Genomic DNA, 57671 nt, shown 5'->3' on the forward strand with positions numbered 1-57671 from the left:
CACCGACCAGATCATCCCCGCGGTCTACCTGAAGCGGGTGAGCCGCACCGGGTTCGAGGACGGTCTCTTCGCGGCCTGGCGGGCCAAGGACCCCGAGTTCGTGCTCAACCGGGCGGAGTTCGCGCAGGGAACCATCCTCGTGGCGGGCCCGGACTTCGGGACCGGCTCCTCGCGGGAGCACGCGGTGTGGGCGCTGCAGGACTACGGCTTCAAGGCCGTGATCGCTTCCCGCTTCGGTGACATCTTCCGCGGCAACGCCCTCAAGGGGGGTCTCCTCGCCGTGCAGTTGGACCAGACCGTGGTGGAGCGGCTGTGGGAGCTGGTGGAGACTGATCCCACAGCCGAGGTCACCGTGGACCTGGTGGAGCGCGAGGTTCGGGCACCCGGCGTACGGGAGTCGTTCGAACTGGACGACTACACGCGCTGGCGGCTGCTGGAGGGACTGGACGACATCGCCCTCACGCTGCGTCACGCCGACCGGGTTTCTGACTACGAAGCGCAGCGTCCAGGTTGGCTCCCGGTCACGCAGTGACACGCCGGGCGCGCTCTGAACCTCCTGCGGATCCGGAGTTTTACGAAGATTTGGCAGAACGGCTCCGGGTCGCGCATCGATTGGCGGAGTCACTGCCAGAGCGAGTCCGGATTGTTGTCATTCGTAGGCTTTTGGTGGTGGGTGAATCCATCAAAAGAGACCCATGGCGGGCTTCGGAACGCTTGGAGCTCCTCTTGGCTGAGCTCCGTTCGCAGGCAGAAGACCCGCCGACACACTGAATTTTCTCGGCCTGGTTGTTGTGCAACACCCCTGGTTTCCCCTAATTTCGAGCGAGCAAGGGGGAACCGGAGGAACCAATGAACAAGCGTGAGCTGATTGACGCAATCTCCGACCGGCTCGGAGACAAGAAATCCGCCACCGAGGCGGTCAACGCCGTGCTGGACACGATCCAGAAGACGGTTGCGTCCGGAGACAAGGTAGCCATCACCGGCTTCGGCGTCTTCGAGAAGTCCGAGCGGGCTGCCCGTACGGCGCGCAACCCTGCCACCGGGGCACCGATCAACGTCCCGCGGAGCTTCGTCCCGAAGTTCCGTGCGGGTGCTGACTTCAAGTCCCTGGTGAACGGCGGGAAGTAGGCCACCGGTCCGACCTCGGGTCGGAACAGGCCGGACTGCCCGGGCACGTGGTGCCCGGGCAGTCGCATGTCCGGGGTGAAGTTGGGGGAATCGGCCTCACGGGCCGCCCCGCGCCCTGGCGCACCCGTCGTCTCCGGGCAGGACGGGGACCCCACCGCCAGCACCAGTACGTGCCGTGGCGGGGCAGAGGTCGCGCGGGGCGTTCACGGTCTCCTGAGGCCCGACCGCACCGTCGGCGCGGGGCCAGGTCGCCGACACTTTGGAACTCCGCGATCTGGGGGCGTGTGAGCGTATGAATCGCCGGGTCGTGCGAACGGCGTCTCGCTGTCCCTGACCGGTGGCGGTCCGCCCCACGGGGAGCGCGCCGGCTCCTTCTGGCCGCGGAGCCCCACGGCCGTGCACGACCCACCGCAGGCGGCATGGCCCTGGGGGTCGCAGAAGGCCTCCACGGATGAGTCGATCCACGACCCGTTGGGCCGGTCTCAGACCCCCGCGGACACCCCGGCACGCGCCGCGGCCTCGGCGGTCGCGGTCCCCACGCCCAGGACGAGAGCGGCGCGGAGGTCGTCCACGGTGTCGACGTCACGGCGCAGGCTGTCGATTCCGTCCAGGGTGATCTCCACGACGCCGTGATCCCGGTGCCGCCGCCGCGAGTCGGAGCCGAAGGCCGGGGCGAACTCCTCGCCGCTGCGGGCCGCGTACAGCGTGGTCCCGGTGCCGGCGAGGTCGGCGACGAAGGACTGGGCCGCCTCGTCGGCGGCGTCGAGGGCCCGGGACAGGTCGGCGGCGCGTAGCGCGGGGAGATCCGCGGACAGGGCCGCCCTCCCGGCAGCGGGGAGCAGGCGCGACGCTTCCGCCGCGCCGTGGGCCAGCGCGGGGTTGAGGCCGGCGTTGGGGTCGTCTGCCACGATGTGCGCGCCCAGGTCACGCAGGCGCGGTGCCGCGTCGCCGTCGTCCGTCACCACCACGACGCGCGCCACGCGGTCGCACCGTACGGTGGCCGACACGGTGTCGCAGGCCACGGCCAGGGCCAGTGCGCGGCGGTGGTGGCCGAGAGGGGACAGGCGTGACTTCGCCGCAGTCAGCAGCTTCACGGGGACCACGATCGACCACACAGCTTTTCCACCTCGGAGTCTGACGGGTTCAGTGCCCGTCGACGGGTAATAGGCTCTGAAATGTCGGGGCGATGGCGGCACCAACACCGGAGCCGGACTCGCTCTCGACACACGGTAAGCACTTCAGGGACCGTGCGCGTCGCCCGCCACGGTTCCTCGGGACGTGATCCACCGGTCCACGGATCGGTGGACGTCAGACGTCGCGCCCCGGTGAACGCGGCGCGCCACCGGGTCGGGGGCTGTGCCGGGAGTTCGACAGCGCGGGCGCGGAGGAGTGGAGCCAGTTCTCATGGGGAAACGACGCGAGTCCGGTTGGATGCGGGCGATCACCGTGGGTGTCGTACGCCCCACCATGACGGCGCTGACGCGGCGGACCTGGGGCGGGCAGGGGGAGATCCCCAAGCGCGGGGGTGTGATCATCGCCGCCAACCACCTGTCCATGTCGGACCCGCTCACCATCTCGCACTTCCTCTACATGGCCGGCCGGTGGCCGACCTTCATGGCCAAGGAGGGCGTGTTCCGTATCCCGGTGGTGGGGACGGTCGCGCGGCTCCTGGGCCAGATCCCCGTCCACCGCGGCGGGGCAGAGGCCGGGGACGCGCTGAAGGCGGCCGAGGTGGCGCTCACGAGGGACGAGGCGGCCGTCATCGTCTACCCCGAGGGCACCTGTACCCGGGACCCGGACCTGTGGCCCATGGTGGCGAAGACCGGTGTCGCGCGGCTCGCGCTCTCCACCGGCGCTCCGGTGGTGCCGGTGGCGCACTGGGGAGAGCAGCACATCCTCCCCTACGGCTCCAAGCGCTTCCGGCCGCTGCCGCGCAAGAGCGTGCACATGGTGGCGGGCCCGCCCGTGGACCTCTCCGAGTTCGCCGACCAGCCGCTCACCTCGGCGAACCTGCGTGCCGCGACCGCCCGGGTGATGCGCGCGATCACCGATCTTCAGGCCGAGATCCGAGGTGAGACGCCCCCGGCGGAGCCGTACGACCCGCGCCGTCGTCGGGAGCGCGACAACGGAGAGCAGCGTGGCGACTCGGCCTCCGACGCCACCTCCGACTGAGACTGACGGAGAGGGCGCCGTGGAATCGAAGGTAGCGGTACTGGGACTGGGCTCCTGGGGAACCGCGTTCGCCAACGTCGTCGCCGACGCCGGAGTGAGTGAGGTCGTGGCGTGGGGGCGACGCGCGGAGGTCGTCGACGCCCTCAACACCCGCCACGAGAACCCGGACTACTTCCCCGGAGTGGCACTCAACCCCACGTTGCGCGCGACCACCGACGCCGCCGAGGCGCTGGCAGGGGCCGGGGTCGTCGTCCTCGCGGTTCCCTCGCAGTCCCTGCGCGGCAACCTCCGGGCGTGGCGGCCGCTCTTCGGCGCCGAGACCGTCTTCGTGAGCCTCATGAAGGGCATCGAGCGGGGATCCCGGCAGCGGATGAGCCAGGTCGTCCGTGAGGAACTGAACCTGCCCTCATCTCGGGTGGCCGTGGTCTCGGGACCGAACCTGGCCGCCGAGATTGTGGATCGCCAACCCGCGACCACCCTCGTGGCCTGCGCGGACGAGGACGTCGCGGTGCGGCTGCAGCACCTGTGCAAGGCGCCGTACTTCCGGCCCTACACCCACACCGACGTCGTCGGCGCGGAGCTCGGCGGCGCGGTGAAGAACGTCATCGCGTTGGCCGTGGGCGTCGCCGTCGGCATGGGGCTGGGGGACAACGCCAAGGCCGCACTCATCACCCGAGGTCTCGCCGAGACGGTGCGCCTCGCGGTGGCGATGGGCGCCGACGAGCACACGCTCTCCGGGCTCGCGGGGTTGGGCGACCTGGTGGCCACCTGTAACTCGCCCCTGTCCCGCAACCGGACATTCGGTGAGTTGCTCGGCGGCGGACTCACCCTTTCCGAGGCCACAGCCGAGACCCGACAGACCGTGGAGGGCGTGAAGTCCGCGGAGTCGATCCTGGCGATGGCGCGGGAGCACGACGTGGAGATGCCCATCACCGACACCATGGTCGCCATGATGGTGCACGGACTGCCACCCGCGCAGGCGCTGACCCAGTTCATGGCGCGCACCGCGAAGCCCGAACGCTACGGAGTGTGAGAATACCCGGGCGACGCGGGCAGACAGGACCTTTCAGGCACCTGTGGGCGCACGGTAGTGTCGCTCCTGGCAGTGCCGACCAACATGGGTAGTCGCCGGGTAACACGGGGCGACGTGCGCGGACGACGGAGTGAGTGAGGGGCCCGTGAGCGAGCAGAGGAAGCCGCGCGTCGCGGTCGTGTTCGGTGGACGCAGTTCCGAACACGCCATCTCCTGCGTGACGGCGGGGAGCGTCCTCTCCGCGATCGACCAGGAGCGCTACGACGTGGTTCCCGTCGGGATCACCCGCTCCGGTAGCTGGGTCCTCGCCTCCGGCGACACCGAGAGCCTCGCGATCAAGGAGGGGCGGCTCCCCGAGGTCGACGACACCGGCAACGCGCTCGCCCTGCCCTTCGACGCGGAGTCCGCCGGGCTGGTGCAGCTCACCCCGGGACAGGTCCCCACTGAGGTCGGCGAGGTCGACGTCGTTCTTCCCCTGCTTCACGGCCCCTTTGGCGAGGACGGCACCATCCAGGGCCTCCTCGAACTCACCGGAACCCGCTACGCAGGGGCCGGTGTCTTCGCCAGCGCCGCCGGCATGGACAAGGTGTTCATGAAGGTGCTGCTGCAGGGGCAGGGCTTCGAGGTCGGCCCCTACGTGCAGGTCCCCGACCGTCGCTGGCGTCTGGAGCGCAAACGCGTCCTCGACGACATCGAGCAGTTGCGCGGCCCCGTCTTCGTCAAGCCCGCGCGCGCCGGCTCCAGTGTCGGCATCAGCCGGGTCGACGACAGCGGCGACGTCGAGGCCGTGACCGCCGCGATCGAGGCCGCCCGCGAACACGACCCGAAGGTGCTGGTCGAGGAAGGTATCTCCGGCCGGGAGATCGAGTGCGGCGTCCTGGAGTCCCTCGACGGTGGATTCCCCGACGCCTCGGTCCCCGCCGAGATCCACATGGACACCAACCACGCGTTCTACGACTTCGAGGCCAAGTACCTCGCGGCCAGCGAACTCGGGATCCCCGCCGACCTGCCCACCGACGTCACCCAGGAGATCCGCAGACTCGCCGCGGAGGCCTTCGACGCCCTCGGCTGCGAGGGGCTCGCCCGCGTGGACTTCTTCTACGCCGACGACGGCCGGATCCTGGTCAACGAGCTCAACACGATGCCCGGATTCACGCCCTCCTCGGCCTTCCCCCGGATGTGGGCGGCCACCGGTGTGGACTACCCGGCGCTCGTCGACCGGATCCTGCGCACGGCCCTCAACCGCAAAGTCGGACTGCGCTAGCGGCCTCAGGCGCGGGGCGGGATCCAGCTCCGGCCCCGGCTCCGGCCCCAACGGGCCCGCCGGTCAGCCGAGTAACGGCACTTGGGTGCCGTTACGGCGTCCCACCCGGTGCCGGAGTGGGGTCGGGCGTGATGGAGCGGGCGAGGATCGTGCCGCCCGCGCTCGCCGCCGGGAACACGGCGACGGCGACGAAGGGGATCGCCAGTAGCAGGAACGTCGGCACCGAGAAGCCCAACACCCGCGCCTTGTTCGCGCGCAGGATCCTGTTCCGGGCACGCAGCGGCAGCAGTCCCCGGCGTTCCATCGCCCCACCCGTCATCTCCAGGGCGAGGATCCAGCCGCCGAGCACGGCCGAGGCCACAGTCGCGACCACCTGACCGACCAGTGGCACGAAACCGACCGCGAAGACGCAGATCGTCACCACCAAGCCCATGAGCACGATGGCGAGACTCTGACGGATCCCGCGCGCGATCGCGGTCGTGGTCGGTTCCTCCACCTCGGCCGGGGCGGTCCCCTCGTGCTCCTCAACCATCTCGCCGATCTTGTCGTAGATCGGCGAACCGAGGGCGAGGGTGATCGTGGTGAAGGCGACGACCATCAGGACGACGAGGCCGCCGAACAGAGCCACCCCCGCGGCGATGCGCACCGTGTTCTGCCAGCCCGCCGTCCATCCGTCGGCGAAGGGGGTGAGGGCCTCGACGAGGTTGGTGATGTTCATGGCCAGGGCTACCAGTGCGGCGATGTACAGCACCGTGGTGACCAGGGGAGGGATCAGCCCGAGCCCGAACAACCGGGGCCGGCTGAGAATCGTGGTGGCGCCGCGGAGGAGGGCACCGACGCCGGAGAAGAAGTCGCGCAGCATGGTGGAACACTAGGTCATGTTCCGAGGGACCACGCTCCTCGTTTCGTACCGCCTGGGTCGGGGGCGAGGCGTGGGGTCCGGCCTGTGGCGGTCGAATGGCACGCCGCGGAGTCCAATCATTACCAGTTAGTCAACTTCATTTCGTGCGCCGCGTCACATAGTGACCCTTGTGGGGCGTGTGAACAGGAGTCGAGTCAGGGCGTCGGAATGAATGGTTCGACATCAGCACAGGATTGACCGTCGAATGGCGTTCGGTGGGAAAGGCGCGGACGCGCACAAGTGTGTCGTCGGTGGCCGATCATGGCCGTTCGCGTGTCATGTGTGCCGGATATCTCCTCTTTCCGGTGACCGTTCCCAAAGGAGTCACAGCCGACTAAAGTCGGGAAAACTCGGGGATTGGGGGCAATGATGACCGGTGTGCTCGTCGAGTCCGTCACGGGCCCCGACGGCTCGTTCGACATCCGCCACTTCGCCCGCACCGCCGTGGGATGTCACCGGGACAGCCTCGCCCTCGACGCCTTCGCCGAGAAGCCCCTCAGTCCGCCCACGCTCCGGGCGCTGCGCTACGTACGGGACGTGGAGCGCTCGACGATGCGCTACCTGCGCCGGGTGCTGGTCACCCCGACGCACAAGGACGCACAGGTCACGGCGTTCCTGACCACGTGGGCGTTCGAGAAGTACTGGGTCGCCGACGCGCTGGACGCCCTCTTCGAGGCCCACACCAACCTTCCGCTGGAACCCGCGCGGACCCCCGTCCCGTGGTCGCGCCTGCGTGCGACGCAGGACCGATTCACCCCGATCTGGCGCTCCTTCACCGACAACACGCTCGGCGAGAGCGTGATCGCGGTGCACATGGCGGTCGGGGCGGCGGATGAGTGGATGACGCGTGCGGCCTACCGCGAGATCGCGCGTGTGGAGCGCCATCCGGAGCTGGACTCGATCCTCGAGGTCGTTCAGGACATCAAGACACGGCACCTGGCGTTCTTCGGCGGCCGGGCGCGCGACCTGCTGACCGGATCGCCGCTGGGGCGGCGCCTCACCCGCACCCGGATGCGGCACGGCCGCTGGCCGGTCTGCGCGCGAGAGGAGCCGGCGGCGGAGAGCGCGGCGTTCTTTCGGCGTGTATTCGCCCGCGACCCCGAGGTTGCGCGTACTGTCGACGCTCGTATCCGTTCCCTGCCCGGTCTCGAGGATCTCACCCTGATGCGGGCCACCGTCGCGCGATATGCGCCATGATAGAGACTTCGAGATCGCCGATGAGACGTCCAGCCGCGAGGTGAAGCGCATTGCGGATCACCACGGCGTATGTTACAAAAAGAACGAAGTTTCGTTTTTGAGCGTGTTGTTGGGAGAGTTGGGTGCAGCTCCGACGCACACCCCGATGACCCTGAGGTCGTCGGGGGTTTCACGTGAGCCGTCGGGACCGACGAATCTCCTGGCACACACTGTCCCCGCTCGTGTCCACACCCGTTCGGGCGCGACGGTGGCCGGCGATAGCCCCGCTGTCCCCCAGGAGTGCCACCAATGATCACACCGAGGACCCCTCTTTCGCACGGCCACGTTCTCCTGACCGGCGCCACCGGCCTGCTCGGCCAAGCGGTCCTGGAGCGGTTGCTGTCCGGGCACCCGGACTGTCGGGTCTCGCTGGTGATCCGGCCCCAGGGGGACCGGTCCGCCGAGGAACGCTTTCACACGCTGCTGGGCAACCCGGTGTTCGAGCGCTGGCGCGAGAAGATCGGCCCCGAGGAGGCTGATCGACTGGCGGCGAAGCAGGTCACGGTTCTCGCCGGGGATCTGGCGAACCCGCCGGAGCTGCCCTCCGACATCGACACCGTCATCCACTGCGCCTCCGCGGTGAAGTTCGACTCCCGGATCGACGAGGCCTTCGACACCAACGTCGGCGGAGCCGTAGGACTCTACGAGGCGCTGCACCGGGCGGGTGCGACCCCGCACGTCGTGCACGTGTCCACCGCCTACGTCGGCGGCCTGCGCAAGGGCATCACCCCCGAGCGCTCCCTGGTCCACGACGTGAACTGGCGCGAGGAGCGGGACGCGGCGCACGCCGCCCGCCGCAGCGCCGAACACGCGTCGCGCAGCGGCGGTGTCCTGCGCGGTTTGCTCGCACGCGCCCGCTCCGAACACGGCAAGGCCGGCCCGCTCGCCGTCACCCGCGCCACCGAGGACGCCCGCCAGGAGTGGGTGGACCGCCGCCTCGTCGAACAGGGCCGTCTCCGGGCCCAGAGCCTCGGGTGGACCGACGTCTACACATTCACCAAGGCCCTGGCCGAGCGTGCCGCCGAAGAACTCTGGCAGGGACGCGGCCAATCCCTGTCCGTCGTACGGCCCACGATCATCGAGAGCGCGCTGCGTCACCCCTATCCAGGGTGGATCGACGGGTTCAAGGTCGCCGACCCCCTCATCCTCGCCTACGGGCGCGGCTACCTCACCGACTTTCCCGCGGTCGCCGACAGCGTCCTGGACATCATCCCCGTCGACTTCGTCACCAACGCCATCCTCGCCGCCGCGCAGCAGCCCCCCACCACCGGAGAGGGCCGCTACTTCCACATCGGCTCCGGGGCGAGCCAGCCGTTGGCGTTCCACCAGATGTACCGCCACGTGTACGAGTTCTTCTCCCGGGAGCCGCTCCACCAGAACGGGGAGGCCATCCGCGTACCCAAGTGGCACCTGGACGGCGACGGCCGCGTGAACCGGTCCATGCGCAACCGCGACGCGCTCGTCGCGACCGCGGACTGGGCGCTCAGCCGCATCCCCCTCACCACCCGATCCCGGGGCTGGGCCGACCAGGTGCACAAGCTACAACGCGACCTCGGCCGCCTGCGCAAGCTGATCGACCTCTACCGGCCCTACGTCCAGTCGGAGATCGTCTTCGACGACACCAAGGCCCGGGAACTGCACTTCTCCATCCCAGAACGTGACCGCCTCGACCTCGGCTTCGACGTCACCGAGATCGACTGGCGCCACTACCTGCAGGAGATCCACATCCCGACCATCGTCGAGATGAACCGTCCGGCGATGGAGCGCGCGAGACCCGCCCGCAAGGCGCCGCGACCCCTGACCGGCCGGGACGACGCCCTCGCCGTCTTCGACCTCGAGGGAACCCTGCTGGACTGGAACCTGGTCGAGCAGTACCTGTGGCTCTCCCGCGCGTTGACCCCACCGGCCCGGTGGCCCCGCGAGATCGGCAGCCTCGCCTTCGCGCTCCCCTCCTACCTGCGCACCGAGCGGCGGGACCGTGGCGAGTTCATCCGGATGTTCACCCGCCGATACGAGGGCCTCACGGTCGACCAGATCCGCGCCCAGGTCCGCGGTGCCTTCGGCCGGGCCGTGCGTCGCCGCCTCCTCCCCGCCGCCGTCGAACAGGCCAAGGCTCACCGGGCGGCCGGGCACCGCGTCGTGCTGGTCACCGGATCCATCGACGTGCTCGTCGAGCCGCTCGCCCCGCTGTTCGACGAGGTCGTCGCCGGCCGCATGCACCAGGACGACGGCGTGCTCACCGGATACCTCGACGCGCCACCGCTCGTCGACGAGGCGCGGGGAGCGTGGCTCACCCAGTACGCGGACCGCCACGGCATGGACCTCACCCAGTCCTACGGCTACGGCGACAGTCACGCGGACGTCGGCTGGCTCCAACACGTCGGCCACCCCACCGTTGTCAATCCGGACAGCAAGCTGTACCGGCACGCGCGGCGGCAGAAGTGGGCCGTGGTCCACTGGGACCGGAACGGGGCGGGAGGGAAGGCCAGCTCGGGAGAGTCCTAGCCGTCGGGCCGCACGGGCGTCGGAGCCGCACGACAAGGAGTTACCCAATGGCCTTTGACATCAAGCGCTACACACGTACGTCCGCCAGCGTGCAGTGGCAGGACCTCGACTTCGACGACTTCATCGACAACCCCCTCCCCGAACACACCCTCCGCAGCCTCGCCTACATGTGCGACGTCGAGTACCACACCGTGTGCTACCTCCGCGACATGCTGGTGACGCCGTCGCACAAGGACGACGACGTCGGCGCGTTCATGACCATGTGGAACCGCGAGGAGTTCTGGCACGGAGAGGCCCTGGCCGCCGTCCTGGAACGTCACGGCATCTCGGTCGACTTCGACGTGGTCAAGGCCAAGCGGATCAAACTCGGCCTGAAGGACCGGCTCGATCCGGTGAAGCAGTCCCTCCTCGGCAACATCGTCGGCAAGGACTTCATCACCGTGCACATGGCCTGGGGGGCGGTGAACGAGTGGTCCGCCATCGCGGCCTACAACCGACTGGCCGCTCTGGAGGGTCACCCCGGCCTCGCCGAACTGCTCAGCCGCATCGCCCGCCAGGAAGCCAAGCACGTCGCCTTCTACGCCACCCAGGCCCGCAAACGCCTCCAGGACAACCCCAAGGCCCAGAAGCTGACGCGGTTCGCCCTGCGCAAGTTCTGGGGCCCCGTCGGCTCCGGCGTCCTGCCGGAGGAGGAGGTCCACCACGTCATGGACCACCTCTTCAGCGGTCCCGACGGTCGCGACGAAGTCCGTAGGATCGACGGCCACATCGCCCGCCTCCCCGGACTCGAAGGCCTCACCATCGTCGAGGACTCCCTCCGCCGCCGATCCATCCCCGCCTAACCCCGCCCACGCCCCCCATCAGGTCTTCTCCACCCTCATCAGGAATTCCGCACGTCCAGGGAGTGGGTGGGCTTCCCCCGTTATAGCGGGGGAAGCCCACCCACGCGATCGCTGGTCACCCGGTGATGATCTTGTCGGGGTTGAGGTTGCGGTTCGGGTCGGCGCTCTCGAAGAGGCCGCGCATCAGGCCGACTCCCTCCGGGGAGAGGTCCTGGGTGAGCCAGGGGGCGTGTTCCACACCGACGGCGTGGTGGTGGGACAGGGTGCCGTGATGGTCCACGAAGGACTGTTGGATCGCCGACTTGACGTGGTCGTACTGCTTCAGCGGTTCGTCGCCGTGGACGAAGGCGAACGTGAAATACAGGCAGGCGCCCGAGTGGTAGGAGTGGGAGAGGTGGCACATGATCCACCCGCTCACCCCCAGGTCGTCGTAGGCCTGCTCGGCGGATTTGATCGTCGCCTCGTAGAGCTCAGTCAGCTTCGACCAAGGGGCCGCCGTCTCGGAGACGTCCGCGGCGGTGCCTCGGTCGAGCAGGAAGTCGCGGATGTAGGGGGTGTCGAACTTCTTGCGGTCGTACAGGGCGCCCGGGCCCTTGCCGACGTTGATGCCGCCGTGCTTGCGCACGATCTGGCCGACCAGGCGCTTCTGGTACTTCACGTGGGACGGGCCGCCCTCGTAGCCGATGAAGGACATGCACAGTTCGTCCAGGTTCCATCCCCTGCCACGCAGGTAGCGCATCAACGCCTGAGAGGCCTTTGCCTCCACACCGCCGCTCTTGGTGCGGGTGGCCAGGGAGAACCCGGTCTCGCGAGCGTCGGAGACACGGGTCACCGACGGCGCGGCGTCGCTCTCGGAGATCTCCCGCATGGCGGCGAGGGCCGCGTCCCACGAGGGGAAGAAGTACCCGAGCAGCACGCGGGACTCGGGAACCCGGTGGACCTGCACGGTGGCTTCGGTGATCACTCCGAGGCGCCCCTCGCTGCCGAGGATCATCTCCCGGATGCTGGGACCGGTGGAGGCGCTGGGTAGCGGGCGCACCGTCGCGACGCCGCCGGGGCGCACCAGCCGCATGCCTCGGACGATGTCGGCGATGTCGCCGTACTTGTCGGACTGCATGCCGGAGGACCGGGTGGCGATCCAACCCCCGAGAGTGGAGTGGGTGAAACTGTCCGGGAAGTGGCCGAGGGTCCAGCCGCGCTCGCTCAGGGCGCGTTCCAGGTCCGGCCCCTGGGCGCCGGCCTGGATCCGGGCCAGCCCGGAGTCCTCGTCGATGGTGAGGACCTGGTTCAGTCGCCCGAGGTCCAGGGAGATGATCACCCGGTCCTCGTCGGGGGAGGGCTCCAAACTGCCGGAGATGTTGCTGCCGCCACCAAAGGGGATCAGAACTGCGTCCGCGGCGATCGCGGCGTCGAGGACCCCCTGCACCTCGTCCTCGTCGCCCGGGTAGACCACCACGTCCGGAGTGCGGGGAAGTACCCCGGCGCGGACCCGCAGCAGGTCACGGATGCTCTTGCCGTAGGTGTGCACGACCCGACTCATCGGTTCGTCGGTGAGGTGCTCCGTGCCGACGATGCCGGTGAGGGTGTCCCGGAGCGTGTCGTCGAGGCGCGAAGCCGGCACGTCGATCTCGTCGAAGTCGGGGGGAGCCGCCGCCGGGGTACTGAGGTCCAACCCGATCGCCTTCTGGACGAACGGCGCGAACTCCGGCTTGTTGTCGTGGCGGAACGACACGTCCTCCGTACCCCAGCCCCACCACTTCATGTGCTTGACGTCGGACATCTGCCCCTCCTGAGGGTCTGGGCCGGACCGGCCCGCTACGTGGGTGCTAGTGGCGTACAACCGTCGAACCTCGTCGGCCAGCCGTTCGGAGAACTCGCGTGCCGACTCCCCAGCGCGGGGGTGCATCGGGGCGCCAATCACCACGGTGACGGGGAGCTTGCCACGGACCGGCCAGTTCTTGCCGCGGGGCATGGCCTCGTGCGCGCCGACGATGGCGATGGGGAGACACGGGACGTCACACGCGATGGCCAACGACGCGGCCCCGGGTTTGAACGCGCCGATCCGGCCCGTGTGCGACCGGCCGCCCTCCGGGTAGAGCACCAGGGGAACGCCCATCCGTAGGAGCCGCTTGGACAGGCCCGAGTGTGTGCGTCCACCCAGACGGTCGACCGGGAAAGTGTGGAACACCAGCGCGGTGAGCCACTTCCGCCACCTGACCTCGAAAAAGTAGTCCGCAGCCGCCCCGACCGTCACATAGCGGGCAACCCCACGCGGGAGTGCGCCGAGGATCAGCGGCGTGTCCAGGTGGCTGGAGTGGTTCGAGACCGCGACGAACGGCGAGCCCTTGAGGGCCCGGACCGCCGGGTCCGTCTCCACTCGCACCGTGACCAGCGACCAGACGAGTCCCTTCAGCAGAACCCGCTGGATCACGAAACGCACCACCGCCAGCCACCGCGAGGTGAATCGCCAGGTGCTGTGCCGCACAGGCGTCGAGCTCCGCGTGACGTTCATCGGCGGCTCCCCGTCGAGGCCCCCAGTGACACGAATCGGTCATCGTGTCGCTCAGGGTGGCGTGAGCGGCCATAGGTGCTAGAAGATGTCACCACGATTTCTCCCGTGACACCGGAAACGGATGTCAAAACGAACTTTCGTTCTTTGAGAATGCCAGTCGGGTATTTCTCGTTCAAGCCCTGGCGACCTCCGGAGATCCCTGACACCGCCGATGCTCCGGCGGCCCGAGTCAAATAGTCGCACGCGTCCGAGCTCCGGGCGAGAAGCCGCCATCTACCGAGCGTCGTGCCTGGGAAAACAACCATTGAACGGGTGATGCGTCCGGAATATCCGATGGGGCCAACCGAGGACGAGGGCATGCGGCGAGCGGTTTCGGCTGCCCTGGCTCAGGGCGGGGGAGTGGCCAGGCGCAGGCCCGCCGCGTAGTCGGCGGAGTCGATGTGTCCGACCAGGAGCCGTTGCAGCAGATACCCGAGGAGCGTGCTCACCAACAGTCGAGCGGCTTCGCCTTCGTCGACGTCCCCGTGGGTGGCCCCGGCCCGCTTCTGTTCGGCGATCACCCCCGAGAAGAGGGCGTGGATCTCGCCGTACTTGCTCCGGGTCACGGCGGCGAGCTCGTCATCGCGCAGCGCCTCCGCCCAGACCGACGGGGCGAGCCGGGCGATCCCCTCACTCCCGAACGCGAACTCCTCCAGCGAGTTGATCATCTGAACGATCATCTGGTCGATGCCGGGGGACGGTACCTGCGCGGCGATGGGTTCGAGCCGATCCACCAACTGGCCGATCACGTCCTCCGCGACCGCCGCGATGATCTCGTTCTTGCTCGTGAAGTGCCCGTACAGCGCTCCAGCGGACACCTCCGCCTCGGTGAGGATGTCGGTCATCGAGGTCTTGTGGAACCCCTCACGGATGAAGCATCGACGTGCGGCGGACAGAATCTGCTGGCGACGCTGATCGCGATATTCCTGTGTGACCCGCGGCATGCTCGCACAATAAAACGAACATTCTTTCTTGACAAGGGTCTAATCCCCCTCTGACCGCGATGGACGAACACGGCCCACGGCTCGGTGACCTCGACGCTCGGTCGGCGTGTCGAGACGTCAGGCTGGGTGGTCGGACTCCTGGCGCATCGCCGGCGACCGACGGGAGGAGATCTTGGCCGAGATCGCCCGTACGGCCCGACGGGGAAGGTGACGAACACACCACATCAGGAACCGGAAACGCCACGAGGGGATGGACACGACGGCGCCCCGACGTACGTCCCGCAGCGCGGTGGCGACGACCAGATCCGCGTCGATCCACAGTTTGGCGGGGATGGACTCGGTGTTGATTCCGGCGCGCTCATGGAACTCCGTGCGAACCCACCCGGGACACAACGCGGTCACCCTTACACCGGACCCGCGCAGCTCCACGGAGAGACTCTCGCTGTAGGCGGTGACCCAGGCCTTGATCGCGGAGTACCCGCCCAACGCCATGAACCCGGCGGTACTCGACACGTTGATGATCATGCCGCCGCCGCGCGCCGCCATCGCTCGCCCCGCCGCGCCCCCGAGCAGCAGGACCGACCGTGCCATCACGTCCAGCGCCCGCGTGTGGGGCGTGAGGTCCTCACCGGTCAACGGAGCGTGGATCCCGAACCCCGCGTTGTTGACCAGCAACTCGATCGGGCTGTCGACGTCGGCGATCCGAGCGGCCACCCGCTCCACGTCACCGAGGTCAGACAGGTCCGCCGTCAACACCTCGACCGAACGCCCATGCGTCGACCCAAGATCCCGGGCGGTCTCCTCGAGCCGCTCCCGATCCCGCGCCACCAGAACGAGGTCGTACCCCTGCCGCGCGAGATGCCGCGCGAAGACCAGTCCGATCCCCGCCGTCCCGCCAGTAATAAGAGCCGTGGCCACCCCTGCACCTTACGACACGGCCCACGCCGCGACGGTCCGGGTCCCGGTCACACGTCGTCGTGAGATGGCAGGATGGGCCGAGTCAACTGAGTCGCGGCGCGACACCAGGGGTCCGTTTTGTCGGAATTTCGAGAAGTGAATGAATTCGCCACTTGCCAGTGGTAAATCCGCTGGTCGCCGAGTCCTCTCCCCGCGAGCGGGGATGTTCCGGCATTGCGGCCGGCGTCACCTACGTCGTCACGGTCCTCTCCCCGCGCGCCGGGATGTTCCCTTCGAGGATTCCAGCCAGTGGACTTCCGATTCGTCCTCTCCCCGCGCGCGGGGATGTTCCTGGCTCGACGAAGAAGTGCCCCTTGCCCGGGATGTCCTCGCCCCGCGCGCGGGGATGTTCCCCCTTCGACCGTCCTGGGATCACCGTTGCTGAGGTCCTCTCCCCGCACGCGGGGGTGTTCCGACGCAGGTATCTTCGCTTCGCTCCGATATGGGGTCCGCTCCCCGTGCAGGGAAGCGACGGCCGCCGCAACCACAAGCTGAACCGTGCGGCGGGGACCATCCTCGCGCGTGCGGGGATGTCCCCTGGGGACCGCGACGGGGATCGTGATCGCGACGTTCAACCACATCCCCGCCTTTGGGGATCGACGTGGTGGGCCCTGGGGACCTCGGTGCACTGGTGGTCACCCGTGCGTGTCGCCGTCGGCGCCCAGCACCGGCAGGACCTCCTCCGGCGGCCCCTGGTGGGTGACCTCTCCGTCCTCGAGGACGCATACACGGTCGAGTTGGCGGGCTTGGGGCATGTCGTGGGTGATGACCAGGACAGCGCAGGTGTCGGCGGCGGTGCGGATGTCGGCCATGAGGGCGTCGCGGGTGTCGGGGTCGACGTGGGCGGTGGGTTCGTCGAGGACCAGCAGGGCGGGTCGGGTGAGGAGGGCTCGGGCGACGGCGAGGCGTTGGCGCATGCCTCCGCTCAGGGTGTGGCCGAGTTCGCCCACGTGGGTATCGAGACCGTCGGGCATGTCCCGGACGTCCTGGGCGAGGCGGACGCGGTCCAGGACGTCCCACAGCGTGGCGTCGTCGGCATCGGGGGCGGCGAGGGACAGGTTCGCGCGCAGGGTGCTGGTGAAGACGTGCGGATCCTGGTCGACCCCGACGACGGCACGCCGCCACTCCTCCACGGTGCAGGCGTCGAGGGGAGTATCGCCGAGGAGGATCCGTCCGTGGTCGGGCTCCCGGAACCGCAGCAGCACGTTGGCGAGGGTGCTCTTGCCGGCGCCGCTCGGACCCACGAGGGCCACGTGTTCCCCGGGACCGACCCGGAGGTTCACCTGGCGAAGTGCCCATGGTGAGGTTGGGGTGTAGCGGACGGACAGGTCGCGGATGACGAGCGCGTGCGCACCGTCGGGAATCCGTCGGGCGTCCGCCGGCGCGGGCTCGGTAACGCTCGGTTCGACATCGAGGGTCTCGAACAGCCGGGCGGCGCTGGTGCGGATCCCGCTGAGCCGGGAGGCGACGGCCGGCAGGGGAGCGGCGATCTCGAACGCGGCCAGGGCGGTCAACACCAGCAGCGCGAGGGACACCCCAGTGAGGGACTGCCCGTCGACGCCGGCCACCCCGAGCATCAACACCGCCCACACCGTGAGCCCGGTCAGCAGGGTGAGCGCGCCCGAGGTCGCGCCGAGCACCCGCGCCTCACGGGCGGCGATCCGCGTGAGCTCCGCGTCGGCTTCCTCCACTCGCCGCAGCGCCCGGTCCATCGCGCCGTAGGCGACCAGGTCGGGAGCGCCGTGGACCGCGTCCACCAACGACGTGGTGAGGTCCGCTCGTGCCTTCGCCTCGCGTTGCCCCGCGCGGCGGCCCGCCGCGGCGGCCAGCGTGGGAACGGCCACGGCGGCGAGAACCAGCCCCACGGCGAGCGCGAGCCCGCCGGGCAGGAACACGGCCGTGCACACGGTGACGGTGAGAGCCCCAGCCACCACCGCGACCAGAGGCGGGGTGAGCCCCCGAACCAGGAGGTCCTGCGTGCTGTCCACGTCGTTGACGAGGCGGGACACCAGATCAGCGGACCGGAACCGGCGGACGGCCTCGGTGCGGGCCAGCCGTTCGTACACCCGCGACCGGACGTCGGCGAGCGCACGCAGGGCGGCGTCATGGCTGATCAGTCGTTCGAGGTAGCGGGCGACACCGCGCGTCACGCCGAACGCGCGGGTGGCCACCACGGCGACGCTCAACGCGGTCACCGGGGGGTGCTCGGCGGCGCGTGCCAACAGCCAGCCCGCCGTCCCCATCAGCGCGATGCTCGACCCGGCGGCCAGTGCCCCGAACAGCACCCCCGCCAGGAACCGGGTGGAGCGCGGGTGCACGAGCCGAACCATCCGCCGCAACGGTCCAGCGTTGGCTCCCGGGGTGTCCGGCCGCTCCCGCGGCGGCTCAGGGGTGAGTGTGCGGGCTCCCGCCGCCGCCGGGGCTGCGGCCGTCATGACGTCACCTCCGGTGCGAGCCGTGGGAGGGATGTGCGTGCGGCGCCCGAGGTGGGGAACCTGTGCCGGAAGCACGCCTCGAGGCCTCGTGCCTGTCTGGCGCCCTCCGGCAGGGGTTCCCAGCTCAGTGGAGCCAGGCACCCACGGGGCAAGGACGTGCCGGGCCGGTTCGGTGCGCTCGCGGAGGCCTGGGGTGAGCAGGCGTCCGTGCTTCCCGGGCGCGGCAGAGACGCCATCGCATGGGGGCGCGCGTGGCTCCGGTCCGACACGGTTGGCTCCGCGTACCCGTGAGCAGCCCGGACGGAGCGCCCCGGCCCCCCGGGACAGACAGTCGGCAGGAAACCCGTCATGACGTCACCCCCACGGTCAGGCGCCCCTGTTCCAGACGGACCACGTCGTTGGCCGCGCCGCTGGACAGCCACCCCTCGTCGTGGGCGACGATCACTCCGGTGCGGCCATTCAACAGGCGGGCGGTGGCGCGGCGGACGATGAGGGCGTTGGGCGGGTCGAGGTGCGCCGTGGGTTCGTCCAGAAGGACGACGGGCGCGTCGCGGAGGAAGGCGCGGGCCAGGGCGATGCGTTGGCGTTGGCCCGCGGAGAGGCGACTTCCACGTTCGCCGAGGCGGGTTTCGTACCCGTGCGGCAGTTCGTTGATGAAGGAGTCGGCCTCGGCGAGTTCGGCGGCGGCCCGGACTCGGTCCAGGTCGGCGTCGGGGTCACCCAAGCGGATGTTGTCCGCCACCGTGTCGTCGAAGAGGTAGGGATGTTGCGGCACCCAGGCGAGGTCGTGCCGCCATTCCTCCGGCGAGATGTCGTGCAACGACCGCGTACCCGTAGCGTTCCGCAGGGTGATGCCGCCCTCGGTGGGGGTGGCGAAGCGCATCAGCAGGGCGAAGAGGGAGCTCTTCCCGGAGCCGCTGGGGCCCGTCAGCAGGGTCCGGCTCAGTGGCGGGAGCTCCAACGACACCGACCGGAGCGCCGGAGTGGACCGGCCGGGATAGGTGAGCCCGACGTCGTCGAGGGAGATGACGGGGATCTCGCGCTCCACGGGGTCGGAGGAGCGGCGGCTCATCCGGCCCAGTGGGGGCACCGGGGTGGAGGCGTCCGCGTCTTCCTCCGCCCGCCGCTCACTGTCCTCAACGGTGTCGAACACCTGCTCGGCCGCTGCCACTCCCTCCATGCTCGCGTGGAACCGGGCACCGACCTCGCGCAGCGGCAGGTAGGCCTCCGGCGCGAGCAGCAACACCAGCAGAGCCGTCTGGTAGTCCAGCATGCCGTACATAAGCCGCAGCCCCACCTCGACCGCGACCAATGCCACCGCGAGCGTGGCCAGCAGCTCCAACGCGAACGCGGACAGGAACGCGACCCGCAGCGTGCGCATCGTCGCCGAGCGGTGCTGTTCGGAGACACGACGGATGGCGGCGGCCTGGGCCTGCGCACGCCGGAAGATCGCCAGTGTCGGCAGGCCCTGGACGACGTCCAGGAAGTGTCCACCCAGTCGGTTGAGCAGGTGCCACTGGCGTTTGGTCTGTGCCTGGGTGTGCCAGCCGATGAGGATCATGAAGACGGGGATCAGCGGCAGAGTCACCCCGATCACCACCGCGGAGATCCAGTCCGCCTGGGCCACCACGACCAGGACGGCGACCGGAACCAGTACCGCGAGCACCAACTGGGGCAGGTAGCGGGCGAAGTACTCGTCGAGTGCGTCCAGGCCTCGGGAAGCCAACGTGGCGAGCTCCCCGGCACCCCGACGCCCGTCGCCGACACGACCGTGCTCCTGGGCGGAGCGATGAACGTGCGTCAGGAGCCGCCGCCGCAGGGTGGACTTGGTGTGGGCTGCGGATCGCAGCGCCGCGGCCTCGGCGCCATAGGCCACGCCGGCCCGTGCGAGCATCACCACCAACAGCAGCCCGAGGATGGGGGCGAGGTCTGCCAGTCCCTCCCCGTCGGTGGCTCCGGTGATGCCACGCGCCAGCAACCACGCCTGTACCAGGATGAGCCCGGTGAGGCCCACCCCGCAGCCAACCGCCACCACGAGGTGGACCCGCACCGCCCGCGCGGCGCGAACCAGGCGAGGGTCGAGGGGTTTCACTGGCCGCTTGTCCCCTCACTCCCCGTTCCGCCCGAGGAGCCCCCGTAGCTCGGGACAGGAGAGACGTCGTGCGAGGTGACGCGCTTGCGGAACACCCAGTAGCTCCACCCCTGGTAGAGGATCACCAGCGGGAGGAAGAACACCGCCACCCAGCTCATGACCGTCAACGTGTACTCCGCGGAGGAGGCGTTGTAGACGTCGAGGCCGTAGGCGGGGTCAATCGTTGAGGGGAGCAGGTCCGGGAACAGCGCTCCGAAGATGGAGACGCCGGCGGCGCCGATGGCGGTCGCGGTGGCCGTGAAGGACCACCCTTCCCGGCCGCGGATCGCCAGCAGGACCGCGGCGCACAGGGCCAGAGCCGCCGCGACGACGGGGAACCAGGTCCACGTCTTCCCGTGCGCGACCTGAGTCCACAGCAGGAACACCGCCGCTGCCGGGACGGCGACCACCGCTGACCCCAGGGCGGCGCGCCGTGCCCGGGTACGGACCTCGCCGTCGGTCTTGAGGGTCAGGAACACCGCTCCATGCAGGATGAACAGCGACAGGGTGGTGATCCCACCCAGGAGCGCGTAGGGGTTCAACAGGTTGAGCAGCCCCGCCGTCATGATGTGGTCGGAGTCCAGCTCCACGCCACGCAGGAAGTTTCCGAAGGCCACACCCCACAGGAAGGCCGGAACGGCGCTGCCGAGGAAGATGGTGGCGTCCCATCCGGCCCGCCAGCGGTCGCTGTCGCGCTTTCCTCGATACTCGAAGGCCACGCCACGTCCGATCAGCGCCAGCAGGATCAGCAACAGCGGGATGTAGAAGCCGCTGAACACCGACGCGTACCAGGCCGGGAAGGCCGCGAACATGGCTCCACCAGCGGTGATGAGCCACACCTCGTTCCCGTCCCACACCGGCCCGATCGAGTTGATCATGACGCGGCGGCCCGTGTTGTCCTTGCCGACGAACGGCAGCAGGATCCCCACTCCGAAGTCGAAGCCCTCCAGGACGAGGTAGCCGATCCACAGCACCGCGATGGCTATGAACCAGATGACGACAAGATCCATGGCTCTCGCCCTTCTCAGTAAGTGAACGACGGGACGGAGGACTGGCTCTCTTCCTCGTCACCCTCGGTGTCGGGAACCAGGTAGGTCGGGCCCTTCTTGATGTAGCGCCACAGCAGGCCGACCTCGATGACGGCGAGGATCCCGTAGATCGCCGTGAACAGGCTCAGGGACATCGCCACGGTGCCCAGACTCACCCCTGGTGAGACGCTGTCCGCGGTGAGCAGGTAGCCGTGGACGGTCCAGGGTTGTCGGCCCATCTCGGTGAGGATCCAGCCGAGGATGGTGCCGGCCAGCGCCGCCGGGAGCGCGAGCATGCCCACCCAGTAGAAGAGACGCCACCGCGGTGTTCGGCGCCGCCGCGTCATGAACAGCCCGACCAGTGAGAACGCGGCGGCGAAGAGCCCGAAGCCCATCATCAGGCGGAAGGACCAGTAGGCGACGAAGACGTTGGGGACGTAGTCGCCGGGTCCGTAGACCTCCTCGTAGTGCTCCTGGAGGTCGTTGATGCCGTGGACCTCGCCCTCGAACCGCCCGGTCGCCAGGAAGCTGAGGACCTGCGGGATCCCCCAGTCGATGGTGTTCAGGCCCGCCTCGGTGTCGCCAACCGCGAAGGCGGAGAACGGGGCACCCTCCTCGGTGTCCCACAACGCCTCGGCCGCGGCCAGCTTCATGGGTTCGTAGGCGGCGGCGAGCTTCGCCTGGTGGTCCCCGCTGTACACCGTCATCACTCCGGCGATCAGCGTGACCACCATGCCCAGGCGCATCGACTTCCGGAAGAGTTCGAACTCGCTGCCCGCGGGGGCGACTCCCGGGGTGCCGGTGTCGCCGTGGAGCTTGGACCGCCACAGCTTGTACGCGCTGACGGCGATCACGAACGCCCCGGCGACCACGAAGGACGCGGCCACGGTGTGCAGGTAGGTGGACCAGGCCTGCGGGTTGGTCAGCACCGCGCCGATACTAGTGAGCTCGGCACGCCCGCTGTCGGGGTTGACCTCGAACCCGACCGGGTGCCGCATCCACGCGTTGGCGGCGAGAATGAAGTAGGCCGAGAGGTTCGTCCCGATGGCGACGGCCCAGATGCAGGCCAGGTGGGCGGCGCGGGGTAGTCGGTTCCAGCCGAAGATCCACAGACCGATGAAGGTGGACTCGAGGAAGAAGGCGAGCAGGGCCTCCATCGCCAGCGGGGCGCCGAAGACGTCTCCCACGAAGCGCGAGTACTCGCTCCAGTTCATCCCGAACTGGAACTCCTGCACGATCCCTGTGACCACTCCCATGGCGAAGTTGATCAGGAAGAGCTTCCCGAAGAACTGGGTGGCCTGGAGATACTCGTGCTTCCCGGTCCGGTGCCACGCCGTCTGCAGGATCGCGACGATCAACGAGAGTCCGATCGTCAGTGGAACGAAGAGGAAGTGATAGACGGTGGTGATCCCGAACTGCCACCGTGCCAGGTCCAATGCCTCCATGGTCTCCCGCCACATCATCGGAGCGCTTATACGACAAAGCGTAGTACTACGAGTCGTAGTTTCCAACGCGGGGGGTGACCTTGAGTATGCGACGAGCGATGTGGCGTCGACGGACTACACGCCGGAGGTACCGGGCGGAGGGGGCATCCGACGCGGGCTTCGGTGGTCAGCCATGCCGCTGGCTGAGACAACCCGGCTTCCGGGGGGCGAGGCGGGGCGACCACGGTCGGTGGGGGGAGGCGCGGTGGCGGGGAACCGCCCCCTGCGGTCCCTCCGTGGACGTCTCGCCCGCGGAGGGACCGCCTTCGGTGCGTGGGGCACCGGCATCGGTCCGAGTTCGGTCGGAGTGGTTGGGGGACGGGCCCGCGTCGTGAGGAAGGGACGCGCCGGGCCCCTGGGGACCAGCGTCCCCGGGCGAAGCGCTCAGCGGCGCTCGTCGAGCATGCTCTCCATCATGTCGATCTCGCTCTGCTGGGACACCACCATGCCCTCGGCGAGCTGAACGACGTAGGGCTCCGACGCCAACGCCACCGCCGCCTCGGCCATCTCCACACCACCCTCATGGTGCGGAATCATCAGCTCCAGGAACAGGATCTCCGCCTCGACCCCCGACGCGTCCGCCAGGTCGTCCAACTGTTCCTCGGTGGCGTAGCCGGGCATGGTCTCCGGCACACTGCCCTCCGGGCCCAGGCCGTGGTCATGTGCGGCCATCCACGTCATCTGCGGCTCGCCGCCACGCACCGGCAGATCCCACTGGGTCAGCCAGCCGCGCATCATGCCGATCTGCGCCTGCTGGGTCCGCGCCATGTCATACGCCACGGTGCGCAATCCCGGATCCTCGATCTTCGGCAGGACCTCCATCGCCATGTCCACCGCCTGGTCGTGGTGCACGCTCATGTCGCGCGCGAAACCGGCGTCGGCGGAGTTGTCGAGCGGGTTCTTCGGGCTCCCCACCAGGTAGCCGAGCAGGGCAGCGGCCACCACGAGGACCACGACAACGACGAGGGGCACGGTCCGCGGCTTGGAGCGCTCGGTCCGCTCGGATTTCTCCGGTTCCTCATCCTCGTGACTATCGTGTTCCTCTGAGGCATCAGCCGTGACGTCGGCTTCGCCTTCGTAACTATCCGGAGGCATGGTGTCCGATTCACTCGAGTTCGTGCGTAAGCTGCCTGTCGAGCTACGAGCATATGCACCGTCGGTTGGATTGGAGACGACGTGCCACAGAGCGCGGCCGAGCGCCGGCGCCAGAAGTCCCGCGAGTTGAAGGCGCAACGTATCAAGGCCGCCAAACGGCGGAAGGTCCTGAAGACGGGCGCTGTCGCGGCCCTGTGTGTAGCCCTGGTCGGTGCACTCGGCTTCGCCGGATACAAGGTGTGGGATCAGGAGTACCGGGCGATCCCCGGGCTGGACGAGTACCCGGACCAGTCCAACGACCACGTCGCGGAACCCCCGGTGTACGAACAATCCCCACCTGTGGGTGGGCCGCACTTCGAGTACTGGCAGAACTGCGGCGTCTACACCGAACCGGTGGCCGACTTCCTCGCCGTGCACTCCCTCGAACACGGAACGGTGTGGATCACCTACGATCCCGACCTGCCCGACGAGGACGTCGAGGCGTTGGAGAGTCTGCACACACCCGGTAGTTACGTACTGGTCAGCCCGTACCTCGGTGACATGCCCGGCCCGATCGTCGCCAGCGCCTGGGAGTACCAGCTCGTCGTCGACTCACCGGCCGACGAGGACCTGACCCGTTTCCTGCGCCGCTACGAGCAGTCCGACCACGTTCCCGAGCCGGGTGCCGCCTGCTCCGGCGCGGTGGGGGAGACCGCCGCGGAACTGGAGGCCCAGGGCTTCACGACCGGAACGCCCGGGATCGAACCAGCCGAGGACGCGGCTGAGGACGAGTCCACCGAGGAGGACGAGACCGACGAGGACGGCGACGACCCCGCCGACGAGGACGACGCGGACGCCGACGACGAGTCCTGAGTCATTCCGTGGCCGCGGCCCCGACCTGGTCGGAGCCGCGGCCTTCTCACAACTCTCCGTCCGGCAGTGCGGGGATCGTGCTCGCGATCAGGCTGCTGATCGGCAGTAGCGCGCCCGCGGGGGGACCGTAGGACGGCGGGACGGAGACCTCGACGTAGGCCGTGTGCCCAACCGCCGTGTACATGCTGGGGTGGTCGACCGGCTGCGGCAGCCACGCGACGTCGGTGATCGCGATGAGCTCGGAGTCGGCCCGAAGGGTTTCCGGCCTCGGCACGCCACACCGCACCGAGATGACCGGGTCGCCCCACGCCGCCGTGTAGTCCGACGTGGGCTCCGCCTCGACACGTGACTCGTCGAGCAGCACGTCGGGAAGGTCATCGACAAGCTCCGCGCAGACCTCAGCGGCCTCGCCCTCGGGGTCCGGCGGCGTCACGTCGGCCGTGCTCCCACCACAGCCCGCGACGCCCAGCGCCACCACGCCGACGGTCGCCGTCACCCAGCGCACAATCACACTCCAGGTCAGAGATTCACGATCGGACAGGTCAGCGTGCGAGCGATCCCGTCCAGCTTCTGGATCCGCGCGACCACCAACCGGCCCAGGTCATCGACATTGTCGGCGCTGGCCCGCGCGATCACATCGTAGGGGCCGGTCACGTCCTCCGCCTGGGTGACCCCGTCGATCGTGGAGATCGCGCGCGCTACCTCGCTCGCCATCCCCACCTCTGTCTGCACCAAAATGTACGCCTGCATCCTTGCCTCCCGCGTGCACCATCCGAGTAGGTCTAGACCTATGAGAGGTCACCGTATCCTGAGCGCCGTGGACACTACCATCGGAGACCTCGGTGAATTCGGCGCGATCGCGCGCGTGACTCCGGGGTTCCCGCAGACCGACGACGTAATCCTCGGCATCGGTGACGACGCGGCTGTGGTGCGCGCGCCGGACCGTCGGGTGGTGGCGACGACCGACCTGTTGGTCGAGGGACGGCACTTCCGGCGGGACTGGTCCAGCGCCCGCGACATTGGCCACAAGGCCGCGGCGCAGAACATCGCCGACGTGGTGGCCATGGGGGCGCGCCCCACCGCGCTCCTGATCGGGCTGGCCGCCCCGCCGGACCTTCCCGCTTCGTGGCTGGACGACTTCGCGTTGGGCGTCCGCGCCGAGTGCGCGCGGGTTGGCGGCACCGTCGTGGGCGGCGACACCACGCGCTCCGCCGACGGGGCGATCACCCTCTCGGTCACCGCGCTGGGTGACCTCGGTGGCCGCGACCCCATCGTCCGTTCCGGCGCGCGGGTGGGGGACCGGGTCGCAGTCGCCGGACGGTTGGGCTGGTCAGCCGCAGGGCTCGCCCTCCTCACACACGGCATCGACGAAGGCCCGTGCGTTGGCGCACACCGCCGACCCGAGCCTCTCTACGCGGCGGGCATGTCGGCTGGGGCGACCGGCGCCACCGCCATGGCGGACGTCAGCGACGGACTGGTCGCCGACCTCGGCCACATCGCCGCCGCGAGTGGGGTCGGGGTCGAGCTCGACGCGTCCCTACTGGGCGAGCCCGCTGAGCTGCGGGAAGCCCGCGAGTGGCTCGCGACACGCGATATCACCGGTGACCTGCGGGAATGGCAATTGGCAGGCGGGGAGGACCACTCCTTTGCCGCCACCTTCCCCCCGGATGGAGATCCGCCACCGCCTTGGCGCGTCATCGGCGTCGTGACCGAAGGGGAGGGCGTCCGTGTCGACGGGCGGAACGTGGCGCGCGGAGGGTGGGATCACTTCGGACCGGCCAGTGAGCGCAGTGATTGATCCCTGTTCGCCCGAGTTTGTCTCGTCTTTGGTGGACATGAGCAGGCCGCGACACGTTAGGCTTCCCCAGGGGAGAGCTTGGCACGCGACGCGCGGAGGATGGCTTGGGCCGGCACAGCTCGGGGGAGGGGAAGCGCGGTTCGACCAACCCGCGTCGTCCTCCTGGCTCCGCCAGCCACCGAGCGGGCCCGACCGGTACGGGTCCTGTCGCTTCGGTGACCCACATGCTGGGCAGCACGGTACCAAAGCGCGTCCGCCCACCACGGTTCCATCGCGCGCTCCTCGTCTCCGGCGTGATGGTGGGTTTGGTCCTGTTCGGCTACAGCAGCACCCAGGTCTACCTGCACTTCTCTGACCCCCAGGAAGACGCCGGCACCGACGGCGAATCCCTGGAGCAGATCCCCCCCGACGGCCCCGGCGGGTCCGCCGGCGGCAACAACACCCTCGACTCCCCGGAAACCGCCGCCTCCGAGGGCGGAGACACCCAGGCCGACGTCAGCTACGAGGCCACCCCCCGCGCGGACCAGGAGTTCAGCGGCGAGGTATCCATCCGCAACAACGGAGGAGCCCCCCTCGCCGACTGGGACCTGGAACTCACCTTCGACGCCGCCGAAGTCGTGGTCGTCTGGGGCGCGGAATGGGAACCCACCGGAACCGGAGCCCGAATCTCCCCCATGGGCGAGGAGTCGGCCCTCCCACCCGGGGAGTCCACCACCATCCACTTCGACGCCCTCGGCACCAACGAGACGCCGAGCTGCCACCTCAACGGAGAGACCTGCGGGATCTAGCGTCCGTGACGTTCCCCACGCGGCGCTACGCGCAGGTCCCCCTGATCCCTCGGACGCACGGCTCACGCGACCCGCCTCCCGTTGATCTTGTAGTTGTCGCCACCCCAGGTGGCTGATGTGGCGACAACTACAAGATCAACGCACGTCCACCCGAGCGTGCGGGGACTGGACCGAGCCCATCCGGGTTGGACTGGTGGAGTGCCGGGGCATCCCCGCGCGCGGAGCGTTTTGGCTTACAGGTTGGTGGTTCCGTTGTCTGTTCCCGGTGGGCGGGTATGGTCCCTCGGTCGGATCATCGATTCCCGCCGTGATTCCTGTAGGAAGATAGAAGCGGTGGTACCCGCCACGGATCGCCGCCAAATCGGGGAGCGAGCATTGGTGACCGTTTTGTCGGAATTTCGAGAAGTGAAGAAATTCGCCGCTTGCCAGTGGTAAGTCCGCTGGTCGCGGACTGTCTGTTCCCCGCGCGCGGGGATGGTCCCCCAGACCCAAACCCGTGACCAGATGCTGAGTCGTCTGTTCCCCGCGCGCGGGGATGGTCCCGCGATCCCGTCCTGCCCGGGAAGTTCGAGGTCGTCTGTCTGTTCCGCGCGCGGGGATGGTCCCATCAGTTCCCCCTCCGGGCTGTACACCAGTTCGTCTGTTCCCCGCGCGCGGGGATGGTCCCCCGGCCACGGCACCACCGTCACCGCAATGACCGTCTGTTCCCCGCGCGCGGGGATGGTCCACCGCGCAGGATCTGCACCAGGATCGGGGCGACGTCTGTTCCCCGCGCGGGAATGGGGCGGAGGGAAAGCGGACGAATGGCGGCCACATTGTTCGCGAGCGCTCGTGCTGGAGCGCGGAATCGCGGACAGAATGCGTCCGCGAATGTCCGGGGTCGTGGTTCGTGGACGGATGCGGGACCTGGCTGAGGGGAGTGGTCCTGACGCAAACGCCGAGGCCCGGTGTCGTCCCTTCTGGGACGACACCGGGCCTCGGACGGATGCTTTGTGCGGCGGAAGACCGCTGCGTCCTGCTAGCGTTCGACCTTGCCGGCCTTGATGCAGGAGGTGCAGGCCTTCACGCGCTTCGGGGTACCGTTCACCCGGGTGCGCACGGTCTGGACGTTCGGGTCCCAGCGGCGGCGGGTGCGGCGGTGCGAGTGGGAGATGTTGTTCCCGAACGACGGCCTCTTGCCGCAGACGTCGCATACGGAAGCCACGGTCACTCCATTCAGGGTCGAGGAGCACGTCCACGGGCGCTCGCCACCGGACGAATTGGATTTCTCTGCGTGCGGCCACGCTGAGCGCGACCGGCCGAGGGGCAAGCCTACCCGACGCAGGGCGGCGAACTCACAGTACGGCCCTGCCAGTATAGGACACCCACAGGCCAGCACGGTCGTCGAGCGATCGTCGCCGTTGGTCACTACGATATCGGCTGTGGGCAACCTGGATGATCCGCTGCGCGGTGTGCTCGGTGCGAAGACGGCCAAGGTGCTGTCCGACTCCCTCGACCTGCACACCGTGGCGGACATGCTCGGGCACTACCCGCGCCGCTACGCCCGGCGCGGGGAGCTCAGCGACCTCAGCACACTGGTCGAGGGTGAGCAGGTCACCATCGTGGCGCAGGTGGTCGAGGCCCGGAAACGCACCATGCGGCAGCGTCGCGGCTCGTTCCTCGAGGTGGCGGTGACGGATGGCACCGGGCTGATCACCCTCACGTTCTTCGGCCGCGTCGTCGACCACCACGCTCGGCAGCTCGTTCCCGGCAAGCGTGGGCTGTTCGCCGGCAAGGTGTCCAGTTACCGGGGCAAGCGTCAGCTCGCGCACCCCGACTACGAACTCGTCCCCGACATGGAGGACGCCTCCCCGGAGCAGGCCCGGGCCTTCGCCGAGGAACTCATCCCCGTGTATCCGGCCACGGCCAAGCTCCCGTCCTGGAAGGTCGCCCGCTGCGTGGGGATCGTGCTGGACCACGTGGGCGACGTTCCCGATCCGTTGCCGGAGGCCGTGCGCCGACGGCACGACCTGATTCCACTGGCGGCCGCGCTGGAGGGCATCCACCGCCCCCGGGAGGACCGTGACATCGCCCGCGGGCGGCACCGGCTGAAGTGGGACGAGGCGTTCCTGATGCAGGTCGCGCTCGCCCGTCGCCGCCAGGAGTCCCAGGCACTGCCGTCGCGGGCGTGGAAGGGGAGTCCCGGCCGGCTGCTCGACGCCTTCGACGCCCGCCTGCCGTTCGACCTGACCGACGGGCAGCGCGAGGTCGGCGAGTCGGTGGCGGAGGGCCTCGACTCCGCCCACCCCATGCACACACTGCTGCAGGGCGACGTCGGCTCCGGCAAGACCGTGGTCGCCCTGCGGGCCATGCTGCGCGTCGTGGACTCCGGAGGGCAAGCGGCCCTCCTCGCCCCCACCGAGGTCCTCGCACAACAGCACCATCGGTCGATCATCCAGTTGATGGGCCCCCTCGCCGCCGGGGGGCGCCTCGACCAGGCCGAACACGCGACCTCGGTGGCGTTGGTCACCGGATCCCAGTCCACCAAGGAACGACGCCGCGCCCTGTCCGACGCGGCCTCCGGGGCGGCGGGGATCGTGGTCGGAACGCACGCACTACTGCAGGAGAACGTGAGCTTCGCCGAACTGGGCCTCGTCGTGGTGGACGAGCAGCACCGCTTCGGCGTGGAGCAGCGCGACGCCCTGCGCGCCAAGGGGGCGGACGGGCGCCCGCACGTCCTGGTGATGACCGCCACCCCGATTCCCCGCACCGTGGCGATGACGGTGTACGGCGATCTCGACGTGCTGGCCCTTTCCCAACTCCCCGCCGGCCGGGCTGGGATCACCACCCACGTCGTGCCCGCCGCCGAGCGTCCCCACTACCTGCGCCGCGCTTGGGAACGCGTCCGTGAGGAGGTGGGACGAGGGCGCCAGGCCTTCATGGTCTGTCCCCGCATCGGCGACGAGGACCCGACGGACCAGGAACCCGCGCCACCAACACCGGAGGACGAGGAGAACCCGGCGGAGTCGGAGCGGCGGCCCCCGATCGGTGTGGTGGATCTCGCCGCCGAGCTCATGGCCGGCCCGCTGTCGGACCTGCGCGTCGCGATCCTGCACGGCCGCCTCTCCGCCGAGGAGAAGGAGTCGGTGATGCGGGACTTCACCGCCGGCGCCATCGACGTCCTCGTGGCCACCACCGTGATCGAGGTCGGCGTGGACGTCCCCCGCGCTTCCACCATGGTCATCATGGACGCGGACCGTTTCGGGGTCTCCCAGCTGCACCAGCTCCGTGGCCGCGTCGGTCGAGGCACGGAGCCGGGGTTGTGTCTGCTCGTCACCGAGTTCGCGGAGGGAACCCCCGCCCGCGAACGTCTGGCGGCCGTGGCCTCCACCACCGACGGCTTCGAACTCTCCCGGGTGGACCTCGAACAACGCCGAGAAGGCGACGTCCTCGGCGACGCCCAGTCCGGACGTCGATCCACGGTGCGTCTCCTCGCCCTCACCCGCGACGAGGAGCTGATCCGTCACGCCCGGGACGAAGCCACGGTTCTCGTGGCGGAGGACCCCACGCTCACCGGGTACCCCGACCTCAACGCCGCCTTGGACCGTCAGCTCGCCGACACCCAGGCGGACTTCCTCGAGAAGACTTGACCGTCCGTCTCCAGGTCAGCGCACTGCGTCCCATGCGGTGATCGTGGCGTCCGCCCAGTCCCGGACGCGCCGCTCATAGCCAGAAGCGGGAAAGGTGCCGTCGGCGGCGACATCGGCGAGGGTGACGCGGAACCCGTTGGGGGAGACGGTCGTGGGGGCGTACGCGGGCCGTGCGGCCCCACGGTTCCGATGGGAGTTCGCGCGCCGCCGACCCTCCGCGAACCGATGTGCCGCCGCCGCGCCCTCATCGACGAACACCCGCAGCAAGCCCAACAGCACGTCCGAGCCCTCGGGAAGTTGGCTGCCGTGCTGCAAGCGATAGCAGGCCACAGCCACGCCATGGAGCGGACCCCACGGTTCCGCCCGGGAGTGGTCGAGCGCGAGGAGCCGATTGAACAAGGTCGCACAGGGGACCTCGCTCGTGGTTCCGCATTCCGGGCAGGTGACCATGGGTGCAGTGTGCCGCACCCCGGAGACGACGGGCGATCGGATTTCGTGGGCGGGGGGGGGCGCGCCTTGGCGCGCGTTCTGCCGAGGGCGGTTTGGGGCGGGGCTGACGAAGCCGCCCCCAGCAAGGATCCCGGAGTTGGGTTCAGCCGGGAGGCGGTGCGGGAGTGGTCTCGGTGCCGGTCGGTCCCTCCGGGCCGGAGCCGACGTCTCCGACATCGTCGTGCCCCGCCAAGGAGACGTCTCCGTGGACGGTCCCGATCTGGACGACCGTTCCGTTGATGTCCTCGGAGTGGACGCCGTTCGCGGGCGTGTCGTTCTGGAGTTCTCGATAGACCCGGATGACATCGTCCGCTGTGCCGTGAATGCTCTGCGCGCGCCCGTCAGGGCCGAGCGACATCCCGCAGGAGCGGCACCACCCCATCCGCGTCCTGAACTGCGGTTCCTCTATTCCGTATATGCGTTGGCAGTCCGCACAGAGGTCACCAATCGGGGTTGACCCGACATAGCGGGGAGGCGGGCTGGGCTTCGAGACAGGAGGCGGATCTGGTGCCTTCATCGGATGCCCGCACCCGTTGCAGTAGTCGACTTCTTCGGCGAACAGCCGTCCCACGCCACCGAACCTGCCCTGGCACGCGCCACACAGGCCGCTGTACGCACCCTTCGCGTTCTCCTCCATGCCCCCATCATGGCGTTCGAGGTCGATCGTGCGGGTGCTGTGGCAGAGAACGGCCACCCACGTCGTTCCTGGCATGGGGTCCGAGCGGAGGCTCCTGGTGGTGTCGGCCCTTCCAGGACGTCGTGCGCCGGGGACCCGGCAGGAGAACGGTGGCGTCGTGGGGGTGTCCGGGGGAATCCCCGCCTCGGTCGCTGTTCTACGCTCGGGGTATGCCTCGGATCATCTCTGGCGTCGCCGGTGGGCGGCGGATCGACGCTCCTCCTGGAAACGGGACCCGCCCTACGGGGGATCGTGCCCGGGAGGCGATGTTCGCGTCGGTGCGCTCGGAGCTGGGGGACTTCTCCGGTCTGCGGGTGATCGACCTCTACGCGGGGTCGGGGGCCTTGGGGCTGGAGGCGTTGTCCCGTGGGGCGGCCGAAGTCGTGTTCGTGGAGGCCGACCGCCGGGCCGCCGCGACTGTGCGGCGCAACCTCGGTTCACTCGGGATTCCGGGAGGCGAGGTCGTGGCGGACAAGGTGGAACGCGTGCTCGCGAAACCGGCCTCCGCGCCGTTCGATCTCCTCCTCGCCGACCCGCCCTACGTGGTGACCGACCACGACGTAGTGACGATGCTGGAGCTGGCCCGCGACAACGGGTGGTGCGCGCCGGACGCGCTCGTGGTGCTCGAGAGGTCGAGCCGGGGGCCGGAGTTCCTCTGGCCGGAGGGGTTCGAGGCAAGGAGGGCGAAGCGCTATGGGGAGGCGACCCTTTGGTACGGTCGCGCCTCGGGCCGCGTTGACGGCGCGGAAGCGGAAAACGTGTAGCGGATCTGTCGACGCCGGCGCGGAGGCCGGAGGCTGAAAGGGGCGATGACGTGCGGCGCGTGGTTTGTCCGGGGTCCTTTGATCCCGTCACCAATGGGCACATCGACATCATCGGACGTGCCGCGCGGCAATACGACGAGGTCATTGCCGCTGTTCTGACGAACATCTCCAAACGCGGCCTGTTCAGCCCGGAGGACCGCGTGGCCATGCTGCGCGAGGCGACGGAGGACTACCCCAACGTCCGTGTGCAGCAGTTCGACGGGCTTCTCGTCGACTTCTGCCGCGAGAACGACATCCCCGGCATCATCCGCAGCCTGCGCTCGGTCAGCGACTTCGACTACGAGCTGCAGATCGCCCAGATGAACTACCAGCTCGCCGGGGTTGAGACCCTTTTCATGACGGCGAACCCCCAGTACTCGTTCCTGAGTTCCAGCCTCGTGAAAGAGGTCGCCTCCTACAACGGTGACGTGAGCACTCTGGTCGCGCCGCACGTCGAGCAGGCGTTGCGGGACAGGTTCGCGGGCGACTGAGCGCGGTTTCCCGTCTCCGCGCTCGGATAGACTTGGCCCTGGATATGTCACAGTCAACGAGTTCACCCTTCAAGATCGACACCCGCATGCTCGGGCGTCAGGCAGGCGCCATGCGCCGCGACACCCGTACGCTTCCGGCGTTGTCGGGTCTTGAGGTCGGACTAACCCACATTCCCGAGGACGCGGAGCTGTCCTTGGAGTACCGGCTGGAGTCGGTGCTGGACGGTGTCCTGGTCACGGGAACCGTCGAGGCGCCGATGGTCGGTGAGTGCGCCCGCTGCCTGGAACCGGTGTCGGAAACCATCACCGGGTCGTTCCAGGAACTCTTCCGCTACCCCGCCGACGAGTTCGGTGTGGGGGACGAGGCAGAGCACGACGTTGGCGCTGACGACGACAGCGATTACCATCTTGAGGGCGACTGGATCGACCTGGAGCCGGTGATCCGTGACGCGCTCGTGCCGGCCCTGCCGGACTCGCCGCTGTGCCGGGACGACTGCCCCGGCCTGTGCGTGGAGTGCGGAGTACGGCTGGCCGACGCCGGTCCCGACCACAGCCACGAAGAGGCTGTGGACCCCCGGTGGGCGGCGTTGAAGGGGCTGGACTCCTCCAAGAAGGAGTGAGACGGCCACCGTCCGGCCGCGTCTCCGTCTGATGGCGGGGCCGTGTCTTCGTACGTGAGCGAAGGCCGGAGAGCAAGCAGAAATCCCTTCCGCGGGATGCGCGGAGGGGCGTGTTGAGCCAGGAGGAAGAACGTGGCCGTCCCGAAGCGCAAGATGTCGCGGAGCAACACCCGCACCCGCCGGTCGCAGTGGAAGGCCTCGCGCCCGTCCCTGACGACGTGCCCGCGGTGCCGTGACACCAAGCTGCCCCACCAGGCGTGCCCCACGTGCGGCACCTACAACAACCGTCAGGTTGTCACCACGGCCTGAGGCATTCCCGAGCCTGGCTCCAAGGTCTGTCGCTCGTCCGTGTCCGGTTCACCGGGGACGGGCAAGCGACAGACCCTTGTTGGTTGGTCATGACGCAGAGCCGATGGGAACACCCGAGATCGAGGTGATCGCCGGCGCTTTGGCCGGCGATCACCTCGCACCCGAGCGTTCCTGGTCGGCCGCGCGGGAGACGCCGCGCCGCACCCACAGCGCCCCGCGCTGTAGAGAGGGACGTGAACACCGTTGAGCACCCAACTGTCCGCCGCTGAGGCCAGGGAGTTCCGTCGGACGATTGGCGTCGGGATCGACCCCCACGTGTTGGCCCGGGCGCTGACCCACCGTTCCTACGCCTACGAAAAGGGCGGTCTCCCCACCAACGAGCGGCTCGAGTTCCTGGGGGACGCCGTCCTGGGGCTCGTGATCACCGACACGCTGTTCCACGCCCATCCTGACCTTCCCGAGGGCCAGCTCGCCAAGCTCCGGGCGGCCGTGGTGAACATGCGTGCGCTCGCCGACGTCGCCCGTGGGTTGGACGTCGGGCGCTACATCCGGCTCGGCCGTGGTGAGGAGGGCACCGGGGGGCGCGACAAGTCGTCCATCCTCGCCGACACACTCGAAGCCATCATCGGAGCCGTCTATCTCGACAAAGGGCTGGACGAGGCGTCGGCCCTGGTACACCGGCTGTTCGACCCGCTCGTGGCCAAGGCCTCCGGCATGGGCGCGGGGCTGGACTGGAAGACATCGCTGCAGGAACTCACCGCCTCAGAGGGGCTCGGTGTGCCCGAGTACCACGTCACCGAGAGCGGCCCCGACCACCAGAAGAGCTTCCGCGCCGTAGTGCGGGTCGCGGGCGAGGCGCACGGCTCCGGGGAGGGCCGGAGCAAGAAAGAGGCGGAACAGCAGGCCGCCGAAGCCGCGTGGACCGCCATCCAGGGCGACGCGGCCGAGGCCGTGAACAACCAGTCCGCCAAGGAAACCGGCGCGGACGCCAAAGCCACGGGCAACGGCCAGTCCCGGCAGGACAACGCCGCGGCGACGGACGCCGGCTGACGATGCCGGAGCTGCCGGAAGTCGAGGTCGTCCGCCGGGGACTCGCCGACCACGTGGTGGGCCGCACTCTCAAGGGCGTCGAGGTTCTGCACCACCGCTCGGTACGCCGGCACGCCGCGGGTATGGCGGACTTCCGGGACCGCCTTGAGGGCGTACGTGTGCTGGACGCGTGCCGCCGTGGGAAGTACCTCTGGTTCCCGTTGGACAGCGGTGAAGCGCTGCTGGCGCACCTCGGTATGAGTGGGCAACTCCTGGTGTGTGCCCCGGAGATCGCGCCGCAGAAGCATCTTCGCGTCAGTGCGGGCCTGGTGCCCGAGGGCGCCACCGCTCCCGCCACGCAGTTGCGCTTCGTCGACCAGCGCACGTTCGGCCACATGTTGGTGGACGAGGTCGGTCCCGGCGTTGGTGGCCGGCCGGTACCGCTGGTCGCCAGCCACATCGCGGCGGACCCGTTGGAGCCGGCGTTCGACGACGCGGAGTTCGCGCGGGCGCTCACCAACCGGCGAAGCGGGGTGAAACGCGCGTTGCTCGACCAGTCGTTGGTCAGCGGGGTCGGCAACATTTACGCCGACGAGGCGCTGTGGCGCACGGGGCTCCACGGCGAACAGCCGGCCGGAACCCTGACCCGGGCGGACGTGAAACGCCTGTTGGTCGCGGTGCGCGACGTACTGGAGGCGGCCCTGGACGAGGGCGGCACCAGTTTCGACGGCCTGTACGTCAACGTCAACGGGGAGAGCGGGTACTTCTCGCGTGCCCTGCGGGTGTACGGCCGGGAGGGGCAGCGGTGCGGGCACTGTGGTACCCCGATCGTGCGTGAGGTGTTCATGAACCGGTCCTCGTTCCGATGCCCACGATGCCAGTCGATGCGTGGTGGAGAAGACTGATGGAGAACACCACCGACCGTGTTCGGCTCACCGCGTGGGTCGAGGGTCGTGTGCAGGGCGTCGGTTTTCGGTGGTGGGTGCGGTCTCGCGCCCTGGAACTCGGCCTCGTCGGTGCCGCGACGAATCGCCGTGACGGCCGGGTGGAGGTCGTCGCCGAGGGGCCCCGCGCCGACTGCGACGTGTTACTCGCGGCACTTCGTGGTGGACGAACCCCTGGTCACGTGGATCGCGTACAAGAGAATTGGGGCGACGTGACCGGCGCATTCACAGGATTTTCCGAAAGGTGAGTATCCTGGAAGTGCGACAGGTGTGACATCGTCTCGGTCGACAGGCGACTGAGGCGTCGCATTACTTCACGCAGTGTTACTGAGTAAATCCAGATAATCTTGACCAGTTCTCGGTGCGATGAGAGCATGGACGGCATACCACGCGCCCATGAGGTAGACGCCTTGCGGCATTTCTTGGTTCACGGCCCGGGCTTCCGTGGCGCTCTCGCATACATCTGACGAACCGGTCACTCATTGTGGAGGACCCACATCATGGCGAAGGCTCTGTTGGGCCACGTTGGCGGTCCGGACCCTCGTATGGTCCAGGAGATGCGTCGGCTGCAACAGCGGGTACGCGACCTTGAAGACGAGGTAGGTCGGCTCCAGGCGCACAACGACGCCCTGTCGGCCACCGTCGCCAACGTAGCCGTCAGCTCAACCGAGCGCGAACCGGCGCTGGCATAACTCGACAGTAGGTCGGGCCGCACGTTCCCACATCGAACACGTAGGGACTTTTGGTGTCCGCGCACGTGGGACATGGTGGGTGCTCGGCAACGAGCGACACGGCGGAACTGCCCGAGGGGTAGTCGACATCTATTTCCTACCGTATTAGTGGGAAATTCGTGTGCGACACGACATGATCTCCCCGTGACGAAACGGCGTCGCGGCCCGGTGCTCCGTGGCAGGCTGAGGAAGATCTTGTGGAGCACTGTGGAGCGTGACGGAGGCTGAGCAGCCGTGTACCTGAAGAACCTCACGCTGCGAGGCTTCAAGTCCTTCGCTTCGGCGACGGCGCTGCGGTTCGAACCCGGGATCACCTGCGTCGTGGGACCGAACGGGTCAGGGAAGTCCAACGTGGTGGACGCGCTCGCCTGGGTGATGGGCGAGCAGGGGGCGAAGACCCTCCGCGGTGGGAAGATGGAAGACGTCATCTTCGCCGGAACCTCCTCCCGCGCCGCACTCGGCCGCGCCGAGGTCAGTCTGACTATCGACAACGCCGACGGCGCTCTGCCCATCGACTACTCCGAGGTGACCGTCCGCCGTACGTTGTTCCGTAACGGCGGGTCGGAGTACGCCATCAACGGCGACACGTGTCGGTTGCTCGACGTCCAGGAACTGCTGAGCGACTCCGGCATCGGCCGCGAGATGCACGTCATCGTGGGCCAGGGCCAGCTCGACACCGTGCTGCACGCCGGCCCGGAGGAGCGCCGCGCGCTGATCGAGGAGGCCGCCGGGATCCTCAAACACCGCAAGCGCAAGGAGAAGGCGCTGCGCAAGCTCGACGCGATGCAGGGAAACCTGGACCGCGTCAGCGACCTCACCGCTGAGCTCCGGCGACAGCTCAAGCCGCTGGGTCGCCAGGCCGAGCTCGCCAGGAAGGCGGCGGTGATCCAGGCGGAGCTACGTGACGCCCGCCTCCGTCTTCTCGCCGACGACATCACCACGCTCGCCGAGACGCTGCGCAAGGAGGAGGCCGACGAGGCCACCGCTCGCCGCAAGCGCGAGGAACTCGAGGCCGCGCTGGAGGCGGCCCAGCAGCGTGAGACGGAACTCGAGGAGGAGGCCACCCGAGCGTCGCCCCTGCTGGAACGGGCTCGGGAGACCTCACAGAACCTACAGCGGCTCCGGGAACGGTTCGGTTCGCTGGCGGAACTGGCCACAGAGCGGCAACGCGGTCTCTCCTCCGACGAGGCCCACGACACGTCCCACCGCAACGATCCCGAGGAGCTGGACCGCGAGGCCGCGGAGGTACGCGCCGAGGAGGCCGAGCTCACCGAACACCTCAACGATGCCCAGGAGAACCTGGAGGCGGCGGTCGCCGAACGCAAGGCGACCGAGGAACAGCTCGCCCGCGAGGACAAGGCGGTCGCCGCCGCCGCCCGCGCGGCCGCCGACCGGCGGGAACAGATCGCCAAACTGCACGGCCAAGTGGAGTCCGTGCGGAGCCGGGTCGCCGCCAGCGCCGCAGAGGTCGCGCGACTCACCGACTCCGCCCAGGAGGCACGGGAGCGGGCCGAGGTCGCCGCCGAGGAACTGGAACGGGGCCGCGCCGAGACCGAGGACGCCGCGGATCCCGACCTGGCCGCCGAGCAGGAAGAGACCACCCAGCGGCTGCGCGCGACAGAGGCCCGTCTCAAGGAACTTCGCGAAGTGGAGCGCCGCACCGAGCGGGAACGCGCCGCCCTCGCCGCTCGTAAGGAAGCGCTCGAGCAGGGGATCGACCGCAAGGACGCCACGGCCGCGCTTCTCGCCGCCGAGCAGGAGCTACCCGGGCTCCTCGGCCCGCTGGCCAGCCAGATCCAGGTCGAGTCGGGTTCGGAGGCCGCGGTCGCCGCGGCCCTGGGCACGGCGGCGGAGGCGATCGCGGTCACGGCCGCCGACACCGCTGTGGCGGCGGTCGACCTGCTCAAGGAGCGGGACGCGGGCCGGGCCGGCATCGTTGTCGCCGACGAGGGCCTGTTGTCCGCCCCCGACCGTGACTCCTGGCCGGCCCCACCACCGGACTGCGTCTACCTCGTGGATCGGATCACCGCCCCGGACAAGCTTCGCCCGGCGATTCTCCAGCTTCTGGACCAGACGGTCCTCGTGCCGGACACCACGCGGGCGGCCGCCCTCCTACGGGAACGCCCCCAGGCCCGCGCCGTCACCGTGGCCGGCGACGTGTTCACCGCCACCTTCGCGCATGGAGGGTCGAAGTCGGTCCCCAGCGCGATCGAGGCCCAGGCCGCCGTCGACGAGGCGGCGATGCGCCTGGAGGAGGTGACGGCGGCCTGCGAACAGGCGGCCCTCGATCTCGCGGAGGCCGAATCGGCACGCCAGGAGGCCGCGGACGCTGTCTCCGCCGTGTCCGCACGGGTGCGAGCCGAGGAGAAGCGGCGCTCCGAGGCGGGGACCAGGATCGCGCAACTGGAGGCGCACGCCCGCGCCGCCGTCGGTGAGGCCGAACGCGGTACCCGAGCGATCGAGAAGGCCTCGGGATCGCAGGCCGAGGACGAGGAGCGACTCGCCGAGCTGGAGGAACGCCTGCGGCAGGTGGAGGCGGAACCGGTCGCCGACGCGGAACCGGACACAGCGCTGCGTGACGAGCTGGCCCACCAGGCGTCCGCCGCCCGCGCGGCGGAGACCGAGGGACGACTCGCGGTACGGACCGCCGAGGAACGGGTCCGTGCGCTCGCCGGCCGGGCCGAGGCCCTGGAGACCGCGGCGGTCGAGGCGCGGGAGGCGTTGCAGCGGGCCGCGGAACGGCGCGTCGACCGTCAACGCCGCGCCACCGTCGCCGCCGCGATCGCCGACGCGGCACGGCTGGCGGTCATCCGCGTGGAGGAGTCGCTCCAGGTGGCGGAAAACCGTCGCCGCCGTGAGGAGGAGGCCCGCTCGGCCCGCGAGCCGGAGCTGAAGATGGTCCGCCAGAAGGTGCGCGACCTGTCAGTCCAACGCGAGTCCCTGGTGAACACCGCGCACAGCACCGAGATGGCGCGCGCCGAACGCCGGATGCGACTGGAGCAGTTGCACACCAAGGCGGTCGAGGAGATGGGCATCGAGGTCGAGCCGCTACTGGCCGAGTACGGCCCCAGTGTGTCGGTCCCTCCGTCCGCGGACGCGGGAGACGGCGCCGACCCCCTGCCCTTCGAGCGCGCGGTGCAGGAGAAACGTGCCCGCACCAACGAACGGCAGCTCGCCCAGCTCGGCAAGGTGAACCCCTTGGCGTTGGAGGAGTTCGCGGCCATGGAGGAGCGGCACGCCTTCCTCTCCACCCAACTGGAGGACCTGAAGTCCACCCGGCGTGACCTGCTTGAGGTCGTCAAGCAGGTGGATGACCGGGTGCGTGAGGTGTTCGCCGGGGCCTACGCCGACGTCGAACGCGAGTTCTCCGCCATGTTCGGTCGCCTGTTCCCCGGCGGCGAGGGCCGACTGGTCCTGACCGACTCCGAGGACATGCTCACCAGCGGCATCGAGGTCGAGGCCCGACCTCCAGGAAAGAAGGTCAAACGCCTCTCCCTCCTTTCGGGAGGCGAACGCTCCCTCACCGCCATCGCCTTCCTCGCCGCCATCTTCAAGGCCCGCCCCTCGCCCTTCTACGTCCTCGACGAGGTCGAGGCGGCCCTCGACGACACCAACCTCCAACGCCTGCTGATCATCTTCGAGGAGCTCCGCGGCAGCTCCCAGTTGATCGTCATCACCCACCAGAAACGCACCATGGAAGCCGCCGACGCCCTCTACGGGGTAACGATGCGCGGCGACGGCATCTCCGAGGTCATCAGCCAGAAACTGGAACGCACCGCCAGTCAGGGTGTCGCGTAGCGGTCGGGAACGAGAGGTGTCCGTTATGTCGGAATTTCGAGAAGTGATGAAATCCGCCGCTTGCCAGTGGTAAGTCCCCTGGTCGCGGAGTGTCCGCTCCCCGCGCGCGGGGATGGTCCCACGTGGTCGCTGTCGCTCTCGAACCCGCACTCGTCCGCTCCCCGCGCGCGGGGATGGTCCTCACATGACGGTTCTTGGTTACCGTCACGATACGTCCGCTCCCCGCGCGCGGGGATGGTCCTCCCTGATCTGCACAGCGACGGGATACCTATTCGTCCGCTCCCCGCGCGCGGGGATGGTCCCTGGCCAGGACAGTTGTGACTAGGGAGGCCGAAGTCCGCTCCCCGCGCGCGGGGATGGTCCAGCCAGGGCGGCACCCTCAGGGGTTTGGGTGAAGTCCGCTCCCCGCGCCTGGGGATGGACCGACGTCCGTACTGGACGATGACATCCTGTGGGTCGTGAGCCCCTCGCACGTGGGGGTGGACCGGTGAGGCCGGTGATGTAGGTAGCCTCGTGGATCGTGAGCTCCGCGCACGCGGGGATGGGCTATGACGGTTTCCGTCACGATCGGATACCGCGTCGACCCGTGGGATGACGCGTCCGGGTGTGCGTCATCGTGGACGGGACGGTGGCACCTCCCGCATGGGGCGCGCGTTTTGACCGTGTGACTGATCCTCTTGGCCTCTGCCAGGAGCTTGGGAGAGTTAGCAGGTTATGGACCAAACGCTCGCCACTTTTGTTGCCCTCGGTGTGGCTCTGCTCGTCATCCTGGTGCTGGGCGGGGCGTTCCTGCTGCGATCGCGGAAGCCCAGTGCCCCACCACGGGAGACCGAGGGCGGGACGGCTGAGGCCACCGCCGCTCCGGAGGCGCCTGCCGCGGAGGAGGTGGAGGAGCCGTCGAAGGGCGCTCCCGCAGCACCCGTTGAGGCAGCGCCGGAGGCCCCCGCGCTCGAGACGCCGCCGCCGTCGGAGGGGCGGATGGTGCGGCTGCGGGCCCGGCTGGCGCGGTCGCAGTCGTTGCTGGGGCGGCAACTGTTGGAGTTGCTGTCGAGCGACAAGCTCGACGACGAGACCTGGGAGGAGATCGAGGACACCCTCGTCACCTCCGACGTCGGCGCGACCACCGCGGCCCAGATCGTGGAGGACCTGCGCACCAAGGCGAAGGTGTTGGGCGCGGCCAGCGGAGACCAGGTTCGCGACATGCTCCGCACCGAACTGCTCACCCAGCTCAACCCCGACCTTCCGCGCGAGGTCCGCACCGAGCCGCACGGCGGGGAACCCGCCGTGCTGATGGTGGTCGGAGTGAACGGAACCGGGAAGACCACCACCTGCGGAAAACTCGGCCGGGCCCTGGTGGGGGACGGGCGCACGGTCGTGTTGGGCGCAGCGGACACCTTCCGCGCCGCCGCCGCCGACCAGCTCGAAACCTGGGGGAGCCGCGTCGGCGCGGAGGTCATTCGCCGCGACGAAGGAGCGGACCCGGCGAGCGTCGCCTTCGACACGGTGGCGAAGGGAATCGAGACCCAGTCCGACACGGTGATCGTGGACACGGCGGGCCGGCTGCACACCAAGACCGGGCTCATGGACGAGCTGGGCAAGGTGAAGCGGGTCATCGAGAAGAAGGCCACCGTGGACGAGGTCCTGCTCGTGCTGGACGCGACCACCGGTCAGAACGGTCTGCGGCAGGCGCAGGTCTTCGCCGAGGTCGTGGACATCACCGGCATCGTGCTGACCAAGCTCGACGGAACCGCGAAGGGCGGCATCGTCATCCAGGTGCAGCGCGAGCTCGGCGTCCCGGTCAAGCTCGTCGGTCTGGGCGAGGGGCCTGACGACCTCGCGCCGTTCGACCCGGAGGTCTTCGTCGACGCGATCCTGGACACCCCCTCGAGCTGAGGTTCACCACCCGCACCCCGATTCACCTGCTGTTTACGTGACACTCGGGGTCTTTACGTCTCCGCAACACCGGTGCCGGAACCGGGTAACACGCCGACGGGATGCTGGCCGCAACGGCCATAGTCGAGCTCAACGGCGCGCCCGCGATGTGGCCAGTCGCGAGTCACTCCCCGCATTCCGGAGCTGGAGGCGTAGCACGACATGGACATCGATTCCGGCTACACCGCGTGGTTGCTGATCTGCGCCGCGCTGGTGATGCTCATGACCCCAGGCCTGGCGTTCTTCTACGGCGGGCTGTCCCGCGCGAAGAGCGTCATCAACATGATGCTGATGAGCTTCACCGCGATCGCGCTGGTGAGCCTCACGTGGATCCTCGTTGGGTGGTCCCTCACCTACACCGACGGCGGTGCCGCCAACCCGTTCGTCGGTGGGTTCAGTGAGGTGGGTCTCCGCGGCATCACCATGGCGATCGACGAGGAAGTCGGCATCCCCGTGATGGTGGACGTCGGCTTCCAGATGATGTTCGCCGTGATTACCGTGGCGCTCATCAGCGGCGCCATCGCCGACCGCGCCAAGATCGGCGCCTGGATGGTCTTCGTCCCGGTCTGGGCGATCCTCGTCTACTTCCCCGTCGCCCACTGGGTGTGGGGCGGCGGTTGGGTCGAGGACATCGAGATCGGCGGCGCCAACGTCATCGACTTCGCCGGTGGGACGGCGGTCCACATCAACGCCGGCGCGGCGGCCCTTGCCCTGGCGCTGGTGCTGGGCCGGCGCAAGGGATTCGGCCCCGGCCTCGGCCGGCCGCACAACCTGCCCTTCGTTCTCCTCGGCGCGGCGCTGCTGTGGTTCGGGTGGTTCGGTTTCAATGCCGGCTCCGCCTACGCCGCCGACGAGGTCGCCGGCCTGGCACTGGTCAACACCCAGGTCGCCGTGGCTGGTGCGGCGCTGGCGTGGCTGCTGGTCGAACGGCTGCGCTACGGGAAGGTGTCCGCGTTCGGCTTCGCCTCGGGCATCATCGCCGGACTCGTGGGCATCACGCCCGCGGCGAGCACCGTCACGCCGGTCGGCGCGGCGATCGTGGGCGTGCTCGCGGGCGGCGTGTGCGCCTACGCGATCAGCTGGAAGTACAAGCTGGGCTACGACGACGCACTGGATGTCGTCGGCCTGCACATGGTCGCCGGCATCGTCGGTTGCCTCGCCATCGGATTCATCTCCTCGGCAGCCGCCGGCGAGGGCGTCGACGGCCTGCTGTTCGGTGGGGGAGCCGGTCTTCTCGCCGCGCAGGCGGTCAGCGTGGTCGGGGTGCTCGCCTACTCCTTCGCTGTGACCTTCGTCATCGGGAAGACGATCGACGCCGTCATCGGCTTCCGTCTCCCCGAAGAGGTGGAGACCAACGGTGTGGACGTCGAGCTCCACGCCGAGAACGCCTACATCCTGGAGGATTCCCTGACCGACGAGCTCTCCTCGCCGACGCCTCCGGGCGAGGAGGTGCCCTCGCCGCCGCGGGGCTAGGTGATCTCAACGCCGCGATCACCAGATCCGCGTCCATCAGTGGCCAGGGCCATCCAGGGCCGGTGTCGATCTCGACGCCGGCCCGATGGCATGCCACGGAAACCCGCAGGTCAACGATGTGGCGACACGGAGAGTTGTCGTCCCTGTGCTGTCCTGGAACGAATCTGATGTTCGCTACCCTAGGTCGGGTATGCAGACATGCGAGGCCGATTCCGATATAACGGCGCAGACGAGACTCGGATCCGTGCCGACGTCTCTCGTCGCTGTCCCGGCCGCATAGGCGTTCAACCCGAAGTTCAGCTCGCGCGCTGTGGCGTACGGCCGGAACGTATGGCAGCGGCAGGAGGCGAAATGTCAGCAGTAGGATCCGGGCGGTTTCTGGTGGCCGCCGCAACCATTACTGGGTTTGCCCTGATCAGCTCGGGGTGTGCGATCGATCTCAGTCACCTGCGGCCAGGGGGTGACGACGCCCCGGAGGAAGAGGAGACCACCGACGCGGCTCCCATCGCGGAGGCGGCCATCGAGGACCTCGCGAGTTGGCCCGCCGCCGAGTTCGAGGGTCGGATGGCCGACTCCGACGGCGAGAACCCCTTCGACATCGCGATGAGCGTCACCGACACCGGGGCCACCCGGGGATCGGTCGACGTCGACGGAGTCTCCGCCACCGTGCTGGAGCTCAACGACGCGACGTTCGTCTCCGCGGACGACGACTACTGGCTCGGCCAGACGTCCTTCTTCAACGTCGACTCCGACACCTACGCCGACAACTGGGTACGTGTCCCGAGCGACCAGTTCGTGGTGGACTTCGCCGATGTCCTCACACCCGAGGACCTCGCCGCGTTCCTGACCGAACAGGCTCCCGCGCCCGGCGCGGAGGGCGCGGTGGAGGACGACGTCGACGGTGTCGCGGCACTGCGGATCCCACTCGCCGGCGGCGAGATGTGGGTGACGCAGGACGATCCGCACCAGGTCCTGCGCATCCAGATCGCGGAGCTGACCGGTGGTGCTGGCGGCGAGGACGAAGACGCCGAGGACGAGGAAGGCGCCGAGGACGAGGAAGGCGCCGAGGAGGAGGCCGCGGAGGACAACACTCCCGGGGCCCGGACCGACGTCTCCCTGCGGCCCCTGGAGACCGAGGAGATCGAGAGCCTCTACGACACCGCCCTGGAGGAGGCCGACGACCTCACCTCCGCGCGCGACGCCCGGATGGAGGTCGCTCTGGACGAGGAGCTCGGCTTCGAGTGCCAAACCGGCGGCGCGTGCACCGTCGACCAGACGGTCCAGGACACTTCCGGCAGGGAGTCCGACGGCGCGATCCGGGTGCGGATGGACGCGACGGTTACCAACGAGGACCTCGGTGAGGAGACCTGCAGCGCGACGGAGAGCCTCGACCCGGACGACTCGGTGGGGCTGTCGTGCGACGTGGACTTCGCCTTGGAGCCCAGCACCTCACCGGAGACCTACGAGGTGAGCGCCGAGGCCAAGATCTCCACCCGGTCCCTCAGCGGCGGCCAGGTCGAGGACCTGATCGAGAACCTGGAAGAGCAGCGCGACGCGACCCTGGAGCGCGCGGGCGGTGCCGAGGACGAGAACGCCGACCAGGACGCTGAGTCCGAGGACCCCGACGCCCAAGAGGAGACCGAGGGCGAGTAACCGCGTTCCCCCGGGCGGGGCGGAAGGGCCGACAGACACTGGTGTCGGCGCTCCGCCCCGCCCGGCGTTCGAGGGCGGAACCGCGGGGACGGGTACCCGACCCGCCGCGCCGGAGCCCGTGAACGCGTGTGCGGGGCCACCCATCGCGGAGCCGCGCACGGCGACCGACGCCGTGGGGCCGCGGCGCCCTCCCCGTACCGTGTCCGAAGGGAAGGCCGCACCCAAGGGGGTGCCGGGCGATTCGCGCCAGGCCTCACTCGGGGCCTCGACTCCGCCACTCCTCACCCCCGCGCCGTGACTCCACCCCGGTTCTGACTCGACTGGTCGACGGTGCACACGGGAGAATGTCCCCAGGAACAGGTATGCGGAGACAACGACAGGAATCAGGTGTCCCGGCCCGGATTCCGCTCCTTGCCGAAGGCTGGGGCAACCTCCGGGAGGAGCGGTAGCCTGGAACCCACTCCCGAGATGAAGGACTGGCCCCAGACGTGTTCGAGACGCTTTCTGACCGACTCGCATCGGTGTTCACCTCGCTGCGCGGCAAAGGTCGCCTGTCGGAGGAGGACATCAATTCCACCGCACGCGAGATCCGCCTCGCGCTGTTGGAAGCAGACGTCGCACTCCCGGTCGTGCGTGCCTTCATCGCGCGCGTCAAGGAACGGGCGCGTGGCGCCGAGGTTTCCAAGGCGCTGAACCCCGCGCAGCAGGTCATCAAGATCGTCAACGAGGAACTGGTGGAGATCCTCGGCGGCGAGACCCGGGAGATCCGCTACGCCAAGACTCCGCCCACGGTCATCATGCTGGCCGGCTTGCAGGGTGCGGGTAAGACCACCCTCGCCGGAAAGCTCGCCAAGTGGCTTTCGCAGCAGCGCAACACCCCGCTTCTGGTGGCGGCGGACCTGCAGCGCCCCAACGCCGTGACCCAGTTGCAGGTCGTCGGTGAGCGTGCTGGTGTCCCCGTCTACGCGCCGGAGCCGGGCAACGGTGTGGGGGACCCCGTCTCGGTGGCGCGGGATTCCATCGAGCAGGCCAAGAGGCAGAACCACAACGTCGTCATCATCGACACCGCCGGCCGGTTGGGTGTCGATGAGGAGATGATGCGCCAGGCGGCCGACATCCGCGACGCCGTCAGCCCTGACGAGATCCTGTTCGTGGTCGACGCCATGATCGGCCAGGACGCCGTCAACACCGCCGAGGCCTTCCTCGAGGGTGTGGGCTACGACGCGGTCGCCCTCACCAAGCTGGACGGCGACGCGCGTGGTGGTGCCGCGCTGTCGATCCGCCACGTCACCGGGCGTCCAATCATGTTCGCGGCCACGGGCGAGAAACTCGAGGACTTCGACCTCTTCCACCCGGACCGGATGGCGTCGCGCATCCTCGACATGGGTGACGTCCTCACCCTGATCGAACAGGCGCAGCGCACGTTCGACGAGGACGAGGCCGAGCGGATGGCCGGGAAGTTCACCTCGGGTGAGCAGCTCACCCTCGAGGACTTCCTGGAGCAGATGCAGATGGTGCGTCGGCTCGGTCCGATCGGCAACCTGCTCGGGATGATGCCCGGCATGGGGCAGATGCGGGATCAAGTCGCCAACATCGACGACAAGGATCTGGACCGGATCACCGCCATCATCCGTTCGATGACGCCGGACGAGCGCGCGGACCCGAAGATGCTGAACGGGTCCCGGCGCGCGCGTATCGCCAAGGGTTCCGGCACCGAGGTCAGCGATGTCAGCGGCCTGGTGACCCGGTTCTTCGAGGCACAGAAGGCGCTGAAGGCCATGCAGTCCGGCGGCGGCATCCCCGGTATGCCGGGCATGCCGGGGATCCCGGGTATGGGAGGTGGCCGGAAGAAGGCCGCCAAGGCGGAAAAGAAGAAGAAGGGCCGCCAGCGCAGCGGAAACCCCGCCAAGGCCAAGCAGGACGAGGCCGCGCGGGCAGCGGAACGCGAGCGTCGCAAGGAAGAGGGCGCCAAGCCCGACGCTCTTCCGCCGGGCCTCGGGGGCGGCGGCAACCCCAAACTCCCGCCGGGCCTCGGCGGCGGCGCGGGGATGCCCGACCTGTCCGGCCTGAAGTTCCCCAAGGACTGACAGGAGCTGACACGGAGCGTGGTTCTGGTGCGGCCCGCCGACATCGGAACCACGAACCCGTCGTCCGTGGTGGGGCGGGCGGTCACACCGTTCGTGACTCGCGTGGCCTGTGGCCCAGACCGCGCCGCCGACACGCCGCAACGTGCTCGGATCGTCGCGCGAATCTGGCACAATGAGAAGTCGACTAACGGTGCTACGGGTCGGCCCTCTACTTGCCTGTGCACCCACGTCGCTGCCCACGTCGATGTCACAACCCCACGTGTTCGTCGGCGGGGCGATCGTTTCGCACGAGGAGAAGACCACACCAGTGGCAGTCAAGATCAAACTCAAGCGTATGGGGAAGATCCGTACGCCGCAGTACCGCATCGTCGTGGCCAACTCGCGCACCAAGCGTGACGGCAAGGCCATCGAGGAGATCGGCAAGTACCACCCGCTCGAGGAGCCGAGCTTCATCGAGGTGAACTCCGAGCGGGCGCAGTACTGGCTCTCGGTCGGCGCCCAGCCCACCGCCCCGGTGAACCGTATTCTTCGGCTGACCGGTGACTGGCAGCAGTTCAAGGGCCTGCCCGCTCCGCCGCCGATGAAGACCGCTGCCCCGAAGCCGGACAAGGAAGCCGAGTTCCAGGCCGTGCTGAAGGAACTCGTGCTGCCCGGCTCCGACGACAAGGGCAAGGGCGGCAAGAAGTCCGAGAAGTCGGACAAGGCCGACAAGTCGGAGAAGTCCGAGGCGAGTAAGTCCGCGAAGGGCGACGAGTCCGAGAAGGCGGGCGAGGCCGCCGAGACCGCCACAGCGAAGGACGAGGGCTAACGTGCTCGAAGAAGCGCTTGAACATCTTGTCAAGGGCATCGTCGAGAGGCCGGACGATGTTCAGGTGCGGGCGCGGCGGCTGCGGAAGGGCAAGGTTCTGGAGGCGCGTGTCCACGCCGACGACCTCGGGAAGGTCATCGGGCGTAAGGGCCGCACCGCGGAATCCCTCCGTACCGTCATCGGCGCGCTCTCAGGTGGGCGCTATGTGCGCGTCGACCTGCTGGAGCTGAACGAAGTGCGCTGAGTGCTCCGGGGGGAGGCGTTCGCGTTCCCCCGGAGCCGCCAGCCACGACGGAGGCTCACCACAATGAAACTTGTCGTCGGCCGGGTCGGTCGTGCGCACGGGGTCCGCGGTGACGTGGCCATCGACGTACGCACCGACGACCCCGACATCCGCTTCGCCAAGGGCGCCCGGCTGGACACCGAGTCGGGACGGTCCCTGACCATCGCCACCCGCAAGTACCACGCGGGGCGTCTGATCGTGCGCTTCAGCGGGATCAGCGACCGCACCGCCGCGGAGGAACTCCGTGGGCTCACACTCGTGGTGGACGCCACGGAGGCGCTGGGCTCGGCGGACCCCGACGAGTTCCACGACGCCGAACTGCTGGGGCTCGCCGTGGTCACCGCGGCAGGCCAGGAGGTCGGCACCGTGGCAGATGTCCTGCATCACTCCCAGGACCTGTTGGTCATCGACACTCCGACCGGAGACGAGGTCCTGGTGCCGTTCGTCCGGGACATCGTGCCGACGGTCGACCCGGTGCGTGGCCGGCTTGTCGTCGACCCGCCACCCGGCCTGTTGGAGCTGTGACCGTGCGGATCGACATCATCACCATCTTCCGGGACTACTTCGCGCCCCTCGACCTCTCCCTGATGGGCAAGGCACAGCAGCGCGAACTCCTCACCATCGGCGTGCACGACCTGCGGTCCTGGACCCACGACCGGCACAACACCGTGGACGACACCCCCAGTGGGGGTGGCCCCGGGATGGTCATGCTCCCGGAACCGTGGAACGAGGCGTTGACCAGTGTCACCTCTGGAGCGTCCTCGGCCGACGAGGCATCCGGTGCCGACGCCGGTGGGGTCCCCACGGCCGAGGTGCCGCGGCTCATCGTTCCCACACCCAGCGGCGCCGTCTTCACCCAACGTGACGCCGAACGCCTGGCCCGTGAGCCGTGGCTGGTGTTCGCCTGTGGTCGTTACGAGGGGATCGACGCCCGGTTCGCCGAGGAGGCGGCCACGCGGATGCCGGTGGAGGAACTCAGTATCGGCGACTACGTGTTGGCCGGGGGTGAGGTGGCGACGCTCGTCATGATCGAGGCGATCGCGCGCCTGTTGCCGGGCGTCCTGGGCAACTCGGAGTCCGCGGTGCAGGACTCCTTCGCCGAAGGGGCCATGTCCCACCTCGTCGAGGGTCCCGTCTACACCAAACCCCCGGTGTGGCGGGGGAGAGAGGTGCCGCCCGTCCTACTGTCGGGCCACCACGGTGCGATCGATCGCTGGCGACGGGACGAGGCGCTGCGCAAAACGGTGCGCAACCGCCCGGAGCTCCTACGGGGCCACGCGTCCGAGGACCTCGACGCCCGTGATAGAGAGGTGCTGGCAGAGGAGGGTTGGCCAAGCAGTTCTGTGGATATGGCAGACTGAATTGGTCGCCCGACTGCGCTTGACTATGCGCCCCTACCCCAAAGGACCCGGTGGGGACTGTTCACGGGGGACCACTAGACGCCCGAGAAGAACCGCGCAGCGTTATGCCGTGGCGCGCAATCGAAGAGGAAACGACGCCAGATGCACACCGCAATCCAGGAGCTTGAGAAGGACCTGCTGCGAACCGACCTTCCCGATTTTCGTCCCGGGGACACGGTGAACGTGCACGTGCGCGTCACAGAGGGCTCTCGCTCCCGTATCCAGGTTTTCAAGGGCGTGGTCATTCGCCGTCAGCGTGGCGGTCTGCGCGAGACGTTCACCGTCCGCAAGATCAGCTATGGCGTTGGCGTTGAGCGGACCTTCCCGGTGCACTCGCCGGTGATCGAGAAGCTCGAGGTGTCCGCCCGTGGCCGCGTGCGCCGCGCCAAGCTCTACTACCTGCGTTCGCTGCGCGGCAAGAAGGCCCGTATCCCCGAGCGTCGGTAACTTTGTCGACACACCACGTATTCCCCTCGGTGCCAGGCTTTCTCGGCTAAGCTTCGGAGCCAATGAGCAACGATGAACTCGACCCCGGCGCCTCCACTGCCCCCAACGCCGAGGACGGGGGCGGGAGTGATCGCGCCGGGGGCGACGCCGCGGCGGAGGACCTCGGGAGTAGCGCTACACCCGAGGTCCCTCAGGGCAAAGCCGACGACGGGGATGGGCCGGACGCGGGAATGAGTTCGAAGGATCGCGAGAAGAGCGAGGACAAGGGTTCCTTCTGGAAGGAACTCCCGATTCTTGTCATCATCGCGGTCGTCATCGCGTTCGCGATCAAGACCTGGGTGGTCCAGCCCTTCTACATCCCCTCGAAGTCGATGGAGGACACCCTCCTCGTCGGTGACCGGATATTGGTCAACAAGGTGGTGTACCAGCTCCGCGACATCGAACGCGGCGACGTCGTGGTCTTCAACGGCTCAGACTCCTGGGACGAGGACACCGAGGTGGCCGAGCCGGAGCCGGACAACCCCGTGTCCGGGGCGTTCACCTGGGTGGGGCAGACTCTCGGCCTCGCACCCACGGGCAAGGAGTACGTCAAGCGCGTCATCGGCCTGCCCGGCGACACGGTGGAGTGCTGCGACGAGCAGAACCGTGTCGTCGTCAACGATGAGCCCATCGACGAGCCCTACCTCTACCCCGGCAGCCTCGAGACCCACCAGGAGTTCGGTCCCGTCACCGTCGAAGAGGGGCGACTCTGGGTGATGGGCGATCACCGTGCGATCTCCTACGACTCGCGTACCCACCAGGGTGACCCAGGTGGCGGAACGATCTCGGAAGAATCCGTCGTGGGTCGAGCGTTTGTCACAGTGTGGCCGCTCAACCGCCTGGGGACTCTCTGACCAGCGTTCACTCGGAACCGGGCGTCCGAAAACGGATCATGGTGGCCCGTTCAACAGCGATTTGACCCGTTCCCAAGTCACAGCGTGTTGACACGTAGTTGAGTATGGAGTGGGAGCATTGGTCCCGGCCCTCGTGTCGGACGTTGAATGGGGGTTCCTCGATCGGGGGCGACGGCGACAGAAGCGGCCCGATGCCACCGCGCGGACGCGGCGGGTTGTCGGGTGGGTCACCGAGAACGGAGCTGTGAGATGAGTTCTGAGGACCTGGAAAAGTACGAGGCCGAGATGGAGCTTCAGCTCTATCGCGAGTACCGCGACGTCGTCGGCCTGTTCACGCACGTCGTGGAGACCGAGCGCCGCTTCTATCTCACCAACCACGTCGACCTGCAGCCCCGCTCGACCGAGTCCGGGGAGACCTACTTCGAGGTCACCATGGCCGACGCGTGGGTGTGGGACATGCACCGGGCGGCCCGGTTCGTGAAGAACGTCCGCGTGGTCACGTTCAAGGACGTCAACGTCGAGGAGATCACCAAGAGTGATCTCGACCTCCCCGCCGACCCCGGAGACTGATCCGCCGTAGCGCACCCCCCACCACCCTCCGCGCGCTGAGTCGCCGTGCTGGCCTTGGGATGTCTTGGCGCGGGGAAGGACACGAACCGTGTCATCGCGTGCGACGCCATCCCTCGTCGGACCGCTCCACCAGTCCGCCCGCGGCGAGTAGGCCCAACTCTCGGAGCAGGGCTGGGACGTCACATCCGACCCGGAGCGCGAGCGTCGCCGGGGCGACGCAGTGTGTCTCGTCCATGTGGGCGAGGACCGCACGGGCCGAGTCGCCCAGCGTGAGGGGATCCGCGCGGGGTCGTCCTGCCGGCAGGACGTCGTTGTCGAGCTCGCCCAGGAGGTCGACGATGTCGGCCGCGTCCCTCACGCACACCGCCTGCCAGTCGCGCAACAGGTGGTGGCACCCGGCCGACAGGGACGACGTGACCGGTCCCGGCACCGCCATCACCGGACGGTGCAGGTTCTCCGCGTGGTGCGCCGTGTTCATCGCGCCGCTGCGACGCCCCGCCTCGACCACCACCGTTCCCGGCGTGAGCGCGGCGATGAGCCGGTTGCGCACCAGAAAGCTGTGCCGCCGCGGTGTCCGCCCCGGGGGAAGCTCACTCACCAGGACACCGGAGCCGACGATCTCGTCGAACAGGCGCTCGTGGCTGCGGGGATAGACGATGTCGGGGCCGCAGGCCAGCACCGACACCGTGCAGCCACCGGCGGAGAGAGCACCCCGATGCGCCTGGGCGTCGATCCCGAACGCGCCGCCGCTCACCGTCGTCCATCCTCGCTCGGCCAGTCCGTACCCCAGCTCCGCGGCGACGTACATCCCGTAGTCGGTCGCGGCCCGCGCGCCGATCACCGCCGCCGACCGTAGGCACGCGTTGCGCAGGTCTCCGTTTCCCCGCACCCACAACAGGTAGGGCTGATCGGTGCCCAGGCTCTCCAGCCGCGTGGGCCACTCCGGATCTCCCGGGACCACCACGCGTGCCCCGAACTGTCCCGCCCGATCGCGAGCCTCCGCCACGCCCCGATCCGTCACCCGTCTCGCCCGACCGATGAGGCCGCGCAACCGCTCACTGAAGGCCCGCCCGTCCACGTCTCCCGGCGGCTCGATCCGATCCCCCGTAACGACGGCCCGCCACACCTCCCGTGCGTGCCCGTACCGCCGCAACAACCGTCCGAGAACCGGATCGGTCGGCCCCGCGATCAGACTCAGCCGCAGCCTGGCCTCGATCTCGTCGTCCCGCTGGCGTTCTTCCATGCGCAGGCTCCAGGGGTGGTGTTGGTCGTGAGTGAGGCCGGGGACGTGGCTGGTCTTGCACTCCTGGCGACTGTCGGCGAGGGCAGGACGGGGTCGAATCCGGTGTGCACCCGTCGGAATGGATGGGTGAGCGAACCCGACGCGCGATGGACGGCCGAGGTGGCGCCCAGTGTCGTTACCCTCGTCAGGCTCTCGCTCGGCGGGGCGCGTAACCGTATGTGTGTGAACGACGCGGAGGTGGGGGTTTCCCATGCGAACCTCTGCCGGTCCGAGGAATCCGCCAGGTGCGGGCTTGGAGAGGGGGCGGTGCGGGACAGCGTCCGCACCGGGTGCTTCGGAGAGTCGGACGTGTGGTCGCCGGACGTCGCGCTGGCGAGGTCCGCCACGGGCGGGCTGAGGTGCGAGTTTGGGCACTTCGGAGGATTGTTCATGCACACTCCCGGGGGTGGAGGCGCGGTCGTGGTCAGATGTCGAGGCCGGACCACAGGGCGAGGGCGAGCCCGGTGTCCTCGACGGTGGGGCGGTTGCGGCCGGCGAGGTCGGCGAGGGTCCAGGAGACGCGGAGCAGACGGTCGAGGCCGCGGGCGGTGATGCGTCCCCGCTCCAGGGCTTGGCCCAGGACCGCCACGGCCTCGTGGGGGAGAGGGAAACGGCGCCGGAGGTCCGCACCAGGGACTTGTGCGTTGTTGTGCCACGGGGTGTCGTGGAGACGACGGGCGGCACGCTTGCGTGCGGCGCGGACGCGTTCGGCGACCACCGCCGATGTCTCGGCCATGCCGCGGTCGGCGAGGAGCTCGGCGCGGGAAACCGGGAACAGTTGGAGTTTGAGGTCGATCCGGTCGAGCATCGGACCGGAGACCTTGGCGAAGTAGCGCTGCCGCACCGTCCCCGGGCAGGTGCAGGCCGCTCCGGGTTTCCCGCATGGACAGGGGTTGGCCGCGAGGACGAGCTGGAACCGGGCGGGGAACCGCGCGGTGGCCGCGGAGCGGGCGACCGCGATCTCGCCCGTCTCGACGGGTTCCCGCAGGGCATCGAGCACGCCGCGGGTGAACTCCGGCACCTCGTCGAGGAACAGCACCCCGTGATGGGCCAGCGACGCGCTTCCTGGGCGCAGTACGGCGCTGCCACCTCCGACCAGCGCGGCGCGGGTGGTGGTGTGGTGCGGATCCCGGAACGGGGGGTCGGTGATCAGGGGCTGGTGGTTGGGAAGCTCTCCCGCGACCGAGTGCACCGCCGTCACCTCCAGAGCCTGCTGGCGGGTCAACGGTGGCAACACCGTGGGGAGGCGGCGGGCGAGCATGCTCTTCCCGGTCCCCGGGCCGCCGAACATCAGGAGGTTGTGCCCACCGGCGGCCGCGATCTCGATCGCCCGCCGCCCCACTGGTTGGCCCAGGACCTCGGCGAGGTCGGGGCGGTGCGGGTCGGGAAGCGGAGGCTCTGGGGCGGGCAGGGGTGGAGCGTCGGGCAGGGGCTCGCCGCGGAGCCGGGCGAGGAGTTCACTCAAGGAGTGCACCCCGGTGACCTTGACGTTCGGTGCCAGGGCGGCCTCGGCGGCGTTCGCCCGCGACACCACACAGTCGACGCTCTCCTCTCGGGACTGGGAGAGCAGCGCGGGCAGCACGCCCTGGACCGGCCGCACTCGACCGTCGAGTCCGAGTTCCGCGAGAAGGACCATGTTCGTGATCGGCTCCGGCGGGACCGCACGGTTCGCCGCCAGCACGGCCACCGCGATCGCCAGGTCGAACCCGCTGCCCCGCTTGGGCAGGCTCGCGGGCGACAGGCTGACGGTGATGTCGGCCTCCGGCCATCGTTCGCCACTGTTGACGATCGCCGCCCGGATCCGTTCCCGGGCCTCCCGCAGCGCGGTGTCGGGGAGCCCCACGATGTGCAGTGAGGCCGAACCGAACCCCAGGTGCGCCTCGACCTCGATGCTGTGTCCGTCCACGCCGATCAACGCCACCGAGTGCGTCCGCGCGAGACTCATCCGGTGACCCGACGGTGGTGCCGGATGTGCCACCGACCGTCCATCGTGTGGAGGACCGACACCGCGTCGATGCGCACGGAGCGAAACCGCATGCCGCTCTGCGTCCGCCACCGCCGCACCAGCCGCCGTAGCCGAGCCACCTTCTCCGGCGTCACCCGATGGAACGGATACGCGTACCGCCCCATGGTGCGGGTCTTCACCTCCACCGCCACCAGCGTCTCCCCCCACGCGGCGATGATGTCCAACTCGCCCGTCGGACAACGCCAGTTCCGCGCCAGGATCCGCATCCCCCGCCGCCGCAGGTACTCCGCCGCGATCTCCTCACCCTTCATCCCAAGGCCACCACCCACCGTGACCACCTCCCAGCCCCCACTGTGCGCCGCACGGAGCCGCACCGCGACCCCCAGCGAATTCCTGTGGATAACGCGCGGACGAACCGGGTCCTCGAAGCAGAAGGGCTGTCGCGCCGGCGGTTCCTGTAGGAAGCTGGAAGCGGTGGCACTGCCGGACCGGGGAGCAAGCAATAATGACCGTTTTGTCGGAATTTCGAGAAGTGAAGAAATTCGACACTTTCCAGCGGTAAGTCCGCAGGTCGCGGAGTGTCCGCTCCCCGCGCGCGGGGATGGTCCCCCCGCGCGAAGCCCCGCCATGTGCTCGATGAGTCTCTTCCCCGCACGCGGGGATGATCCCAACTTGAGTCGCGCGCCGAACGCGATCTCCTCGTCCGTTCCCCGCGCGCCTGGATGGCCCATGTCTTTGGCTTACGGGTTGGTGGTTCCGTTGTCTGTTCCCTGCGGGCGGGTATGGTCCCTCGGTCGGATCATCGATTCCCGCCGTGATTCCTGTAGGAAGATAGAAGCGGTGGTACCCGCCACGGATCGCCGCCAAATCGGGGAGCGAGCATTGGTGACCGTTTTGTCGGAATTTCGAGAAGTGAAGAAATTCGCCGCTTGCCAGTGGTAAGTCCGCTGGTCGCGGACTGTCTGTTCCCCGCGCGCGGGGATGGTCCTCTGATTAGAAATCAAGGGTCACCCAGTCGAGTGTCTGTTCCCCGCGCACGGGGATGGTCCCCCATGCCACGTAGCGCTGGAGTACTTGTCGTCGTCTGTTCCCCGCGGGCGGGGATGGTCCGCCGCTTTGGCTGGAGGGTTTGTGGGCGGGTGGTCCGGGATTAACTCCTGAGGGGATTGACCCAGGACGTTTCCCCGCATTGGGTGGGCTGGGCGGCGGGGGAGGGTGGGACTCTCTAAGCTCGGGGTATGAGTCGCGACGTGGAGATCCTCGACGATTTCGAGCGATATCTGCGGGCGGAGCGGGGGAGGTCGCCGCATACGGTGCGGGCTTACCTCGGGGACCTGCGGGCGCTTGTGGATTACGCGCGTGAGTGGGACACCGACCTACGGGGGGTCGACGTGGCCGTCCTTCGGGGATGGCTGGCGCGGCAGCACGCCCAAGGGGCGAGCCGGGCGACGTTGGCGCGGCGGACGTCGGTCGTGCGGGTGTTCACGGCCTACCTGCACCGGAAAGGGGTGCTGGAGGAGGACCCGGGGGCGCTTCTCGCGTCGTCCAAGTCCGTTCGGTCCCTGCCGACGGTGGTGTCGGAGGAGCGCGTCGGAGCGGCACTGTCGTCCACCGCGGAGACACCGATGGAACTGCGGCGTCGCGCCGTCGTCGAGCTCCTGTACGCCAGCGGGGCCCGGGTTTCTGAGCTCTGCGCGCTCAACATCGATGATCTCGACCAGGAACGCCGCACGGCCCGGCTGCAAGGCAAAGGGGGGCGAGAGCGGATGGTGCCCGTCGGGATCCCCGCTCTGGAGGCGGTGCGGGCGTGGACTTGGCGCGGTCGGCCGCACTGGGCGCGTCCCAACAGTGGGCCGGCGCTGTTCCTCGGCTCGCGGGGGCAGCGGCTCGGCCCGACGTCCGCGCGGCGGGACGTGCACGCGTGGATGGATCGGGAGGACGGCACCGTCGCGCCGCACGACCTCCGCCACTCCGCCGCCACCCACCTGCTCGACGGTGGCGCGGACCTGCGCAGTGTCCAGGAGTACCTGGGGCACAACTCGCTGGCCAGCACCCAGATCTACACCCACGTCTCGGTCGAGCGCCTCACCCGCGCCTACCGGGAGGCCCACCCCCGCGCCTGACCCGTTGTTCCACCAGGCACTCAGCCCTGGGGTACGGGCAGCAGCCGGATCTCCGTCAGTCGCAGCAGGCCGAGCGGGTCCCGGTACTCCG

The 57671-nt window shown here is 68.9% G+C and carries 53 protein-coding genes and 1 CRISPR repeat array (2 of these 54 running past the window's edge); of the genes, 34 read left to right on the forward strand and 19 right to left on the reverse strand.

Translation table 11 applies throughout. From position 1 onward, the window contains the following. From leuD to J4H86_RS23235, 3 genes are all read left to right on the forward strand, one after another. Positions 1-532: the 3' portion of a 3-isopropylmalate dehydratase small subunit gene (gene leuD, locus J4H86_RS23230; protein ID WP_236540336.1), read on the forward strand. It extends 59 nt beyond the left edge of the window; the window shows 532 of its 591 coding nt (coding positions 60-591); its start codon lies off the left edge, out of view; the stop codon is at positions 530-532. Beyond that, a complete protein-coding gene (locus J4H86_RS27735; RefSeq protein WP_449451339.1) occupies positions 529-771 on the forward strand; it encodes an SCO5555 family protein in 243 nt (80 codons plus the stop codon). The genes leuD and J4H86_RS27735 overlap by 4 nt, the downstream gene beginning before the upstream one ends. 78 nt (positions 772-849) lie before the next feature. Next, positions 850-1128 (forward strand): HU family DNA-binding protein, encoded by a 279-nt coding sequence (locus tag J4H86_RS23235; protein ID WP_236540338.1) that lies wholly within the window; start codon positions 850-852, stop codon positions 1126-1128. Between the two features lie 482 nt (positions 1129-1610). Here the strand turns inward: J4H86_RS23235 and cofC are convergent, their stop codons facing one another. Further along, positions 1611-2222, reverse strand: coding sequence for a 2-phospho-L-lactate guanylyltransferase (gene cofC / locus J4H86_RS23240; protein ID WP_236540339.1), 612 nt, complete (start codon positions 2220-2222; stop codon positions 1611-1613). A 310-nt stretch (positions 2223-2532) separates the two neighbouring features. Between cofC and J4H86_RS23245 the strand changes: the two genes are divergently transcribed. From J4H86_RS23245 to J4H86_RS23255, 3 genes are all read left to right on the forward strand, one after another. After that, the gene (locus tag J4H86_RS23245; protein WP_236540341.1) at positions 2533-3300 is read left to right on the forward strand and encodes a lysophospholipid acyltransferase family protein; all 768 of its coding nucleotides are present in this window, start codon (positions 2533-2535) and stop codon (positions 3298-3300) included. 19 nt (positions 3301-3319) lie between these two features. Beyond that, the gene (locus J4H86_RS23250) at positions 3320-4333 is read left to right on the forward strand and encodes an NAD(P)H-dependent glycerol-3-phosphate dehydrogenase (RefSeq protein ID WP_236540342.1); all 1014 of its coding nucleotides are present in this window, start codon (positions 3320-3322) and stop codon (positions 4331-4333) included. 145 nt (positions 4334-4478) lie between these two features. Beyond that, a complete protein-coding gene (locus J4H86_RS23255; RefSeq protein WP_236540343.1) occupies positions 4479-5597 on the forward strand; it encodes a D-alanine--D-alanine ligase family protein in 1119 nt (372 codons plus the stop codon). A gap of 91 nt (positions 5598-5688) precedes the next feature. On the opposite strand, the gene J4H86_RS23260 is transcribed toward J4H86_RS23255, so the two are convergent. After that, positions 5689-6459 carry an EI24 domain-containing protein gene (locus J4H86_RS23260; RefSeq protein ID WP_236540345.1) on the reverse strand — a complete coding sequence of 257 codons (771 nt, stop codon included), beginning with the start codon at positions 6457-6459 and terminating at the stop codon, positions 5689-5691. Positions 6460-6864: 405 nt separating this feature from the next. Here J4H86_RS23260 and J4H86_RS23265 point away from each other — a divergent pair, with 405 nt between their 5' ends. From J4H86_RS23265 to J4H86_RS23275, 3 genes are all read left to right on the forward strand, one after another. Further along, complete coding sequence (locus J4H86_RS23265; RefSeq protein ID WP_236540347.1) at positions 6865-7695, forward strand: hypothetical protein; 831 nt, start codon at positions 6865-6867, stop codon at positions 7693-7695. A gap of 288 nt (positions 7696-7983) precedes the next feature. After that, positions 7984-10239 carry an HAD-IB family hydrolase gene (locus tag J4H86_RS23270; protein WP_236540349.1) on the forward strand — a complete coding sequence of 752 codons (2256 nt, stop codon included), beginning with the start codon at positions 7984-7986 and terminating at the stop codon, positions 10237-10239. Positions 10240-10286: 47 nt separating this feature from the next. Then, complete coding sequence (locus J4H86_RS23275; protein ID WP_236540351.1) at positions 10287-11081, forward strand: ferritin-like domain-containing protein; 795 nt, start codon at positions 10287-10289, stop codon at positions 11079-11081. A 115-nt stretch (positions 11082-11196) separates the two neighbouring features. Here J4H86_RS23275 and J4H86_RS23280 read toward each other — a convergent pair whose 3' ends face one another. The 8 genes from J4H86_RS23280 to J4H86_RS23315 form a co-directional block, all read right to left on the reverse strand. Then, positions 11197-13593 (reverse strand): FAD-linked oxidase C-terminal domain-containing protein, encoded by a 2397-nt coding sequence (locus tag J4H86_RS23280; protein WP_236540353.1) that lies wholly within the window; start codon positions 13591-13593, stop codon positions 11197-11199. Positions 13594-13979: 386 nt separating this feature from the next. Beyond that, complete coding sequence (locus J4H86_RS23285; protein WP_236540355.1) at positions 13980-14576, reverse strand: TetR/AcrR family transcriptional regulator; 597 nt, start codon at positions 14574-14576, stop codon at positions 13980-13982. A gap of 117 nt (positions 14577-14693) precedes the next feature. Then, entirely contained in the window at positions 14694-15494 is an 801-nt protein-coding gene (locus J4H86_RS23290) for an SDR family NAD(P)-dependent oxidoreductase (protein WP_236540356.1), read from the reverse strand. A 674-nt stretch (positions 15495-16168) separates the two neighbouring features. After that, positions 16169-17968: a thiol reductant ABC exporter subunit CydC gene (gene cydC, locus J4H86_RS23295; RefSeq protein ID WP_394356408.1), complete on the reverse strand. Its 1800-nt coding sequence runs from the start codon at positions 17966-17968 to the stop codon at positions 16169-16171. Between the two features lie 346 nt (positions 17969-18314). After that, complete coding sequence (gene cydD, locus J4H86_RS23300) at positions 18315-20060, reverse strand: thiol reductant ABC exporter subunit CydD (RefSeq protein WP_236540358.1); 1746 nt, start codon at positions 20058-20060, stop codon at positions 18315-18317. Continuing rightward, complete coding sequence (cydB, locus tag J4H86_RS23305) at positions 20057-21109, reverse strand: cytochrome d ubiquinol oxidase subunit II (RefSeq protein ID WP_236540359.1); 1053 nt, start codon at positions 21107-21109, stop codon at positions 20057-20059. The genes cydD and cydB overlap by 4 nt, the downstream gene beginning before the upstream one ends. 14 nt (positions 21110-21123) lie before the next feature. Continuing rightward, positions 21124-22572 (reverse strand): cytochrome ubiquinol oxidase subunit I, encoded by a 1449-nt coding sequence (locus J4H86_RS23310; protein ID WP_236544142.1) that lies wholly within the window; start codon positions 22570-22572, stop codon positions 21124-21126. Positions 22573-22995: 423 nt separating this feature from the next. Next, positions 22996-23706 carry a DUF305 domain-containing protein gene (locus tag J4H86_RS23315; RefSeq protein ID WP_236540361.1) on the reverse strand — a complete coding sequence of 237 codons (711 nt, stop codon included), beginning with the start codon at positions 23704-23706 and terminating at the stop codon, positions 22996-22998. An 81-nt stretch (positions 23707-23787) separates the two neighbouring features. Here J4H86_RS23315 and J4H86_RS23320 point away from each other — a divergent pair, with 81 nt between their 5' ends. Then, a complete protein-coding gene (locus tag J4H86_RS23320; RefSeq protein ID WP_236540363.1) occupies positions 23788-24558 on the forward strand; it encodes a DUF3105 domain-containing protein in 771 nt (256 codons plus the stop codon). 46 nt (positions 24559-24604) lie between these two features. Here J4H86_RS23320 and J4H86_RS23325 read toward each other — a convergent pair whose 3' ends face one another. Beyond that, a complete protein-coding gene (locus J4H86_RS23325; RefSeq protein ID WP_236540365.1) occupies positions 24605-25054 on the reverse strand; it encodes a DUF3515 domain-containing protein in 450 nt (149 codons plus the stop codon). Positions 25055-25077: 23 nt separating this feature from the next. Beyond that, positions 25078-25308 (reverse strand): Lrp/AsnC family transcriptional regulator, encoded by a 231-nt coding sequence (locus J4H86_RS23330; protein WP_236540367.1) that lies wholly within the window; start codon positions 25306-25308, stop codon positions 25078-25080. A gap of 67 nt (positions 25309-25375) precedes the next feature. On the opposite strand from J4H86_RS23330, the gene J4H86_RS23335 reads away from it, so the two are divergent. Continuing rightward, complete coding sequence (locus J4H86_RS23335; RefSeq protein ID WP_236540368.1) at positions 25376-26356, forward strand: thiamine-phosphate kinase; 981 nt, start codon at positions 25376-25378, stop codon at positions 26354-26356. 224 nt (positions 26357-26580) lie between these two features. Beyond that, positions 26581-27144, forward strand: a complete 564-nt coding sequence (locus J4H86_RS23340) for a cellulose binding domain-containing protein (protein WP_236544143.1) — start codon at positions 26581-26583, stop codon at positions 27142-27144. A gap of 1018 nt (positions 27145-28162) precedes the next feature. Here J4H86_RS23340 and rpmB read toward each other — a convergent pair. Then, a complete protein-coding gene (gene rpmB / locus J4H86_RS23345; protein ID WP_236540369.1) occupies positions 28163-28348 on the reverse strand; it encodes a 50S ribosomal protein L28 in 186 nt (61 codons plus the stop codon). A 217-nt stretch (positions 28349-28565) separates the two neighbouring features. Between rpmB and recG the strand changes: the two genes are divergently transcribed. After that, positions 28566-30773, forward strand: coding sequence for an ATP-dependent DNA helicase RecG (recG, locus tag J4H86_RS23350; RefSeq protein ID WP_236540370.1), 2208 nt, complete (start codon positions 28566-28568; stop codon positions 30771-30773). Between the two features lie 15 nt (positions 30774-30788). On the opposite strand, the gene J4H86_RS23355 is transcribed toward recG, so the two are convergent. Both J4H86_RS23355 and J4H86_RS23360 read right to left on the reverse strand, forming a co-directional pair. Next, positions 30789-31439, reverse strand: a complete 651-nt coding sequence (locus J4H86_RS23355) for a DUF5946 family protein (protein ID WP_330932448.1) — start codon at positions 31437-31439, stop codon at positions 30789-30791. Next, positions 31366-31956 (reverse strand): hypothetical protein, encoded by a 591-nt coding sequence (locus J4H86_RS23360; protein ID WP_236540373.1) that lies wholly within the window; start codon positions 31954-31956, stop codon positions 31366-31368. Before J4H86_RS23360 ends, J4H86_RS23355 begins: the two co-directional genes overlap by 74 nt. Positions 31957-32108: 152 nt before the next feature. On the opposite strand from J4H86_RS23360, the gene rsmD reads away from it, so the two are divergent. The 20 genes from rsmD (at position 32109) to J4H86_RS23460 (ending at position 52209) form a co-directional block, all read left to right on the forward strand. Next, positions 32109-32702 (forward strand): 16S rRNA (guanine(966)-N(2))-methyltransferase RsmD, encoded by a 594-nt coding sequence (gene rsmD / locus J4H86_RS23365; protein WP_236540375.1) that lies wholly within the window; start codon positions 32109-32111, stop codon positions 32700-32702. A 50-nt stretch (positions 32703-32752) separates the two neighbouring features. Further along, positions 32753-33232: a pantetheine-phosphate adenylyltransferase gene (gene coaD / locus J4H86_RS23370; protein WP_236540377.1), complete on the forward strand. Its 480-nt coding sequence runs from the start codon at positions 32753-32755 to the stop codon at positions 33230-33232. A gap of 44 nt (positions 33233-33276) precedes the next feature. Beyond that, positions 33277-33852, forward strand: a complete 576-nt coding sequence (locus J4H86_RS23375; RefSeq protein ID WP_236540379.1) for a YceD family protein — start codon at positions 33277-33279, stop codon at positions 33850-33852. Positions 33853-33984: 132 nt separating this feature from the next. Further along, the gene (rpmF, locus tag J4H86_RS23380; RefSeq protein ID WP_236540381.1) at positions 33985-34161 is read left to right on the forward strand and encodes a 50S ribosomal protein L32; all 177 of its coding nucleotides are present in this window, start codon (positions 33985-33987) and stop codon (positions 34159-34161) included. A 243-nt stretch (positions 34162-34404) separates the two neighbouring features. Then, a complete protein-coding gene (rnc, locus tag J4H86_RS23385; RefSeq protein ID WP_236540382.1) occupies positions 34405-35211 on the forward strand; it encodes a ribonuclease III in 807 nt (268 codons plus the stop codon). 2 nt (positions 35212-35213) lie between these two features. Continuing rightward, complete coding sequence (gene mutM / locus J4H86_RS23390) at positions 35214-36095, forward strand: bifunctional DNA-formamidopyrimidine glycosylase/DNA-(apurinic or apyrimidinic site) lyase (RefSeq protein ID WP_236540384.1); 882 nt, start codon at positions 35214-35216, stop codon at positions 36093-36095. Further along, a complete protein-coding gene (locus J4H86_RS23395) occupies positions 36095-36382 on the forward strand; it encodes an acylphosphatase (protein WP_236540386.1) in 288 nt (95 codons plus the stop codon). The genes mutM and J4H86_RS23395 overlap by 1 nt, the downstream gene beginning before the upstream one ends. Before the next feature lie 252 nt (positions 36383-36634). Then, complete coding sequence (locus J4H86_RS23400) at positions 36635-36826, forward strand: hypothetical protein (protein ID WP_236540388.1); 192 nt, start codon at positions 36635-36637, stop codon at positions 36824-36826. 273 nt (positions 36827-37099) lie between these two features. Beyond that, complete coding sequence (smc, locus tag J4H86_RS23405) at positions 37100-40663, forward strand: chromosome segregation protein SMC (RefSeq protein ID WP_236540390.1); 3564 nt, start codon at positions 37100-37102, stop codon at positions 40661-40663. Between the two features lie 91 nt (positions 40664-40754). Continuing rightward, positions 40755-41087: direct repeats of the CRISPR family, unit length 28 nt; unit sequence GTCCGCTCCCCGCGCGCGGGGATGGTCC. 290 nt (positions 41088-41377) lie between these two features. Beyond that, positions 41378-42556, forward strand: a complete 1179-nt coding sequence (gene ftsY / locus J4H86_RS23410; protein ID WP_236540392.1) for a signal recognition particle-docking protein FtsY — start codon at positions 41378-41380, stop codon at positions 42554-42556. Between the two features lie 201 nt (positions 42557-42757). Beyond that, positions 42758-44068, forward strand: coding sequence for an ammonium transporter (locus J4H86_RS23415; protein ID WP_236540394.1), 1311 nt, complete (start codon positions 42758-42760; stop codon positions 44066-44068). Between the two features lie 351 nt (positions 44069-44419). After that, complete coding sequence (locus J4H86_RS23420; RefSeq protein WP_236540395.1) at positions 44420-45721, forward strand: hypothetical protein; 1302 nt, start codon at positions 44420-44422, stop codon at positions 45719-45721. Positions 45722-46209: 488 nt separating this feature from the next. Beyond that, complete coding sequence (gene ffh / locus J4H86_RS23425) at positions 46210-47808, forward strand: signal recognition particle protein (RefSeq protein ID WP_236540396.1); 1599 nt, start codon at positions 46210-46212, stop codon at positions 47806-47808. A 307-nt stretch (positions 47809-48115) separates the two neighbouring features. Continuing rightward, on the forward strand, positions 48116-48616 hold the full coding sequence (rpsP, locus tag J4H86_RS23430) for a 30S ribosomal protein S16 (protein WP_236540397.1): 501 nt from the start codon (positions 48116-48118) through the stop codon (positions 48614-48616). 1 nt (position 48617) lies between these two features. Then, on the forward strand, positions 48618-48860 hold the full coding sequence (locus J4H86_RS23435; protein ID WP_236540399.1) for an RNA-binding protein: 243 nt from the start codon (positions 48618-48620) through the stop codon (positions 48858-48860). Between the two features lie 63 nt (positions 48861-48923). After that, positions 48924-49424: a ribosome maturation factor RimM gene (gene rimM / locus J4H86_RS23440; protein WP_236540400.1), complete on the forward strand. Its 501-nt coding sequence runs from the start codon at positions 48924-48926 to the stop codon at positions 49422-49424. A gap of 2 nt (positions 49425-49426) precedes the next feature. Further along, positions 49427-50260, forward strand: coding sequence for a tRNA (guanosine(37)-N1)-methyltransferase TrmD (gene trmD, locus J4H86_RS23445; RefSeq protein WP_236544144.1), 834 nt, complete (start codon positions 49427-49429; stop codon positions 50258-50260). Between the two features lie 141 nt (positions 50261-50401). Continuing rightward, positions 50402-50746, forward strand: a complete 345-nt coding sequence (gene rplS / locus J4H86_RS23450) for a 50S ribosomal protein L19 (protein ID WP_236540402.1) — start codon at positions 50402-50404, stop codon at positions 50744-50746. Positions 50747-50808: 62 nt separating this feature from the next. Further along, positions 50809-51639, forward strand: coding sequence for a signal peptidase I (lepB, locus tag J4H86_RS23455; protein ID WP_394356409.1), 831 nt, complete (start codon positions 50809-50811; stop codon positions 51637-51639). 249 nt (positions 51640-51888) lie between these two features. Then, entirely contained in the window at positions 51889-52209 is a 321-nt protein-coding gene (locus tag J4H86_RS23460) for a DUF2469 domain-containing protein (RefSeq protein ID WP_236540404.1), read from the forward strand. 91 nt (positions 52210-52300) lie between these two features. On the opposite strand, the gene dprA is transcribed toward J4H86_RS23460, so the two are convergent. The 3 genes from dprA to J4H86_RS23475 form a co-directional block, all read right to left on the reverse strand. Then, positions 52301-53452 (reverse strand): DNA-processing protein DprA, encoded by a 1152-nt coding sequence (gene dprA, locus J4H86_RS23465; protein WP_236540406.1) that lies wholly within the window; start codon positions 53450-53452, stop codon positions 52301-52303. 463 nt (positions 53453-53915) lie between these two features. Further along, a complete protein-coding gene (locus tag J4H86_RS23470; RefSeq protein ID WP_236540408.1) occupies positions 53916-55436 on the reverse strand; it encodes a YifB family Mg chelatase-like AAA ATPase in 1521 nt (506 codons plus the stop codon). Then, positions 55433-55786, reverse strand: a complete 354-nt coding sequence (locus J4H86_RS23475; protein ID WP_330932449.1) for a YraN family protein — start codon at positions 55784-55786, stop codon at positions 55433-55435. The genes J4H86_RS23470 and J4H86_RS23475 overlap by 4 nt, the downstream gene beginning before the upstream one ends. 909 nt (positions 55787-56695) lie before the next feature. Between J4H86_RS23475 and J4H86_RS23480 the strand changes: the two genes are divergently transcribed. Next, positions 56696-57580, forward strand: a complete 885-nt coding sequence (locus J4H86_RS23480; protein ID WP_236540410.1) for a tyrosine recombinase XerC — start codon at positions 56696-56698, stop codon at positions 57578-57580. Between the two features lie 20 nt (positions 57581-57600). Here the strand turns inward: J4H86_RS23480 and J4H86_RS23485 are convergent, their stop codons facing one another. Next, positions 57601-57671 carry the final stretch of a M23 family metallopeptidase gene (locus tag J4H86_RS23485; RefSeq protein WP_236540412.1) on the reverse strand. Its footprint extends 424 nt past the window's final position, so the window shows 71 of its 495 coding nt (coding positions 425-495); its start codon lies off the right edge, out of view; its stop codon occupies positions 57601-57603.

Origin of the sequence: Spiractinospora alimapuensis, from assembly GCF_018437505.1 — a bacterium.
GTDB classification, from domain to species: Bacteria; Actinomycetota; Actinomycetes; order Streptosporangiales; family Streptosporangiaceae; genus Spiractinospora; species Spiractinospora alimapuensis.

What these genes read in the sequence shown, in the direction of transcription:
- J4H86_RS23235 (WP_236540338.1), top strand. Translation starts at nt 850, where the DNA reads ATGAACAAGCGTGAGCTGATTGACGCAATCTCCGACCGGCTCGGAGAC.
- J4H86_RS23245 (WP_236540341.1), top strand. Translation starts at nt 2,533, where the DNA reads ATGGGGAAACGACGCGAGTCCGGTTGGATGCGGGCGATCACCGTGGGT.
- J4H86_RS23260 (WP_236540345.1), bottom strand. Translation starts at nt 6,459, where the DNA reads ATGCTGCGCGACTTCTTCTCCGGCGTCGGTGCCCTCCTCCGCGGCGCC.
- J4H86_RS23265 (WP_236540347.1), top strand. Translation starts at nt 6,865, where the DNA reads ATGATGACCGGTGTGCTCGTCGAGTCCGTCACGGGCCCCGACGGCTCG.
- J4H86_RS23270 (WP_236540349.1), top strand. Translation starts at nt 7,984, where the DNA reads ATGATCACACCGAGGACCCCTCTTTCGCACGGCCACGTTCTCCTGACC.
- J4H86_RS23275 (WP_236540351.1), top strand. Translation starts at nt 10,287, where the DNA reads ATGGCCTTTGACATCAAGCGCTACACACGTACGTCCGCCAGCGTGCAG.
- J4H86_RS23280 (WP_236540353.1), bottom strand. Translation starts at nt 13,593, where the DNA reads ATGAACGTCACGCGGAGCTCGACGCCTGTGCGGCACAGCACCTGGCGA.
- J4H86_RS23285 (WP_236540355.1), bottom strand. Translation starts at nt 14,576, where the DNA reads ATGCCGCGGGTCACACAGGAATATCGCGATCAGCGTCGCCAGCAGATT.
- cydC (WP_394356408.1), bottom strand. Translation starts at nt 17,968, where the DNA reads ATGACGGCCGCAGCCCCGGCGGCGGCGGGAGCCCGCACACTCACCCCT.
- cydB (WP_236540359.1), bottom strand. Translation starts at nt 21,109, where the DNA reads ATGGATCTTGTCGTCATCTGGTTCATAGCCATCGCGGTGCTGTGGATC.
- J4H86_RS23310 (WP_236544142.1), bottom strand. Translation starts at nt 22,572, where the DNA reads ATGGAGGCATTGGACCTGGCACGGTGGCAGTTCGGGATCACCACCGTC.
- J4H86_RS23315 (WP_236540361.1), bottom strand. Translation starts at nt 23,706, where the DNA reads ATGCCTCCGGATAGTTACGAAGGCGAAGCCGACGTCACGGCTGATGCC.
- J4H86_RS23330 (WP_236540367.1), bottom strand. Translation starts at nt 25,308, where the DNA reads ATGCAGGCGTACATTTTGGTGCAGACAGAGGTGGGGATGGCGAGCGAG.
- J4H86_RS23340 (WP_236544143.1), top strand. Translation starts at nt 26,581, where the DNA reads ATGCTGGGCAGCACGGTACCAAAGCGCGTCCGCCCACCACGGTTCCAT.
- J4H86_RS23355 (WP_330932448.1), bottom strand. Translation starts at nt 31,439, where the DNA reads ATGTCGGAGACGTCGGCTCCGGCCCGGAGGGACCGACCGGCACCGAGA.
- rsmD (WP_236540375.1), top strand. Translation starts at nt 32,109, where the DNA reads ATGCCTCGGATCATCTCTGGCGTCGCCGGTGGGCGGCGGATCGACGCT.
- J4H86_RS23375 (WP_236540379.1), top strand. Translation starts at nt 33,277, where the DNA reads ATGTCACAGTCAACGAGTTCACCCTTCAAGATCGACACCCGCATGCTC.
- mutM (WP_236540384.1), top strand. Translation starts at nt 35,214, where the DNA reads ATGCCGGAGCTGCCGGAAGTCGAGGTCGTCCGCCGGGGACTCGCCGAC.
- J4H86_RS23395 (WP_236540386.1), top strand. Translation starts at nt 36,095, where the DNA reads ATGGAGAACACCACCGACCGTGTTCGGCTCACCGCGTGGGTCGAGGGT.
- J4H86_RS23400 (WP_236540388.1), top strand. Translation starts at nt 36,635, where the DNA reads ATGGCGAAGGCTCTGTTGGGCCACGTTGGCGGTCCGGACCCTCGTATG.
- ftsY (WP_236540392.1), top strand. Translation starts at nt 41,378, where the DNA reads ATGGACCAAACGCTCGCCACTTTTGTTGCCCTCGGTGTGGCTCTGCTC.
- J4H86_RS23415 (WP_236540394.1), top strand. Translation starts at nt 42,758, where the DNA reads ATGGACATCGATTCCGGCTACACCGCGTGGTTGCTGATCTGCGCCGCG.
- J4H86_RS23420 (WP_236540395.1), top strand. Translation starts at nt 44,420, where the DNA reads ATGTCAGCAGTAGGATCCGGGCGGTTTCTGGTGGCCGCCGCAACCATT.
- rimM (WP_236540400.1), top strand. Translation starts at nt 48,924, where the DNA reads ATGAAACTTGTCGTCGGCCGGGTCGGTCGTGCGCACGGGGTCCGCGGT.
- rplS (WP_236540402.1), top strand. Translation starts at nt 50,402, where the DNA reads ATGCACACCGCAATCCAGGAGCTTGAGAAGGACCTGCTGCGAACCGAC.
- lepB (WP_394356409.1), top strand. Translation starts at nt 50,809, where the DNA reads ATGAGCAACGATGAACTCGACCCCGGCGCCTCCACTGCCCCCAACGCC.
- J4H86_RS23460 (WP_236540404.1), top strand. Translation starts at nt 51,889, where the DNA reads ATGAGTTCTGAGGACCTGGAAAAGTACGAGGCCGAGATGGAGCTTCAG.
- dprA (WP_236540406.1), bottom strand. Translation starts at nt 53,452, where the DNA reads ATGGAAGAACGCCAGCGGGACGACGAGATCGAGGCCAGGCTGCGGCTG.
- J4H86_RS23470 (WP_236540408.1), bottom strand. Translation starts at nt 55,436, where the DNA reads ATGAGTCTCGCGCGGACGCACTCGGTGGCGTTGATCGGCGTGGACGGA.
- J4H86_RS23480 (WP_236540410.1), top strand. Translation starts at nt 56,696, where the DNA reads ATGAGTCGCGACGTGGAGATCCTCGACGATTTCGAGCGATATCTGCGG.